Annotated in this window: 57 protein-coding genes and 1 tRNA gene (2 of these 58 only partly in view); 13 read left to right on the forward strand and 45 right to left on the reverse strand. The window is 49.8% G+C overall.

Features of this window, described 5'->3' with window-relative positions:
- The 8 genes from MHH48_RS21945 to MHH48_RS21980 all read right to left on the reverse strand — a co-directional run.
- Window positions 1–644 carry the 5' portion of a lactate utilization protein gene (locus MHH48_RS21945; protein WP_076322015.1) on the reverse strand. It extends 97 nt beyond the left edge of the window, so 644 of the gene's 741 nt are visible here — the first part of the coding sequence; its start codon is at window positions 642–644; the stop codon falls past the left edge of the window.
- The gene (locus MHH48_RS21950) at window positions 637–2,157 is read right to left on the reverse strand and encodes a LutB/LldF family L-lactate oxidation iron-sulfur protein (RefSeq protein ID WP_076322016.1); all 1,521 of its coding nucleotides are present in this window, start codon (window positions 2,155–2,157) and stop codon (window positions 637–639) included. The genes MHH48_RS21945 and MHH48_RS21950 overlap by 8 nt, the downstream gene beginning before the upstream one ends.
- Window positions 2,144–2,881: a (Fe-S)-binding protein gene (locus tag MHH48_RS21955; protein ID WP_076322194.1), complete on the reverse strand. Its 738-nt coding sequence runs from the start codon at window positions 2,879–2,881 to the stop codon at window positions 2,144–2,146. Before MHH48_RS21955 ends, MHH48_RS21950 begins: the two co-directional genes overlap by 14 nt.
- Before the next feature lie 104 nt (window positions 2,882–2,985).
- Window positions 2,986–3,762, reverse strand: a complete 777-nt coding sequence (locus tag MHH48_RS21960) for a DeoR/GlpR family DNA-binding transcription regulator (RefSeq protein ID WP_076322195.1) — start codon at window positions 3,760–3,762, stop codon at window positions 2,986–2,988.
- A gap of 30 nt (window positions 3,763–3,792) precedes the next feature.
- Window positions 3,793–5,262, reverse strand: coding sequence for a rhamnulokinase family protein (locus tag MHH48_RS21965; protein WP_076322017.1), 1,470 nt, complete (start codon window positions 5,260–5,262; stop codon window positions 3,793–3,795).
- A 71-nt stretch (window positions 5,263–5,333) separates the two neighbouring features.
- Window positions 5,334–6,599, reverse strand: a complete 1,266-nt coding sequence (gene rhaA / locus MHH48_RS21970) for an L-rhamnose isomerase (protein ID WP_076322018.1) — start codon at window positions 6,597–6,599, stop codon at window positions 5,334–5,336.
- Window positions 6,600–6,707: 108 nt separating this feature from the next.
- Window positions 6,708–8,777, reverse strand: coding sequence for a bifunctional aldolase/short-chain dehydrogenase (locus MHH48_RS21975; RefSeq protein WP_076322019.1), 2,070 nt, complete (start codon window positions 8,775–8,777; stop codon window positions 6,708–6,710).
- Window positions 8,778–8,980: 203 nt separating this feature from the next.
- Entirely contained in the window at window positions 8,981–9,178 is a 198-nt protein-coding gene (locus MHH48_RS21980; RefSeq protein ID WP_256720503.1) for a DUF4176 domain-containing protein, read from the reverse strand.
- A 108-nt stretch (window positions 9,179–9,286) separates the two neighbouring features.
- Here MHH48_RS21980 and MHH48_RS21985 point away from each other — a divergent pair, with 108 nt between their 5' ends.
- On the forward strand, window positions 9,287–10,180 hold the full coding sequence (locus MHH48_RS21985) for a hypothetical protein (RefSeq protein ID WP_076322020.1): 894 nt from the start codon (window positions 9,287–9,289) through the stop codon (window positions 10,178–10,180).
- A 311-nt stretch (window positions 10,181–10,491) separates the two neighbouring features.
- Here the strand turns inward: MHH48_RS21985 and MHH48_RS21990 are convergent, their stop codons facing one another.
- The 3 genes from MHH48_RS21990 to MHH48_RS22000 form a co-directional block, all read right to left on the reverse strand.
- On the reverse strand, window positions 10,492–10,836 hold the full coding sequence (locus MHH48_RS21990) for a hypothetical protein (protein WP_076322021.1): 345 nt from the start codon (window positions 10,834–10,836) through the stop codon (window positions 10,492–10,494).
- Window positions 10,837–10,933: 97 nt separating this feature from the next.
- Window positions 10,934–12,025 (reverse strand): TlpA disulfide reductase family protein, encoded by a 1,092-nt coding sequence (locus MHH48_RS21995; protein ID WP_076322022.1) that lies wholly within the window; start codon window positions 12,023–12,025, stop codon window positions 10,934–10,936.
- A 112-nt stretch (window positions 12,026–12,137) separates the two neighbouring features.
- Window positions 12,138–12,665 carry a GNAT family N-acetyltransferase gene (locus MHH48_RS22000; protein WP_076322023.1) on the reverse strand — a complete coding sequence of 176 codons (528 nt, stop codon included), beginning with the start codon at window positions 12,663–12,665 and terminating at the stop codon, window positions 12,138–12,140.
- Window positions 12,666–12,834: 169 nt separating this feature from the next.
- On the opposite strand from MHH48_RS22000, the gene MHH48_RS22005 reads away from it, so the two are divergent.
- Window positions 12,835–14,664 (forward strand): DUF2334 domain-containing protein, encoded by a 1,830-nt coding sequence (locus MHH48_RS22005; protein ID WP_076322024.1) that lies wholly within the window; start codon window positions 12,835–12,837, stop codon window positions 14,662–14,664.
- Between the two features lie 145 nt (window positions 14,665–14,809).
- A complete protein-coding gene (locus MHH48_RS22010) occupies window positions 14,810–15,502 on the forward strand; it encodes a pentapeptide repeat-containing protein (protein WP_076322025.1) in 693 nt (230 codons plus the stop codon).
- 118 nt (window positions 15,503–15,620) lie between these two features.
- Here the strand turns inward: MHH48_RS22010 and MHH48_RS22015 are convergent, their stop codons facing one another.
- The 4 genes from MHH48_RS22015 to MHH48_RS22030 are packed head-to-tail and all read right to left on the reverse strand — an operon-like array spanning window position 15,621 to window position 19,772.
- Window positions 15,621–16,727 (reverse strand): Gfo/Idh/MocA family oxidoreductase, encoded by a 1,107-nt coding sequence (locus tag MHH48_RS22015; protein ID WP_076322026.1) that lies wholly within the window; start codon window positions 16,725–16,727, stop codon window positions 15,621–15,623.
- 20 nt (window positions 16,728–16,747) lie between these two features.
- Window positions 16,748–17,479, reverse strand: a complete 732-nt coding sequence (locus tag MHH48_RS22020) for a ThuA domain-containing protein (RefSeq protein WP_076322027.1) — start codon at window positions 17,477–17,479, stop codon at window positions 16,748–16,750.
- Between the two features lie 54 nt (window positions 17,480–17,533).
- Complete coding sequence (locus MHH48_RS22025) at window positions 17,534–18,694, reverse strand: Gfo/Idh/MocA family oxidoreductase (RefSeq protein ID WP_076322028.1); 1,161 nt, start codon at window positions 18,692–18,694, stop codon at window positions 17,534–17,536.
- 25 nt (window positions 18,695–18,719) lie between these two features.
- Window positions 18,720–19,772 carry a LacI family DNA-binding transcriptional regulator gene (locus MHH48_RS22030; protein ID WP_076322029.1) on the reverse strand — a complete coding sequence of 351 codons (1,053 nt, stop codon included), beginning with the start codon at window positions 19,770–19,772 and terminating at the stop codon, window positions 18,720–18,722.
- 352 nt (window positions 19,773–20,124) lie between these two features.
- Between MHH48_RS22030 and MHH48_RS22035 the strand changes: the two genes are divergently transcribed.
- Window positions 20,125–21,168, forward strand: coding sequence for an ROK family protein (locus tag MHH48_RS22035; RefSeq protein ID WP_076322030.1), 1,044 nt, complete (start codon window positions 20,125–20,127; stop codon window positions 21,166–21,168).
- Between the two features lie 29 nt (window positions 21,169–21,197).
- Entirely contained in the window at window positions 21,198–22,451 is a 1,254-nt protein-coding gene (locus MHH48_RS22040; protein WP_076322031.1) for an MFS transporter, read from the forward strand.
- 87 nt (window positions 22,452–22,538) lie between these two features.
- On the opposite strand, the gene MHH48_RS22045 is transcribed toward MHH48_RS22040, so the two are convergent.
- A complete protein-coding gene (locus MHH48_RS22045; protein ID WP_076322032.1) occupies window positions 22,539–24,302 on the reverse strand; it encodes a beta-galactosidase in 1,764 nt (587 codons plus the stop codon).
- Between the two features lie 191 nt (window positions 24,303–24,493).
- On the opposite strand from MHH48_RS22045, the gene MHH48_RS22050 reads away from it, so the two are divergent.
- Together MHH48_RS22050 and MHH48_RS22055 are read left to right on the forward strand one after the other, a co-directional pair.
- Window positions 24,494–25,408: an AraC family transcriptional regulator gene (locus MHH48_RS22050; RefSeq protein ID WP_076322033.1), complete on the forward strand. Its 915-nt coding sequence runs from the start codon at window positions 24,494–24,496 to the stop codon at window positions 25,406–25,408.
- A 136-nt stretch (window positions 25,409–25,544) separates the two neighbouring features.
- Window positions 25,545–25,937: a DoxX family protein gene (locus MHH48_RS22055; RefSeq protein WP_076322034.1), complete on the forward strand. Its 393-nt coding sequence runs from the start codon at window positions 25,545–25,547 to the stop codon at window positions 25,935–25,937.
- A 216-nt stretch (window positions 25,938–26,153) separates the two neighbouring features.
- Here the strand turns inward: MHH48_RS22055 and MHH48_RS22060 are convergent, their stop codons facing one another.
- The 6 genes from MHH48_RS22060 to MHH48_RS22085 form a co-directional block, all read right to left on the reverse strand.
- Window positions 26,154–27,395 carry an MFS transporter gene (locus tag MHH48_RS22060; RefSeq protein WP_076322035.1) on the reverse strand — a complete coding sequence of 414 codons (1,242 nt, stop codon included), beginning with the start codon at window positions 27,393–27,395 and terminating at the stop codon, window positions 26,154–26,156.
- Window positions 27,396–27,536: 141 nt separating this feature from the next.
- Complete coding sequence (locus MHH48_RS22065) at window positions 27,537–27,815, reverse strand: DUF6171 family protein (RefSeq protein WP_076322036.1); 279 nt, start codon at window positions 27,813–27,815, stop codon at window positions 27,537–27,539.
- A 9-nt stretch (window positions 27,816–27,824) separates the two neighbouring features.
- Window positions 27,825–29,318, reverse strand: coding sequence for an alpha-N-arabinofuranosidase (locus tag MHH48_RS22070; protein ID WP_076322037.1), 1,494 nt, complete (start codon window positions 29,316–29,318; stop codon window positions 27,825–27,827).
- A 195-nt stretch (window positions 29,319–29,513) separates the two neighbouring features.
- Window positions 29,514–30,260 (reverse strand): amino acid ABC transporter ATP-binding protein, encoded by a 747-nt coding sequence (locus MHH48_RS22075; protein WP_076322038.1) that lies wholly within the window; start codon window positions 30,258–30,260, stop codon window positions 29,514–29,516.
- 15 nt (window positions 30,261–30,275) lie between these two features.
- Window positions 30,276–30,935 carry an amino acid ABC transporter permease gene (locus MHH48_RS22080; protein WP_076322039.1) on the reverse strand — a complete coding sequence of 220 codons (660 nt, stop codon included), beginning with the start codon at window positions 30,933–30,935 and terminating at the stop codon, window positions 30,276–30,278.
- Between the two features lie 158 nt (window positions 30,936–31,093).
- Window positions 31,094–31,861 carry an amino acid ABC transporter substrate-binding protein gene (locus tag MHH48_RS22085; protein ID WP_076322040.1) on the reverse strand — a complete coding sequence of 256 codons (768 nt, stop codon included), beginning with the start codon at window positions 31,859–31,861 and terminating at the stop codon, window positions 31,094–31,096.
- A 278-nt stretch (window positions 31,862–32,139) separates the two neighbouring features.
- On the opposite strand from MHH48_RS22085, the gene MHH48_RS22090 reads away from it, so the two are divergent.
- Window positions 32,140–32,865: a hypothetical protein gene (locus tag MHH48_RS22090; RefSeq protein WP_076322041.1), complete on the forward strand. Its 726-nt coding sequence runs from the start codon at window positions 32,140–32,142 to the stop codon at window positions 32,863–32,865.
- Window positions 32,866–32,983: 118 nt separating this feature from the next.
- Here MHH48_RS22090 and MHH48_RS22095 read toward each other — a convergent pair whose 3' ends face one another.
- The 9 genes from MHH48_RS22095 to MHH48_RS22135 all read right to left on the reverse strand — a co-directional run bounded on the left by MHH48_RS22095 (window position 32,984) and on the right by MHH48_RS22135 (window position 41,228).
- Window positions 32,984–33,499, reverse strand: coding sequence for a hypothetical protein (locus MHH48_RS22095; protein WP_076322042.1), 516 nt, complete (start codon window positions 33,497–33,499; stop codon window positions 32,984–32,986).
- 333 nt (window positions 33,500–33,832) lie between these two features.
- Entirely contained in the window at window positions 33,833–34,762 is a 930-nt protein-coding gene (locus MHH48_RS22100) for a manganese-dependent inorganic pyrophosphatase (RefSeq protein WP_076322043.1), read from the reverse strand.
- A gap of 126 nt (window positions 34,763–34,888) precedes the next feature.
- A complete protein-coding gene (locus tag MHH48_RS22105; protein ID WP_076322044.1) occupies window positions 34,889–35,911 on the reverse strand; it encodes an FAD-binding protein in 1,023 nt (340 codons plus the stop codon).
- Between the two features lie 202 nt (window positions 35,912–36,113).
- Entirely contained in the window at window positions 36,114–37,064 is a 951-nt protein-coding gene (gene rpoD / locus MHH48_RS22110; protein WP_076322045.1) for an RNA polymerase sigma factor RpoD, read from the reverse strand.
- Window positions 37,065–37,319: 255 nt separating this feature from the next.
- A complete protein-coding gene (gene nagZ, locus MHH48_RS22115; RefSeq protein WP_256720482.1) occupies window positions 37,320–38,660 on the reverse strand; it encodes a beta-N-acetylhexosaminidase in 1,341 nt (446 codons plus the stop codon).
- Window positions 38,661–38,813: 153 nt separating this feature from the next.
- Entirely contained in the window at window positions 38,814–38,969 is a 156-nt protein-coding gene (locus tag MHH48_RS22120; RefSeq protein WP_165593394.1) for a hypothetical protein, read from the reverse strand.
- A 123-nt stretch (window positions 38,970–39,092) separates the two neighbouring features.
- The gene (locus MHH48_RS22125; RefSeq protein ID WP_076322046.1) at window positions 39,093–39,941 is read right to left on the reverse strand and encodes a DegV family protein; all 849 of its coding nucleotides are present in this window, start codon (window positions 39,939–39,941) and stop codon (window positions 39,093–39,095) included.
- 150 nt (window positions 39,942–40,091) lie between these two features.
- The gene (locus MHH48_RS22130) at window positions 40,092–40,445 is read right to left on the reverse strand and encodes a GIY-YIG nuclease family protein (protein WP_076322047.1); all 354 of its coding nucleotides are present in this window, start codon (window positions 40,443–40,445) and stop codon (window positions 40,092–40,094) included.
- A 27-nt stretch (window positions 40,446–40,472) separates the two neighbouring features.
- Window positions 40,473–41,228, reverse strand: a complete 756-nt coding sequence (locus tag MHH48_RS22135; RefSeq protein WP_076322048.1) for a DUF2087 domain-containing protein — start codon at window positions 41,226–41,228, stop codon at window positions 40,473–40,475.
- 157 nt (window positions 41,229–41,385) lie between these two features.
- Here MHH48_RS22135 and MHH48_RS22140 point away from each other — a divergent pair, with 157 nt between their 5' ends.
- The gene (locus MHH48_RS22140) at window positions 41,386–42,684 is read left to right on the forward strand and encodes an MFS transporter (protein ID WP_076322049.1); all 1,299 of its coding nucleotides are present in this window, start codon (window positions 41,386–41,388) and stop codon (window positions 42,682–42,684) included.
- On the opposite strand, the gene MHH48_RS22145 is transcribed toward MHH48_RS22140, so the two are convergent.
- The 4 genes from MHH48_RS22145 to MHH48_RS22160 all read right to left on the reverse strand — a co-directional run bounded on the left by MHH48_RS22145 (window position 42,674) and on the right by MHH48_RS22160 (window position 46,465).
- On the reverse strand, window positions 42,674–43,351 hold the full coding sequence (locus MHH48_RS22145) for a DUF4166 domain-containing protein (protein ID WP_076322050.1): 678 nt from the start codon (window positions 43,349–43,351) through the stop codon (window positions 42,674–42,676). The genes MHH48_RS22140 and MHH48_RS22145 overlap by 11 nt on opposite strands.
- Window positions 43,335–44,294 (reverse strand): DoxX-like family protein, encoded by a 960-nt coding sequence (locus MHH48_RS22150; RefSeq protein ID WP_076322051.1) that lies wholly within the window; start codon window positions 44,292–44,294, stop codon window positions 43,335–43,337. Before MHH48_RS22150 ends, MHH48_RS22145 begins: the two co-directional genes overlap by 17 nt.
- A 189-nt stretch (window positions 44,295–44,483) precedes the next feature.
- On the reverse strand, window positions 44,484–45,122 hold the full coding sequence (locus MHH48_RS22155) for a response regulator transcription factor (protein ID WP_076322052.1): 639 nt from the start codon (window positions 45,120–45,122) through the stop codon (window positions 44,484–44,486).
- Entirely contained in the window at window positions 45,119–46,465 is a 1,347-nt protein-coding gene (locus tag MHH48_RS22160; protein ID WP_076322053.1) for a sensor histidine kinase, read from the reverse strand. The genes MHH48_RS22155 and MHH48_RS22160 overlap by 4 nt, the downstream gene beginning before the upstream one ends.
- A gap of 260 nt (window positions 46,466–46,725) precedes the next feature.
- Here MHH48_RS22160 and MHH48_RS22165 point away from each other — a divergent pair, with 260 nt between their 5' ends.
- The 3 genes from MHH48_RS22165 to MHH48_RS22175 are packed head-to-tail and all read left to right on the forward strand — an operon-like array spanning window position 46,726 to window position 50,109.
- The gene (locus MHH48_RS22165; RefSeq protein WP_076322054.1) at window positions 46,726–47,439 is read left to right on the forward strand and encodes a polyphosphate polymerase domain-containing protein; all 714 of its coding nucleotides are present in this window, start codon (window positions 46,726–46,728) and stop codon (window positions 47,437–47,439) included.
- A 3-nt stretch (window positions 47,440–47,442) separates the two neighbouring features.
- Window positions 47,443–48,153 (forward strand): DUF4956 domain-containing protein, encoded by a 711-nt coding sequence (locus MHH48_RS22170; protein ID WP_076322055.1) that lies wholly within the window; start codon window positions 47,443–47,445, stop codon window positions 48,151–48,153.
- Between the two features lie 18 nt (window positions 48,154–48,171).
- Window positions 48,172–50,109 (forward strand): CotH kinase family protein, encoded by a 1,938-nt coding sequence (locus MHH48_RS22175; protein WP_076322056.1) that lies wholly within the window; start codon window positions 48,172–48,174, stop codon window positions 50,107–50,109.
- A 93-nt stretch (window positions 50,110–50,202) separates the two neighbouring features.
- On the opposite strand, the gene MHH48_RS22180 is transcribed toward MHH48_RS22175, so the two are convergent.
- The 10 genes from MHH48_RS22180 to MHH48_RS22225 all read right to left on the reverse strand — a co-directional run bounded on the left by MHH48_RS22180 (window position 50,203) and on the right by MHH48_RS22225 (window position 56,738).
- Complete coding sequence (locus MHH48_RS22180; protein ID WP_076322057.1) at window positions 50,203–50,520, reverse strand: hypothetical protein; 318 nt, start codon at window positions 50,518–50,520, stop codon at window positions 50,203–50,205.
- A gap of 144 nt (window positions 50,521–50,664) precedes the next feature.
- Window positions 50,665–51,309 carry a TVP38/TMEM64 family protein gene (locus MHH48_RS22185; protein WP_083659612.1) on the reverse strand — a complete coding sequence of 215 codons (645 nt, stop codon included), beginning with the start codon at window positions 51,307–51,309 and terminating at the stop codon, window positions 50,665–50,667.
- A gap of 23 nt (window positions 51,310–51,332) precedes the next feature.
- On the reverse strand, window positions 51,333–51,803 hold the full coding sequence (locus MHH48_RS22190) for a DinB family protein (RefSeq protein ID WP_076322058.1): 471 nt from the start codon (window positions 51,801–51,803) through the stop codon (window positions 51,333–51,335).
- On the reverse strand, window positions 51,796–52,395 hold the full coding sequence (locus MHH48_RS22195; RefSeq protein ID WP_076322059.1) for a DUF4269 domain-containing protein: 600 nt from the start codon (window positions 52,393–52,395) through the stop codon (window positions 51,796–51,798). Before MHH48_RS22195 ends, MHH48_RS22190 begins: the two co-directional genes overlap by 8 nt.
- Window positions 52,396–52,433: 38 nt before the next feature.
- Window positions 52,434–53,240, reverse strand: coding sequence for a GNAT family N-acetyltransferase (locus MHH48_RS22200; protein WP_076322060.1), 807 nt, complete (start codon window positions 53,238–53,240; stop codon window positions 52,434–52,436).
- A 91-nt stretch (window positions 53,241–53,331) separates the two neighbouring features.
- On the reverse strand, window positions 53,332–54,051 hold the full coding sequence (locus MHH48_RS22205; protein WP_076322061.1) for a DsbA family oxidoreductase: 720 nt from the start codon (window positions 54,049–54,051) through the stop codon (window positions 53,332–53,334).
- Window positions 54,052–54,184: 133 nt separating this feature from the next.
- Window positions 54,185–54,652: a uridine kinase gene (locus MHH48_RS22210; protein WP_256720483.1), complete on the reverse strand. Its 468-nt coding sequence runs from the start codon at window positions 54,650–54,652 to the stop codon at window positions 54,185–54,187.
- A gap of 314 nt (window positions 54,653–54,966) precedes the next feature.
- Complete coding sequence (locus tag MHH48_RS22215; protein WP_042226070.1) at window positions 54,967–55,461, reverse strand: VOC family protein; 495 nt, start codon at window positions 55,459–55,461, stop codon at window positions 54,967–54,969.
- 812 nt (window positions 55,462–56,273) lie between these two features.
- On the reverse strand, window positions 56,274–56,534 hold the full coding sequence (locus MHH48_RS22220; protein ID WP_076322198.1) for a YqkE family protein: 261 nt from the start codon (window positions 56,532–56,534) through the stop codon (window positions 56,274–56,276).
- Between the two features lie 131 nt (window positions 56,535–56,665).
- A tRNA-His gene (locus MHH48_RS22225) sits at window positions 56,666–56,738 on the reverse strand.
- 192 nt (window positions 56,739–56,930) lie between these two features.
- Between MHH48_RS22225 and MHH48_RS22230 the strand changes: the two genes are divergently transcribed.
- Window positions 56,931–57,671: the 5' portion of an alpha/beta fold hydrolase gene (locus MHH48_RS22230; protein WP_076322062.1), read on the forward strand. The gene runs 108 nt beyond the window's last position; the window shows 741 of its 849 coding nt (coding positions 1–741); its start codon is at window positions 56,931–56,933; its stop codon lies off the right edge, out of view.

Here is a 57,671-nt window from a genome sequence, read left to right on the forward strand (position 1 = left end):
CCCGAGATGAAGTGGATTCCCGCCGGCAGCTGCTCGCGTCCGGACTGATCGAACTGAACCAGAATCTCGCCTAGTCGGGTAACCATCCGCTCTACGGGGATGATAGCCATCAACACGGTCGGCAGCAGGCTGACGGATCTGCCTTTATGCGGGGCCGATTTCACCGTAATCGAACCGGTATAAGCCGCTGCGTAATCCGCCATGACGACGCCAAAATCGGCTCTGGCCGCTACAGCCCTCCAGTCCGTGTCCGCTGCATCATTCCAGGAGAGAACAAGAGCCTCCGGCAGGCTCTCCTCCAGCCCCAGGCGGTCCAGTGCCTCTTCCTGCTGACGAAGAATCGTAGCCGCACTCATCTCCTTCGCTTTGTCCCTGATAAACCGGCTGACCTCTTCGCGATTGCTCAGCCTTACCACATGGCCCCCGGCCGCTTCAAAGTTGGCGGTAAACTGTGTGATCCTCTCCTCAAGCGGCCATTCAAATTCATTCCAGAAGTCGGGGGCACCGCGGAAAGGGTGCTCCGGGGCGGTGCGAACCCGGTCTCTCCCCAGCTTCGCGGCGATTCCATCCATGAACTGCTCCTGCTTCTTGCGAGACTGTTCTTCAAGTCGGTTCAGCCAGCTGCGATCAGTTTCGTTAGTCATGGGCATTCTCCCCCTTTCCGGACTTCTGCTGCTGAAGCCGCTCCTTCAATCGGTTTGCGATTTCAGGGTCCATCGACCCGGAGGTTCTGCGAATATCCTGCTCCATCTCCGACCATCGGTCACGGAAGGATTCCTTAGGGAGACTCGGCGTTACCCTGTACGAATTCCACCCCTTCAAAGGACCGATCCTCGTTCGGATCTCCCCGCCTCGCACCACCAATTTCTGCCCCCACTTTCCGAGGGATACCACACTACGGTAACGCTTGGCATTCCCCATAATCGCCGAGAAGCCCTTCATTCCCATCGCTTCCAGCTTGTCACCGCGCCCAGCTTCAATCTTCCGGCGGCGCAGGGAAACCAGCATATCATGCAGCGGAATCTTCACGGGGCATGCTTCATAACAGGCCCCGCACAGGCTGGATGCGTTGGCGATATCATCCCATTCCGCGACATTCTTGTTCAAGGCCGGTGTTAATACGGCACCGATGGGGCCGCTATATGTGCCTCCATAGGCGTGCCCGCCAATATGGCGATATACCGGACAAGCATTCAGGCATGCGCCGCAGCGTATGCAGTTGAGCAGCTCCTGAAATTCGGGGTCGCCGAGCTGGAGAGAACGTCCGTTATCGATGATGATAATATGCATTTCGTCCGGTCCATCGGCATCCAATTCTCTCTTCGGACCACTGATTCCAGACATGTAGACTGTCAGCTTCTGACCGGTCGCCGAGCGCGGCAGCAAGGTAGCCATCACTTCGAGATCCGCCCATGACGGGATAATCCGCTCCATACCCATCAGAGTAATCTGTGTCTTGGGCACCGTCGTCACCATGCGGGCATTGCCCTCATTCTCAAACAATACCATCGAGCCTGTCTCGGCGATCGCAAAATTACAACCCGTCATGCCAATGTCCGCTTCTAGGAATTTCTCGCGCAGCTTCATGCGGACAAAACCCGCCATAATCGCCGTATCGGGCGGCAGCGTTTCGCCTGCCTCTGCGGACAACAGCTCCGCGATCTGATAACGGTTCTTATGGATGGCAGGAATGATGATATGAGATGGCGTTTCATCCGCAAGCTGAATAATATACTCACCGAGATCCGTTTCGACGGCTTCCACCCCGATCGAGTCGAGCGCCTTGTTCAGATGCAGTTCCTCGGACACCATCGATTTTGATTTTACGACGGACTTGGCCGCCTTATGCTCCGCAATCTGCAAGGAGATCGTGACCGCTTCTTCCGCCGTCTCCGCAAAATGGACATGGGCTCCGTTCGCCCTGGCCTGTTCAGCAAACTCATTCAAATAGTAATCCAAGTGCGCAATGGTATGGAGCCGAATTTGGCGTCCTCGTTCCCTCCACGCATCCCAGTTGCCATGTTCCTCCGACGCAAGCTTTTTGCCAAGCCGCAACCGCTCTGTCGTAAACTTCACCGCATTGCGCAAAAAATCGTTATTAAGGGCGTAGCCTGCACGCTCCTTAACTGTCTGTGCTTTCGATTCAGCTGTGCTCATGTACACTCACCCCCTCATACAGAAGCTCGGCCAAATGTTTGACCTGAACCTTCTCGCCCCGGTGACGCAGATTGCCGGCAATATTCATGAGGCAGGCCATATCGAGACCGACAAGCACGGACGCCTCGGTCTCCAGCACATGATCGCTTTTCTCTGTCACCATGGCCCCCGAAATGTCCGCCATTTTCACGGCAAACGTTCCACCGAACCCGCAGCAATCCTCGGCAAAAGGCAAGGGAACAAGCTCCAGCCCCTTGACCTGGCTGAGAAGTTTCATCGGCTGCTCCTTAACTCCGAGCAGACGGCTTCCGTGACAGGATGGATGATAGGTTACCTTATGCGGATAAACGGCGCCTACATCGGTCATGCCCAGCAAGTCAACAAGGAATTGCGTAAACTCATAGCATTTGGATTGAAGCGCTTTCGCTTTATCTAGGTATATGGGATCGTCCTTGAACAAATCCGGATAATGATGAATCATATACGTGCAGGAGCCGGAAGGGGACACAACAAAGTCGCTATCGTCAAAAGCGTCCAGAATCGTCTTGGCACTTATGCGAGCATCATCCCAATAACCACTGTTATAGGCCGGTTGGCCGCAGCAAGTCTGGATTTCGGGGAATTCCAGCTGCACGCCGTACCTTGCCAGCAATCTTGCCATCGATTCAGCTACCCGTGGGAACAAGGCGTCGCTGAGACAAGTGACAAACAATGAAATCTTCAACCTCTTCACCCCGCTAATCATCAGGATATGGACCGAAGAATCGGCCTCTAGCAAGAACCCCCCGGACCGGGGGGATTCCATGTGATATGTTATAGCAACTTGCTCTATACAGATTCGATCTTGATGCCCAATGCTCGATAAGGTGCCGCTTCTTCTTCCTTCAAGCTGCGATCGGTAATGATCAGATTGACTTGGGAGAGATCGGCAACCTGCGCAAAAGCCTGCGTGCCGAATTTGCTGGCATCGGCGAGCAGAATGGTCTCATCCGTCATTCCGATCATTTTATGCTTGATTCTCGCTTGAAGCTCATTGGATTCGCTAAGGCCCCGCTCGATGTGCACACCCTTGCATGACAGAAAGGCTTTATCCACGTAGTATGCATCCAGCGAGCGTTCTGCGAGCGGACCGACAAAGGACAGGGAGCGATGAGCCAGAATGCCGCCTGTGGAGATCACCTGAACCCTCTCCTTGGTGCTCAGCTCAGCAGCCACCTTTATCGAATTCGTCAGCACGGTAATCGGAATATCCGGTATGATTTTCGCCATGTACCAAGCCGTAGAGCTTGCATCCAGCAGGATGCGATCATTCGGATGGATTCGCTTGACCGCTTCCTCCGCGATTCGCTGCTTCTCCAGCGCATGCATGATTTCCCGCTCAGCATACGGTATTTCCGGCTGCGACCGCTGAATTTCCGGTTGATCCTTCACGCTAACCGCTCCGCCATGGGAACGGCGCAGGCGCCCTGCCTGCTCCAGCCTGTCAAGATCGCGACGAATCGTTTCTTCCGTTACACCGCAGAGCTGACTCAGCTCGGAGACTCGGATGCTCCCTCTTTCGTTGACCAACTGTACTATTTTCTCATATCGTTCTGCAACCAGCATCATACCGCCCATCCTTACTGTTCATATATTCTATCGCTTCCCGGTCCGCTGACCGAACACTCCGTAAGCTTCCTCCCATAAGGGAGTTTCCTTCGGCTCATAAGTCTTGACCGGGAAGGACTCTCTAATGACTGCGCGTGCTTCCCATATATCGGATAGCTCGCCTTGCGCGATCCATTGCACGGCCATATTGCCGATAGCACTGCCCTCTGCGGGACCTGCCCAAACGGGCTTCCCTATCGCATTCGCAGTCCACTGACATAATGTTTCATTATGAATGCCACCACCTACCATATGCAAGCCCTGAAATTTTTGCCCGGACAATTCCTCAGTCAACTCCAGCACATAACGGTATTGCATAGCCAGACTCTCCATTATGCAGCGCACAAGAGCACTTATCCCCTGCGGAACGCTCTGGTTCGTGCGGGCCGCATATTCCCTTACCCGTCTCGGCATGTCTCCCGCAGGGAGGAACATGGAATCGTCCGGATCGATGAAGCAAGCAAATGCCGGTGCCGCTTCCGCCATATGAACCAATTCGGGATACGAATACGATACACCTTCCCGCCCCCAGGTCCGCTGACATTCCTGCAGGATCCAAAGCCCCATGATGTTCTTGAGCAGCCGGTACGTGCCGTATGCGCCTCCCTCATTCGTGAAGTTCAGCTCACGGGCCCGTTCATGAATGACCGGCTGGTCGACCTCGGTCCCCATCAACGACCAGGTGCCGCAGCTCAAATAGGCGAAGGACCGTTCCAATGCCGGAACCGCGACCACGGCGGAAGCCGTATCATGTTCCGCAACCGCATAAAGCGGGATGGATGGAACCCCCAGTTCCTCGGTTACGGATGGCCTTAACCCCCCTATCAGGGTACCGGGTTGAACCACTGGATGAAATAACTTATGAGGAATATTCAATGATTTCAATAGATGATCATCCCAGCTGGCCGAGTGCGGGTTATACAGCTGCGTTGTGGTCGCATTCGTGAATTCGTTCGCCATCTCGCCCGTCAAGAAGTAGCGCAGCAAATCGGGGATCATTAAGAATCGCTCAGCCTCTTGAAGCAGATAGGGTTTCTTCCGTTGAAGCGAAGCAAGCTGGTACATCGTATTGAACGATAGAAATTGAATTCCGGTCCGATCAAAAATTTCTCCAGGCGGCAGCACTCGGAAGACCTGCTCCATCACGCCATCCGTGTGCGTGTCCCGATAATGATACGGGTTCATCAGCAGCTCCCCGCCACGATCCAGGAGACCGAAGTCCACCGCCCAGGTATCAATGCCGATGCTCGTCGGCAGGCTTTGCTTCCCCTTCAGCTTGAGCAAGCCCTGTTTCATCTCGTGGTAGATCCGTAATATATCCCATTGAAAGCGGTCGCCGATTCGAACGGGATCGTTCGGGAAACGGTGAATTTCCGTCACGCCGATGGTGCGGCTGTTCAGCTGGCCCAGCATCGCCCTGCCGCTGCTTGCTCCCAAATCAAATGCAAGAACGCTCAACGCTCTCCAGCCTCCTTGTCAGATCATAATCAACGGTTCGGGCATGAACCCGATGGCTATTCCGTCTCTTCTCATGCCTGCGAACGCTTCAGTAATACGTCCTGTTCATACTGTTTCACTTCGGACAGCCATTCTTCTCTGACCGGCACTCCCAAACGTTCGCAGTAGTAATCCCACACCGCTCCGAACGGATAGGATTTAAACTCTTCGGTCAACGCCAGGCGGGTCGTGTAATCGCCTTCAAGTTCAGCCTGCTTCAACCGATCGACCGGTTCAAGCTTGGCACGTAGCAGCGCTTTGATCGTATTGCGGGTTCCGATAACCCACGCGGCGATGCGGTTAATGCTGGCATCGAAAAAGTCCAGTCCGATATGGGTAACATCCAGCAGACGATTGCGCACCAGCTCGCGTCCGATCTCGGTCAGCTCATCGTCCATGATGACGACATGGTCGCTGTCCCAGCGCATCGGCCGGCTGACGTGAAGGAGAAGTCCATCGGTGAAAAGAGCGAGCGACGACAGTTTGCCGGCTATGCTCTCGGTTGGGTGGAAGTGGCCCGCATCCAGGCAGATCAGCTTGTTGTTCCGAATGCCATACCCCATGTAGAACTCGTGCGAGCCCACAACGTAGGCTTCGGAGCCGAGCCCGAACAGCTTACTCTCGACGGCATCCAAATTCCATTCCGGATTGATATCCTCGGCAAAAATCTCATCCAGCGAATCCTTCAGCCGCTGTCTCGGTGCCATTCGGTCTACCGGCATATCCTTGTAGCCGTCCGGAACCCAAATATTCGTTACGCAGGTCTGACCCAGCTGTTCTCCGAAATAAGCTCCGATTCTTCGCGAACCCTTGCAATGATCAATCCAAAATTGACGGATCGCCGGGTCGGCATGACTCAGCGTAAATCCATCCTTCGATTTGTCGTGGGAGAAGCAGGTCGGATTAAAATCGAGTCCAATCCCCTGCTCCTTGGCCCAATCCACCCAGGACTGGAAGTGCCTCGGCTCCAGCTGATCCAAATCAACGGACTCGTCGGTATCCGCGTAAATCGCGTGGAGATTCACTTTGTGGGATCCGGGAATGAGCGACAACGCTTTTTCCAGGTCGGCCCTCAGCTGGTCCGGCGTTTCAGCTGCCCCGGGATATTCCCCGGTCACGGAAATGCCGCCGGACAGGTCTTGATCACGGAACAGGAATCCGCGAACATCATCTCCCTGCCAGCAATGGATGGAGATTTTGATGCGTTCAAGTTCCGTCAAGATTTGGTCCACATCGATGCCATGCTCCCCATAGAGCTTTTTAGCTTCCTCAAAGTTCCTTGCAACGTCCTGCCTCATCGCATATCCTCCCATATGAATGAGGACAGCCGGGTTGTATCAACCCAGCGCCCCATCTTAATAAGAAATCTTGATTCCTTGCGTTAGGTCTGTTAGTCATTCATTCGATTATCGAGTAAACGCTGCCGGCACTCCCCCGTCAATCGTCAGCATGCAGCCGGTCGTCTTCGATGATTTGGACGAAGCAAAGTAAGCAATGCCTTCGGCAATGTCCTGCGGATAGATGTTCACGAGCAGTGTCGTGCGTTTCCGATAGTGCTCTTCCAGCTGATCCGGTTCGATCCCGTAGGCTGCAGCCCGCTCGTTTCTCCAGTTCGAATTCCAGATCGCGGAACCTTGCAGAATGGCATCCGGCAGAATGGTGTTGACTCGAATGCCGTATTCTCCGCCTTCAGCAGCAATGCAGCGCGCCAGATGAGCCTCCAGTGCTTTTACAGAGCTGTATGCGGTCACGTTCTTGCCAGCATAGACGGAATTCTTCGATCCGACAAACACCATGCTTCCGCCAACGCCCTGTGTCTTCATCAACGAGAAGGCTTCCCGCGCAACCAGGAAATAACCTGTGCCCAGCACGTTCATGTTCAGGTTCCATTCCTTCAACGATGTCTCGTCAAACGGGCTGGATGTTGCAAGGCCCGCATTGTTGACGATAATATCAACACCGCCATAAGTGATGGAAGTTTCTCGATAGGCGCGCTCCACCGCCTCTTCGTCGGTTACATCCATTTTAACAGCAAATGCCCGATTCTCCCCGTATTTTGAGTTGATCTCCTCGGCAACCTGCTGCGCCCCTTCCAGGTTCAAATCCGCCAAAACGACATGCGCGCCTTCTGCTACTAGCCTGCGGGCTGTGGCACTTCCGATACCGCCTGCTCCCCCGGTAATAAAAGCGATCTGGCGGGAAAACTCCGCCTCAGCCGGTGCAAGACTCAATTTATACAACTCAAGCGGCCAATACTCCACGTTGTAGGATTCATTTTCACTCAGGGATACAAAATTGCCCAGGGCCGTCGCACCGCGCATGACCGCAATCGCCCGATGATACAGGGCGCCGCTGACTTGCGACATCGCCCAGCTCTTGCCCGTGTTGATCATTCCGATGCCGGGAATAAGAATGACGCGCGGAGCCGCCTCGAACATGACGTCCCCTTCATGATGGTTGCGTTCAAAATAAGCTTTATACTGCTCTTTGTAAGCAGCAATCCCATCGATAAGCTTTGCCTTAAGACCTTCCACATCTTCGGCGTCAGGTGTCCAGTCGATGAAGAGAGGAACTACCTTGGTATGAACCAGATGATCGGGGCAAGCTGCGCCTACCTGGGACAGCTTCGGCGAATCGGCACCGCCGACAAAGTCCAATACATCATCTTGATCGTCGAAGGACAGGATCATTTTCTTCACGTCGCTAACGGCGCCGCGAATGGCAGGCATCACTTTGGCAGCGATACTGCGACGCACTTCCGAGGTAAGCGGTGTATGCTTCCGGCCGCCAAACAGCTTGTCGTTATCTACTCGAGCTTCGATGAAGGCTTCCGCTTCACTAATGATACGAATCGTTTGCGCGTAACAGGCTTCCGATGTATCACCCCAAGTGACAAGTCCATGCTTCTCCATCAGTACCAGCTCGGCCTTCGGATTAGCCAACACCCCTTCGGCAATCATCTTCGACAAGGTAAATCCGGGACGAACGTAAGGAACCCACACAAATCGGTCGCCAAAGATCTCCCGTGCTAATTCTTTGCCGTTATGGGCGCAGCATAAGCTGATAATGGCATCCGGGTGGGTATGGTCCACATGCTGAAACGGCAAGAACGCATGCAGCAGCGTTTCAATGGATGCACGCGGGTGCTTCGCATCGACCATGCAATGCCCCAGATAAGCCACCATTTCCTCATCCGACATCGAATCCCTTTCGAATAACGGCCGAATATCCTCCATGCGCAAGCCTGTGAAATTGCCCGATTTCATGGTAGCCAGATCGGAACCGCTGCCTTTCACGTACATAACCTCAATGTCTTTGCCGCGAAAATCCTGAATCGTTGTTTTGCTGGATGTATTGCCGCCGCCCCAGTTGCATACGCGCCGGTCGGAACCGATCAAATTCGAACGGTAGACGAGCTCATCCAATGTATGTTGTGCCTGCTGTGCCTTTGACTGTTCCCATAAGCTTTGAACCATGAAGCTTCCCCTCCGATTGACCCTATGAATTTGCTTTCATTTGTTCCCCATAATATCACGCCCGTTTATCTTTGAATAGTGTATTTTCAAAAATAAACAAAGATTTATTTGTGTTTATTCAGAATTCCATCTTATAAATCTGTTGCAAACAAAAAAACAGCCCTGCCAGAGTTACCTCTAGACAAAAGCTGCTAAATTACAATCTATGATGGGTCTGGGCCTGCGGCTGCCATTTGATCCGCCTTCGCAATTCCTTCCATTAAGGCATCACGAAAGGCGATTTCATCCTCATTGACATAACCCATAAATACAATTTCCGAAATGTCCTTATGGTTGAAAAAGATATTGGAATCTGCGGTAAGATTAACACTTGCTTCATCCCCGGCTTTAGTCCAGCACAGAAATCATTCCGGGGTACAGGGTCCTGTTACATCCCCAGCCCGTTAAAGGCACTCCCATTCTCCTGTAAATTATAAACAATTCATCATTACGGAGAGGGTGTCATTCATATGAATCAACTTGCACGTGAAACGAGGAACTGGGCGTTCAAGCTGTATAAGCAGGAGACTTGGCTTTTGCTGACAGGGCTGCTCGGGTTTTTGTTAGCCGGAATATGCGGGATATGGGTATTGCTGAATGGAGGGTCTGTCTCGCCGGATGGAGATATCTCCAAAGCGTTTTCCTTCAACGCGGCTCTGGGGATCTTCATCGTATCAACCGCAATCATTTTGCCGATTTCCGGTATGATGCCACGAAGCAAATCGTTCTACCGCTGGTGCTATATTCCGCTTGTTCTGTTCTCCTACTTCGCCGAAACCGTTCAAAATTTCCGCGGTGTCGATCCGCGATTCGTTCAGAACGGCTCGACCTTTGATCATGTCATCTCGACTATTTTCCCTGCCGTTGCGATGCTGCTTGTCGTGTTCTACCTGACCCTTGGCGCCCAATACTTCCGCAAGCGTGTAATGGAAGCCCATCCGGAACTCGGACTCGGCATTCGTTATGCCATGATCGCGGTGCTGGTATCTTTTGCTGCCGGCATATGGATTTCCATCAATGCGGGACGTTTTACCGGGATCGGCGGCAATATCATCTGGCTGCACGGACTAGGGTTTCATGCGCTGCAAGCGATCCCTTTTGTGGCGTGGCTGTCCATGAGGAAATCCGTCAATCCTGCAGTTAAACCGATCCTCATCCATATTAGCGGTCTGGCATATTTGCTCGGATTAATCGCCATCGGATGGCAGACGTTTCTTGGATACTCCATCGCTGAATGGTCCTTGCTTCCAATTATGGCGGGCAGCTGTTTTCTCGTCGCATTCACGCCAGTTATATGGCTGCTCAGTCAGTCCAATGCAACAGCTGAACCTGTCCACCATGCCCAATCCACACGTAATGTATAAGACTTGCATAAGAAAAACGGCTATCGACGAACTTTCTCAGAAGACAGACCGCGTTTATAGGATGTTTTTCTTGCGATATCAGGAAGGCCCATGCTTCGAAGTTTATACTTTCTGATATCTAAAGAAAAACGACTATCGACGAACATTCTCAGAAGACACACCGCGTTTATAGGATGTTTTTCTTGCGAGATATCGGGAAGGTCCATGCTTCGAAGTTTATACTTTCTGATATCTAAAAAAAGAGACAGTACTGGGATACCCACCTGTCTCTTCTATAAAAACACTGCGCCCGTGATCTAAATTCCTTGACGTTAGATAAACAAGAACGGAATGAGGAACAACAGCGCTATGGCTTCCCAAGCAAACACATTGCCTCCCCAGCCGTATCCACCGTATGCACCGTATCCACCGCCGTAGCCGTAAGGTCCAAATGCGGACGTTTGCGCACCGCTTTTAGCTGACTTCGAAGACTTTTTGCCCTTTTTACCTTTTGTGGACAATGTATATACGGATGGGTTCGCAAATTCGAGTTCAAGGCCTCGATCATGTACACCGCGAATAGTCCCCACGACTTCTGTTCCATCACGCATGACAGCGCAAACGGTTTTGCCGACGTAACCTCTGCATCCTTCTGCCGAAATTGGTATTGGTCGCACTTATTTTCCCCCTCCCCAGCGTTTGTGTATTATATTCCGCCTGGGGAGAAGACGGCAGAGATAGGTGTCCACATCTCCAAAAATCCGCCATTTAACCTCACTTAATCGCGCTAGCTTTTCGGTAGGCTCTAATCATTAAATCTTCGTCAACCGCGCCTTGAAACCGCTCAGATATCAGACCGTCCGGCGAGATGACGTAGGTGGTCGGATAGGCCACCACCTCGTACCGTCTGGTGCTTGCTCCGTTCTGGTCGGATAGGACAGGAAAGGTTAAACCGTTCTGCTCGACAAAAGACTGTACCTCACTCATGCTATTTTCCAGATGCGTCATATTTACAGCCAGTATAATCACATTCTCATCCTGATGTTTATCGTAAAAATCCTGCATATAAGGCATTTCTACCTTGCAAGGCGGACACCAGGATGCCCAAAAGTTCAGAAGAACCGTTTGCCCACGATAATCGGACAGTTTGATCTCCTGCCCTTCCAGATTCATCAGCGAAACATCCGGTGCGCGAAGACCAGGCTTCAACCCTTCAGCAATGGCTTCGGGATTGTTTTTGTCATTCGGCGATACGAGTGCTTCTCGTTCGCTGACCGAGGTGGAAGCGAAGTCATAGATTGCCCACACGAAAAGAGCCCCGATGATGAGTTGCACCGCTCCATTTCTACCTAATCCCAGGGTAAGAAAGCGGGACAGAGGGGAATGGAATTGAAGCCAGCTAACCGTCAGCAATGCACAGAATAATAAAATAAAGAATAATGAAGAGTTTATACCGGCCCCGTCCGCCCACAACCACTGAAATACATACCCGGCCAATCCGCTCGCGAATGCCGACAACAGAGCGGACTTCAGCAGTAGACCTGAATCTTTTCTATTCTTGTTCCAGCGCAGAGCTATGTAGATCAGGGATAGAACGACCCCAAGCCATATCCCCTTCGTTCCGCCTGTCATGTAAATAAGCGAGGTCGGATGCTGCAAGGTGCGGATCGGATCGAACACCAGCATCCCGAATTTCCATGAAATAAAACCGATGATAAGTACAGATAAATAGGTGTCCAGGATCCATTCCCGCTGCGGCATCTGACGCAAACGAATTCGAAGCGCAGCGAAACCGGCCGCCGCGCAGATCAGAAAAATCACAATGTCGGCCCTAATCATAAAAGGACCTATCGGAATTATACTCAAATGCGAACCTCCTAAGGTCGGCAAAGCAATTGTAAGCATCGCAATTACCCACCGGGGTATATCCCCATCATAGTAGATTCCCTCACCAATGTAAACTTAAGCGGAGCGCTTTTTAGGAGAAGGGCCGAATCCGATCAATGGAACTCCACAGCAAAGCCATTTCAGTATGTGTTTTTCCGCCGATGACAATCTCTTTTCGTTTCAGTTCCTGGCCGCCCATATATTTATAAAAATGCTCAGCCTTATTGCCTTCCAACACCCAGACCAATAATGAACGATATCCTCTAACTTGCAGAAATTCCTTCAGCCTCGCAAACAGCTGCTTCCCCCAGCCCTTCCCCTGAATCTCTTCCAAAAGATAGATCGCGTAAAGTTCTCCTTCATGAGAAATCTTCTGCTCTCGCTCCGTGCCGTAAGACATGAACCCGTATACCTCGCCATCTTCATCTGCAATGACCAGCAGTTGTTCGTCCTCCGGCAAATTGGCAAGCTTCCAGCGCCAGCCTTCTATCCGATCGGCAGTGGACAACTTTCCTAAAAAGCTATCATCTACGATTCCTTTATACGTCGTTTTCCAGCTATTCACGTGGACGTTAGCGATGCCTGCAACATCATGTTCATTTGCGTGTCTAATATGCATAAACTTCCTCTTCCTCCTGCTCATATCTTAATCTCTATGTATTCGCGGACACGATCTGCGATCCTCTTTTTTATGAACGCTTCATCCCTGATGACGCAATGCCCATTCCCGGCATACATATATCGAGATCGGTACTCCGAGCAGCTACCTATGGAAGGAGCGCATCTTGATGAATAAAGCATTGATACGGCTTGAAGATATCGGACCAGGCGGCTGGTATGAGACAGAGGAACAACAGGCGAAGCTGCTGGTCATCGCACAGTTCCTGCATCATCAACAGATCCCCTTTCACCTGGCCGTCATTCCGCGATATGTCGATCCGGTGCACCATGTGGATCGATCGATAGATGATCTGCATGATGAAGTTTCCCTTCGATTTGCAAGGCTGCTACGAAGGATGGTAGCCCTTGGAGCCTCGCTAGGTATTCATGGATATACGCATCAGTACGGGGAATCGGTAAGCGGCGACGGAATCGAATTTGCTTATCCCGAATGCAGCGCCAATTGTCCTCCGGATGATCCGCCCGAGGCGCTCCATTCGCTCTTGCAGCTGCAGCAATCCTATGCTTATCAGCGGGTACAACGGGCTCATAAGATGTTTCAAGCGGCTGGTCTTACAGCGGTCTGGTATGAAACTCCCCACTATACCGCTTCATCTGTCCAGCGTCATATTATTGAGATTTGTAACGGCATCCTCTATGAATCTCCGCCTTCCAGCCCTGATGCAAGGAGAGCCGCACTCCAGCACACCCCGGACGATCCGATGACAAACGGAACGATCTACGTTCCCACTCCGCTTTATTATGTGGCAGGTGACAAGATCGAGGAAGAAGTCACTCGTATGGAACGGACATTACAGGATTTCACAGGCGATCGTGAACTGGCCTCGTTCTTCTACCACCCCTATCTCGAATTCCCCTATATCCGTTTCCTTGCTGACGGCACTGTACATTATGAAGAGCATTCGCCCCTTAGAAGAATCATTCAGTCCTTTAATAGGGAGCGTAAATCGTTTGTGACCATAACCTCAATCTTGCCCTTCATACCGGATTTCAGGGAAACCCGATGGCAGGACAGGTCGACCATGAATCGCCCTAAGTTTCTGCACGCCACGAGAAAAGAGCAGCCGGATCGATGGATCGTCCGGGACGAGGCCAACAACCTATGGTACGCCGCTACTTTTGGGGTCTTGTCCCCCATTAAAATCCATAATGGCATACAGTATATACGCCCGCTGTTGGCAGACTGGCCGCTTTACCCCGGTGGGACTGCGATGGCAGGCGATTATGATGGAGATGGCAGCGTCGATGCGGCTGTATGGCATGCGGAGCTGGGGATTTGTGAGGTTGCCTTGGGTTCAGGGAGCCGTTTAGTACCATCGGGTCATTGGCTCTGTGAATTTGGAGCCGTGGACTGGAAAGCTCTTACGGGGGATTTGGACGGGGACGGCAGACATGATTTATTTCTATGGGACCCTGTCACAGGAAAAGCCGCCATTGCTTATAGCTCCGGGTGTCATTTTTATTCTCCCCTAATTCAGCATAAGGTTTCCGTACAGGGTGAAGGCATGATTCCTTCCATAGGAGATGTGAATGGCGATGGGCTGGATGACCTGGTTGTGTGGAACTCCGACTCGGGCACATGCCAGGTCTGGTTAAGCAGCGGAAAACAGCTCGTGGACGCCGGAAATTGGTATTCTGACAAAGATTCCATCGGTTCGCCCATATCTGTGATGCTAGGTGACGTGGATGGGGATGGGCTGAAAGATTTGATTCTCGTTGAACATACCGCAGGGAACTGGCTCGTTCTCTATAGCTCGGGAACCTCCTTCTGGCGGCAGGAAGAACGGTTTGGGCCTTGGGTTGCCGGTGAATCAATGACACCTCTCATTGGCGATCTAACGGGCAATGGCCGTGTCAGTCTGCTGGCATGGTCTCCGAATCGGCTCGGCGGAACCTTGGACGCCGCCATCAATTCCAGGGACCGGACAATCGGATAAGGACATGATATACTTCTATACAACATAATCAGGTTTATTCAGAACTCGTGTAATATGCGGTCTGTCTTCTGAGAAAGTACGTCGATGGAAATGATTCTTATAAGTTCTCATCTCTATACTTATTTCTATGTTCGGAGGAGAAGTCATGTCATCCAAAAGCGAAAACCATACCAACAGCAATACAGCCAGTCCATCCCCCTCAGTCAAAATTGTGAAACCCAAGCTCCCCAAACAGCTTGAGCCTATGATTCTATCCGATGCCGGCGTTGACGATGAAGCCTCGTTCATTCAATCCACTTGTCAGGACGAGACCCTGTCTTATATTTCAGCCGACAAGGTTCAATTCGATCAAATGATATTCCATAACGTTACGTTCCAACACGTCACGCTCCACCATGCCGAACTAACGGATCTGGTATTTAACCATTGCGACTTGTCCAACGTAGATCTTAGTGAGGCCATTATGTACCGCGTACAATTCAATCATTGCAAAATTCTGGGGCTCGACTTGACGGCAGCTACCATCCGTAACGTCGTATTCGATCATTGTACGGGCGACTACGCTACGTTTCGTTTTGCTAACATGAAGCAGGTGTCCTTCCAATCCACCTCCCTCGTAAAGTCGGATTTTTATCATTCCGAATTAAGCAAGGTGGAATTTGTGGATTGTCAGATCGACCAATCGCAGTTCTCCGGTACGAAACTTGCGGGGATCGACTTAAGCCGAACCGATTTCCATAATATTGGCGTGACCCTGGAGGATCTTCAAGGATGCATCATTTCACCGCATCAAGCTATCCCGTTAACCAAAATTTTCGGTCTTGTCGTCAAAGAATGACCGTAAGTTATACGTGCATCTTCGTTTATATGATGGACGTATCCGTGCGCAGCATAAAGCGGCTTACTCCGAGGTCCCCTTGGACCTTTCGGGTTAAGCCGCTTTTTAGATCATCCTGTTATTGATCAAGAGTATACTTCTGCAAATCCAGCGGCAGCGGTGCCGGGATGTCACAGGTGCTGACCATCTCATAGCGCTTGCCTTCATCGGAAGCATCATGGAACCCCCACATGGCTTCAAGCACATGATAGGCAAGCTCGCCGCTCGCACGATGAGCTCTTCGGCTGCGGATAGCATAGGCCATATCCGCTGGGCCGATCCCTCTTGTATTCTCGTTATACCCCGGAAGCAATGGTTCTTCCGTCCACTCGGTTTCTCCGGTCAACCGATATTGAACCGAGCCGCCAAAACCGTTGGGATCCGGGACGAGCATCGAACCCTTGGTGCCGTAGATTTCAATATTAGGAAGCGTGCTCCCTCCAAATACATCAAAACTCGTAATCAGCGTGCCAATCGCACCGTTATGAAACTCCATAAGTCCAGCCACGTGAGTAGGAATGTCCACCTGAATCTTCTGACCCTGTTTCTTCTCACTGGTAATCGTCCGCTCCGTAAGGGCCGTTCCGGTCATGCCGCTAATACGGCGGATTGGTCCCAGCAGCTGAACCAGCGCTGTCAGGTAGTAAGGCCCCATGTCAAACATCGGACCACCGCCAGCGGCATAATAAAATTCCGGATCAGGATGCCAATGCTCGTGTCCGCGGCTCATCATAAATGCGGTCGCTGCAATCGGCTTGCCGATGCGTCCGTCTTCAATGAGTTTCAGTGCCGTTTGGATACCGGCTCCAAGGAATGTCTCAGGAGCGCATCCGACAAGCAGCCCTTTGGACGCAGCCATATCCAGCACCGCCTTACCCTCTTCTCGGGTCACGCCAAGCGGCTTTTCCACGTACACATGCTTGCCGGCTTGCAGTGCATCCAGCATAATTTGCGCGTGAAGTGCAGGTATCGTCAGATTAATGACCAGCTCAATCTCCGGATCTGCAAGCAGTTCCTCGGTAGTGTATACATTCGGGATATTATACTTGGCAGCCTGTTCCTCGGCACGCGCACGATCGATATCCGCACAAGCCGTCAGCTCCAGGATATCGAACTTATGGCAGTTTTCCATATATATGCCGCTGATTTTTCCGCAGCCGATGATGCCAACCTTTACTTTCTTCATGATCCAAGTCTCCTTCTGCCTTATTGGCTGTCTCCCATACCTGTGTAGCTTTGACCTTCCGTAAACACACTCATGTCCGAACCCGAATACAACGCTTTGCCTTCAGCAGCCCAGAGCAATCCCCTGCGCATCATTTCCTTCACCTGCGGCATATCGACGATATCGGCATGATGGCCGAGGGAATTGTAATAGACCCGTCCATATCCCCAGCGCTTCGTCCACGCCACCGGCATGTCGACCGCTTTGTTAAGCAGGTGCGGTCCGGCCGCAACTGGAAAACGAGTGGTTGCCAGCACTTCAACAGCCGGATCCACATGCAGATAATACTGCTCGGAGGCCACCGTGAAATCCTGCATTCCTGCTACCAGCGGACTGGAGCTCGATTTAATCTCAACCCGGTATTTCACGCCGTCGTTGCCTGGATGCGCAACCCAGTTTCCTCCTGTCATGAACTGCCAATCCACATTGTTGCGGAACGAATCACACATACCGCCGTGGCAGCCCGCCAAACCGGTTCCCTTCTGTACGGCAAGCGATACGTTCTCTACCTGCTCCTTCGATATTTCGCCCATCGTCCATACCGGCACGATCAGATCCAAGGCTTGAAGCTTCTCTGCATCATTAAAAGCATCCAGCGTGCCGGATACTTCTACCTCATATTGCTCATCCCGAAGCAATTCCGCGAAAATGCCGGCAACCTGCTCGGGTTCATGTCCGTCCCAGCCGCCCCATACAATTAAAGCCTTTTTCATGATGATAGCACTCCTTTTTTTATGTGTCTGGCCAAGATTGGCCGAATGACTTGATTACATTTCCGACAGCTGCACCCAGCGGCGCTCTGCAATGGATTTATCCACGGCTTCCAGCACTGCCTGGCATTTCACGCCATCCTCGAAATTGGGCATAGGCTGCCTTCCCTCGGATATAGCGGTCGACAGCTCCAGAATTTCATGCGTAAAGGTGTGCTCGAAACCGATCGTATGTCCCGGAGGCCACCATGCTTCCATATAATCGTGAACGGGATCGGTTGCGAGTACGCGGCGGAAGCCCTGAACATCCTCAGCGTCGGATGTAAAGTAAACCTCCAGCTCATTCATCCGTTCAAAATCGAATTTAACACTGCCCAAGCTGCCGTTGATCTCGAAGGAGTTGGTGCTGCGGTGACCCGCAGCAAAGCGGGTCGCCTCAAAACTGCCCAGCGCCCCGTTCTCAAAGCGGGTCATGAACAGCGTAGCGTCATCTACCGTCACTTTCCCCATGGAACCGCCTGTGCTTCCTTTTGCGCTTAACCCGGTCATCTCGCTGGCAATAGGACGCTCCTTGATAAAGGTTTCGCTCATTCCAATCACTTCCTGCATATCGCCGACCAGATAATGGGCGAGATCGATCAGGTGAGCACCAAGATCCCCGTGCGATCCGGATCCGGCCACTTCCTTCTGCAACCTCCATACCAGCGGAAACTGCGGGTCCATGATCCAATCCTGCAAAAACCAGGCGCGAAAATGATAGATCTGACCCAATCTTCCACCTTCAACCAGCTTCTTGGCCAGTCTTACGGCTGGTGAAAATCTATAGTTAAATCCGACCATATGGGTGACTCCCGCTTCTTGCGCTGCCTGCAGCATCTCTCTGGCGTCCGCCAGGGTCAAAGCAAGCGGCTTCTCGCAAAATATATGCTTGCCCGCCTTGGCCGCGGCAATGGCAATCTCCTTATGGGCATCGCTTGGAGCATTGATATCGATCAGATCGATATCTTCCCGATTGACAAGTCCCTTCCAATCGGTAACGCTTTCACTCCAGCCCAACTGAACCGCCGCTGCTTGAACGGCCGACACATTACGGCCGCAGATTGCTACCATTTCTGGCTTCAGCGCCTCCGGAAAAAACATCGGGAGGCTCCGGTACGCATTGCTGTGGGCTTTACCCATAAATTTATAACCAATCATGCCGACACGTAATTGTTTCATCCTTCATTCCTCCTTGAATAAGGGTTCATTGATTTCGATGAAGCGAAGATGCACGGATTACCAGGCGAGTTGGAAGTTGGCGATGGAGAACTGCGTTCGTTAAGTTACCTGCTGGCAAATCGGAGGCTTCCAGCATCCGAAGCACATGCTCCGCTGCAAGGCATCCCAGCTCATAAAACGGAACTCTCACGCTGGTAAGCGGCGGAGTACACAGCTCGGCGGCATCCGAATCGTCATACCCGACAAAGGCAGGCATTCGTTCTTCTGAAATGCCTAATGCCCGCAGTCCCTGCTGAAGTCCAATCGCCATGCGGTCATTGGCGGCAAATACGGCTTCAATCCGGTCCAACTTCCCGGCGATTAACTCGGCTGCGGCATAACCGCTTTTGCGGCTGAAGTTGCCTTCGAACAGCAAGGATTCATCCAGCACGATTCCCGCTTCATTCAGTGCCCGGGCGTACCCCTTCAACCGGTCGCGACTGTTGGAATACTGAGGCGGCCCATTCAGAAAAGCAATCTTCCGGAATCCCTGCTGCGTCAAGTGATGAACCGCTTGATAGCTTCCATCCACATGATCGGCATCCATAACGTGAAACGCCTCACCGTCAAAGTATTGATTAATCAGGCAATAGGGTTGATTCGCTTCACTCAGCTGTTTGATGGCCGCACGTTCGCCTTCCTCATCCCGGGCGCCCAGAATAATGCAGGCATCAACTTTCTGGGTTCGGAACAGGTTCAAGTAGTCCATCGAACCGCCGGGCTCGCGGAACAGCATCAACAAGTCATATTGACTCTCCAACGCCTTACTGCCAATACCGCTCAATATTTCGGAAAAATAGTAAGCGGAGAATATACGAGCCTTCGGCAGATAGGGCATGACGACGCCCAGGTTACCGCTTCTTCGACGGGCAAAACTTCGGGCAAGCGCACTCGGGGTATACCCGAGCTGATCCGCCGCTTCCAGCACCCGCTGCTTGGTCTCCTCCTTGATTGGTCCGACCCCATTCAGTACACGGGATACCGTTGCTTCCGAAACGCCGGCAAGCTGTGCAACTTCTTTACGACTAGCGATATTCATCAAGCCTCCTGCAATTTATGTACGCGCGTACATTTTCTCATGGAGCCTTTCTGTTGTCAACCGCCTTAATCTAATTTCATGTATAATAGGGCGCAAGAAACGCTGCTGCGGTTCTCCATGATCCTGATGCCGATCAATCCTCGGCGGTACCATCATGCTTCTGCGATGTCTCATACTGCTTCTAGTATTAGAGCGTCCGCATCGATTATCCTTTGTTGCGAACGTTCTTTTTCTGTCCTCCAGATATCCTCCGATTTCATGCAGCAAAATTGTTCTTGCACCATCATTTGAGATATGCAATAATCATCTCCAGACACTTATTAAACTCGTTTAAAAAGGTGAGAAAGTGGTGATGACAACGCGCAAAGAAGCTTTACCCACACCGCAATCCATGAAATACGCCGTGCGGCGCGCGCTCCGCTCTTCCCTGCTGGAGCTCGGCAGTGGAACCAAAGCGGAGCTAAGTGATCGGCTCGGCATCAGCTTTCCTACGGTGAGCAAAGTTCTGGAACAGATGGCGCAGGAAGGCGAGGTCACCCTGCTCGGACTGGATGAGTCCCGTGGCGGCAGGCGTGCAAACCGCTACGCTTTTAACCCGGACTATATGCTGGGTCTCGCCGTTTATTATGAGAAGGAGCAGAGCGTATATACCATTTTTAATTGGAACGGCGATCTGATCGAACGGAAAGCTGAAGACGGCATACTCCAGCTTGGACCGGAAGCGCTAGCTTCCCAGCTAGGAAGCTGGATCCATCGTTATCCGAAGATCCGCTCGATTGCGGTCGGCATGCCGGCTGCGGTGCGAGATGGCGTCATTTTTCACGTACCGCTGTACGGGACATTCCAGGATTACGACCTCAAATCTTACCTGGAGAACCTGTTCTCCATTCCTGTCATCGTGGAAAATGACATGAATGCTGCCGTGCTTGGCTATCAGAATCTGAGCCGCTCGGAGGAGGCTTCCCTGGTATACGTGTATCTCGGACATAATGGACCGGGGGCGGGACTGCTGATCAACGGAAACGTCGTTCGGGGAAGGTCGTTCTTCACGGGTGAGATCGGCTATGTACCGATGAGCAAGGACAACAATTTCCATGATGTATTGGACCGTAAAAGTTCCGTCATGAGCAGCCTCATCGAGCCGGATGAGGAGCAAATCGATGCGTTAAGCCGATTAAGCGCCGCCTTCACCGCGATTCTCAATCCCGATGCCATTCTGTGGTGTGAGCATAACCTTCTGCCCTCCACCCTGCTCTCCGTTAAAGACCGGGCTTCCGCCTACGTACCGGAGCGGCATCTGCCCGAAATGCTGCTTCGCGAGTGGGAACATGACTATCTAGCCGGCCTGCAGCGGCTTGCTCTGGGTACGATGATATCCGATACAAGTGCAATGTAAAATTCAACGATGACGATTGGGGAATAACCGTGAATACAGACCTTCAAACGAAAGCAAAACCTAAATTCAGCAAAGACTACACCCTTCATTTGGCAACCATCTTTCTCGGCTTTATCATTTTCGGAATATCGGAAAATATTAAGGGACCCGCCATTCCAAGAATTCAATTCGACTTCAACCTGGATGAAATGCAGATCGGTACCTTGCTATCGCTGAACGCGCTCGGGTACTTGATTGCCTGCTCTTTCACCGCGCTGTTAACCCGGAAGATCGGGATCAAGTGGGTCAGCATGGCTGCCTTCGGTTCGATGGCTCTCTCGGGTGTGTTCATCTTCCTGTCGCACAGCTACCCAATGTTTACCGCGTCCTACTTCTTCATGTACATTGGAAACGGTATGCTGGAGATCGGCCTCGCCATATTGGCGGCCCGGATCTTTGTGCGAAACACAGGTACGATGATGAACCTGTCCCATTTCTTCTACGGAATCAGCTCAACCGTGGCACCAATGATTGCATCCGGCCTCATGACCGTAAGCGTGTTTAATTACACACTGGACTGGCGGGGTATGTATCTGGCCATGCTGATGTTATCCGTACTGCCGATGATCCCGGCACTCATGAGTAAGTTTCCCGGTGACGATCTGTCCGAAACGGAACGAACTCCGCTCAAGTTATTAGTTAAAGATCCTGCGCTGTGGCTGGTCGTCATGATTCTTTCCTTCGGTGTTGTATCGGAGATGGCAGTTGGCGGTTGGCTCGTAAACTTTCTTGAAAAATCGTACAAATGGGAACCTACGGCTGCAGCCGGGATGCTGTCCGCCTTCTTCCTCTGCTTCTCGGCAGCACGCCTGCTGCTTGGCCCGATAACGGATCGGATCGGCTTCACGCTTTCCATAATCATCCTGTCCGCGCTGACCGGAGTATGTACATTTGTCGCAATCTTTGGCGGGGAATCCTATGCCTTCCTGTTCGCGGCTGCCGGCATTGGAATTGCTCCGATTTATCCGACGGTCATGGCTCTAATTGCCAAAAGATATCCGAACGAGAGCGACACCGCGATTACGTTCATCGTCACCATGATGGGAATCGGCAGCGTTATCGGCAATTACGCGATCGGAGCGATCACGAACGGATTCAAGCAAATGTACGGCAGCGGGACAGAGCTCGGATTACTGCGCGGGCTGCAGGCAGGCTATGGCTTTATCGGATTGTGTGCCATCCTATGCTCACTCTTCGGCATCATTCTGTACCGTTATTTAAAAGTTCGTAAGCAATTGGTTTAATCCTATGAACATTAAAGGGAGCCCTCTCATGAGTACAAGAGGGCTCCCTTTTATTCGTTATTATCTGTTTGTCTACCCACACCCTAATTAGCCCAAGTCGGGTTGATCGACAAGCTCGATGCTTGCTGTTTCAGTATGATGCAGCTCAAACACCAAGATTTCATTGCGCCCCTGCTTCAGCAGCGGTCCAGGCAGATAAAGTGCTGCTTGCGGTCCATGTTCCCAGTAACGCCCCAGGTTAAATCCATTAACCCAGACGACCCCTTTTCCCCATCCGTCCAAACGGATAAACGTATCGCCAATGTCATCCACCGAGAATTCACCCCGATAGAAGGTAGGGCGATCCCGCTGTTCAAGCGGACCCGTAAGCGGTTGAAACGGTGCCGCATTCGGATTCTCAAGCGGCAAAGAATAGATGCTCCAGTCATACAGGAACTGGTTGTTCATCCGGACTCCCTCAGTGATCCCTTTATAGTCCTTCAGCTTCGGGCCGTAATTGATACGCCCCATATTCTCGACAACGATCTCAAGCCGAGCCCCGGCTGCCGGAACATCGATCTGCAGGGCTTGGGGATTCCAGCGTTCAACCGTTCCCTGATACTTACCGTCCAGGAATACCTGTGCCCGGTCATGCACCTCTTGCAGATACAGCGATTCTCCTTGACGAGGTCCGGAGATATCCGTTGCGTAAACGATGAAGCCATAACTTTGACCCAGCAGTTCCATCGGAACAGGTGTCGTACATTTCACCGGATCGGATAGAACTGACAGATGCTCCAGCAAGTCGGCATAATGCGTCATGCGAACCGAACCATAGCTATTTTTCTTGACGGACTGAGGCAGGCTTGGGAAATCAGAGAGCTCTTTCCCCTGATGCTTCGCAATCGCGCTGCGAATGGCCTCGTACTTAGCTGTCACATCCCCGCACTCCGAGAGAGGGGCATCATAATCGTAGCTGGTGATCGTGGGCTCATACTTCTCGTGAAAATTCGCCCCGTTATAAAATCCGAAATTCGTCCCGCCATGAAACATGTAGAAGTTCACGGATGCATTCGAATCCAGCATCTCCTTGAACACGGCGGCGGCATCTTCCGCATCCCGGGTATGATGCGGTTTCAGCCAATGATCAAACCATCCATTCCAGTATTCCATGCACATCAGAGGGTCTTCCGCACGATATTCCCGCAGTTTAGCAAAAGCCTCCTCGGTTCTTGAACCGAAATTGACGGTGGCAAGCACGCCCGGAACGGTTCCGCCTTGCAGCATGCCGTCGGTGGGACCATCCGAAGTGAACAGCAATACGTCTACGCCCCGCTTGATCAAGCCATCCTTCAGATACTCCAGATAAGCCGTATCATTTCCGTAGCTCCCGTACTCGTTCTCGATTTGCATGGCAATTACCGGACCTCCATTGGAGGTTAATAACGGAACCAGACGCGGAATCAGTTCATCATAATAACGGTCAACCTTCTCCAGATACACCGGGTCTATGCACCGCAGGTGGATATCCGGATACTGCAGCAGCCAGGACGGAAGCCCGCCAAATTCCCATTCTGCGCATATGTAAGGGCTTGGCCGAAGGATCACATGCAGCCCGAGATCACCGGCAATTTGGACGAATCTCTCCAAGTCGGCGATACCATCAAACGTAAAATGTCCTTCCTTGGGTTCATGCAAATTCCACGGAATATAGCTTTCCACGGTGTTCAATCCACAGCTTTTCAGCTTCATCAGCCTGTCTTCCCAATATTCCGGTACGATCCGAAAATAATGTACGGCACCCGACAGAATCTGGATCGGCTCATCCCCGAGCACGAACTGTTGATTAACCGCTTTCAATTGAGCTTTCATATCCTGTTTCCTCCCTGCTCGTATCATTTCGCTTTCTATTATCATCATCTATCAAAAGCTCGTGCTGCTCAATCTCCAAATGGATCATTCTTTATACCTTTTGTGCCGAATATTCAGAATCGCAAGCTCCTATTATGATAATATATAAGGCATAATCACTGGAATTTTCGATGCCAAAGGAGCCGACCCATATGGATATCGCTTTTCGCTTTCCTAATATGATTCACACCCTTCAAGTAACAGGATGCCTTTTTGATTCCCATCCACCCGGATGGAGTTATCCGAGGCATCATCATCATCTTTTCGAGCTGCTGTACTGTCTGGAAGGCGAGGTCCTGCAGGAAATTCATCGGGAGTCCTTTACGCTGCGGCAAGGGGAATGGCTTCTGATCAAATCCGGAGTGCCCCATCAAACCTCCAATCTGGCGAGCGGGCCGTATGGATACTTCAACGTTCATTTTGATCTCGATGATCAGGAAATTCGGAGTTTATTGTCCGCCGCCCCTTACCGTCACATTCGCCAGCAGGAAAGCGAGCACAGCAATCTGAATGCATACGTTCAAGAGCTGGAGGGAATCGTTCGGCGCAGTCAGCCGGCAGCCCATTCGCTTCACCCGGAGAACCCTAGAGCTGAATACAATCTCACCTTTGAAGACAGGCTGCTGCTCCAGTCCTATACATTGCTCATCATCCACGATGTACTTTCACTTCTGAAGGTGCAGGATGAAGTCAAGCTGCCTTCGTCGACACAGGCTGCAGCAGGCTCGCATAAACCGTCTTCCTTGCATGCTGCCGATGCGGCGCATGCCATTGAAGAGAAATTATCATCAGGACTCACAGAGGAGATCTCTGTCGCAGCGGTCTCCAAAGAGCTTAATTTAAGCCGCAGCCAATGCAGCAAGCTGTTTCGCCAGGTTTACGGAATATCGCCAAGACAATATATCAGCCGTCAAAAGCTCACCCTAGCCAAGGAACTGCTAGTCACGACCCATCTGCCAATGACGGCGATCGCAGACAAACTCGGTTTTCGCTCAGCAAGCCATTTTTCAAGACAATTCCGCCGCTGGACTGGGCAGTCGCCAACCGAATACCGTCCCAGACACTAAATAGTGGAATTTGATTAATTTTAGTAAGTTACTTGACAATTAACAGCATTATTGAGTATGATACAATCTATAGTTTCAGCTATACAAAAGTTAGTTGATAACAATTAAAAACAAAAACAAGGAGCTGTTACCATTCATGCGTAGTTATTCTTCTACGGGTACATTTATTATTCGGGTTATCCTGGGGGTCATCTTTTTGGCTCACGGTTTGGATAAATTCCAGAGCGGCATCGGAAATATCGAGGGCTTTTTCGCAAGTTTGGGTATCCCCGCATTCATGGCGTCCGTTGTGGCCATTATCGAAATTGTGGGCGGTATTGCACTGATTATCGGTTTGGGAACGAGAATTGCCTCCCTTGTTCTTGGCGTCGTGCTTGTCGTTGCTATTTTTCAGGCCAAGCTGGGCATGGGCTTCCTAAATGGCTATGAATTGGATATAGCGCTGCTCGCAATGGCTGTCCACCTTGCCCTTAGCGGCAGCAGCCTGCTGTCAGTTGATTCATTGTTTAGCAAGAAGAACAAAGCCTAAAGTAAACGCAAAGGCTCGCCGTTAATCCGAGGCACGACGACCTCATTTAAGAAAAACGTCTATCGACGTACTCTCAAAGAGGACAGACCGCGTTTAGCGGTAGTTTTTCTTGCGATATCAGGCAGCAGATCCTTCGAAGTTTCTATATCTTAAAAAAAGCCGTACCTGACGATCAGTCTCCCATGATGATCCAGGTACGGCTCTTTTTATAACATGTTATGAAAAGTTGCTGCCGCCCGTTTCTGCCTCTAAAGCCGAATTCCTTTGCAATCTCAGGAGCGTAAACGACAATCCTGCGGATATCGCAATACAGATTGAACCCGCAATGTACACCATGCGAATGCCGAGTGTATCCGCTATTAGACCAATTACGGCAATCGATAAACTCGTTACCGTGGATAGCAAGATATCACGCGAAGCGTAAATTTTCGGCAGCATCTCTTGATTTACACTGGATTGGAGCGCGGTTTGCTGAGCCACATCCCGCAGCTGGTAGGCCGGTCCCATTGCTATACACAGGATCAAAGCCACGATCGGGATACTGTTCAGGCCATACCACAGGGTAAGCAAACTGAACACCGCGGAACCTACGGCCATGCATGGAATCAGATTCTTCTGGATAAAAGAAGACAGCAGCAGCATCAGTAACCCACCCACAATGGCGCCTACATAATAACTGGCGTTAATGAATCCCCACCAAGCTTCGCCTTGATGCAGCACTTCCTTGACATACACCAGCGTGATCGCTCCTACCCAGATGGTTCCGGCAATCCCTTCAATCATATCCATCATCGTGACGATTCTTAATGTAGGATTTCTCCACAGGTAGAACCAGCCTTCACGAATCACTTCCCAGCTTGGTTTCGCTCGTCCAGCTGCAGCCGGTTCCTTTGCCTTCATGGAGCGTGCTGCGATCCAAAGGGAAAAGACGGATACCCAGATGAGTACACAGCTCATGATTAAAGTCGGCATATGTCCAAACCGTACAACTAGAAAGCCCGTAAAGGTATATCCTGCAATCTGCAAGGACTGGCTGGTCACGGATAGTGAGCTGTTGGCCTTAACCAATCGGTCAGGTGCAACTAGTCTCGGAACCATGGACTGGATGAGCGGGTTTCCCCATCCTTCGGTAAAAGCAATGAACAAGATAAACATACATAGTATGGAAACCTGAGATGATATGTATGGAAATGCAATGACCAATGCGGTTAACAACAGAGCTTTCATGACTTGAAGCCTTACCAGAAGCTTGGAGAAGCCGAATTTCTCCATGACAAGCGGAGCCGTAAGACCGGCGACAAACCGTGCGACTGCGTTAAACAGCGGGAACAACGCGGCAATAAAGGCCGATCCGGATTCTTGATACATAAAGGTAGTCAGTACCATAATGTAGACAACGCCTGCCAGCGAAATGCTCGAGTGCGCGGTCCAGTAGTATAAAAAGCCTCCTCTTTTCATGTTCACACCCTATCCTGATGATCTTTTTTCTAATAGTCATAACATAGGTTGAAAGTTTCTGTAAAGATAATGGAAGTTACCCCATACTAAAAAAGCCTGCTCCCACGATCCATCCATGAGAGCAGGCCTGACTATAATTTGCTATGAAGCGCTACTGGCAACGGGCCAACGGTCTTGCCCCGGATAAGGGCATCGCTTGTCTTTCAGCTTTGCAGTGATCTGAACGATGCAGCCGCACAGCGTGCACGTCGTGTCCCCTTGCAGCTTTGGACAAGAGAAGCACGCACGCAGTCGGGCGTCATACTCACTATCCGACACGCACCGGTCAGACGCAAACATGGGAGATGATAGGACGCGTGTAATTTGTTCATCGTTAACCTGGTAATCGTCATGACAACCTTTACACCGATTATCCGCCATCACCTTCGTTTATCCTGCCGTGATCTCGAGAACGGTAACGGACATCGGTGCAAGCTTCGCACGCAGAACGTCGCGTTCCTGTTCAAATCCATGGAATGTTGTTGGCCTCAGGGTCTCCGGCGATTCAAAGGTGTTATGAGCGTCCAGCGAATCGGAGGCAAGCTGCTGGCCTACGATCTTAGACACCGCTCCATTTAATCCCCGAAGCTGAATCGTCACGTCACTTTGCTCCGTGTGGCTCACATTACACAGGCTCACATGGATTTTGCCAGCTTGATCCTTCGAGGCCGTTACGGATACTTGCGGAATCTTCTCGCCGTCCATCTCGTAATCGACGCCGCTGTAATTGGTTGCCAAACGTTCTGCATCCTGATGCACTTTATACATATCAAACACATGATAGGTCGGAGTCAGGATCATCTTCTCGCCTTCGGTCAAAACGACAGACTGAAGGACATTGACAACCTGAGCAATGTTCGCCATGACCACCCGATCATTATGCTCGTGGAAGATATTCAGCGTTAACCCCGCCACCAAGGCATCACGGATCGTATTCTGCTGATACAGGAAGCCCGGGTTGGTGCCAGGCTCTACATCAAACCAGGTCCCCCACTCGTCTACAATGAGGCCGATCCGCTTGTTAGGATCATACTGGTCCATGATCGCCGAGTGTCTGGTAATCAATTCATCCATATGAAGCGCCTTCTTCATCGTGGTGAACCATTCCTGTTCGCTGAAACCGGTAGCAGGTCCTTTACCGGTCCAGAATTCGCCCGGAATCGTGTAATAGTGAAGACTGATGGCATCCATAAACGGATGAGCTTCTCTCATCACGGTTTCCATCCAGCGGTAATCATCGACGTTCGGGCCACAGGCAATCTTGTAGATCTTGTTATCGCCATAGTTGCGAACATAAGTCTGATAGCGTCTGTACAGGTCCGCATAATATTCTGGCCGCATATTGCCTCCGCAGCCCCAGTTCTCATTCCCAACGCCAAAATATTTCACGTTCCAAGGCTTCTCGCGGCCATTCTCCTGACGCCACGCAGCCATCGGCGACACGCCATCGAAGGTCATATATTCAACCCATTCCGACATCTCCTGCACGGTACCGCTGCCGACATTGCCGGATATGTAAGGTTCGCAACCCAAGAGCTCACAAAGACGCAGGAATTCGTGCGTGCCAAAATGGTTGTTCTCTACAACGCCGCCCCAGTGCGTATTGACCATTTGCTTCCGATTCTCGCGCGGACCGACGCCGTCCTTCCAGTGGTACTCGTCAGCAAAACAACCGCCGGGCCAGCGAAGCACCGGTATGTTAAGCTGTTTCAGCGCCTCCAGCACATCATTGCGGATCCCCTCCGTATTCGGAATCGGTGAATCCTCACCCACCCATATGCCCTCATAAATGCAGCGGCCCAGATGCTCGGAGAAATGACCATAAATATTGCGGTTGATTTTACCTTTGGATACATCCGAATGAATGGTAATAACATGACTCATGACTTTTTCCGCTCCTCGCTCTTGTTTTGTAGATGTTTATATGAAATGATTTAACATTCTTTAAAACAATGATATCGGCCAGACTGGATTCCGTCAACCCGTAATTTAAACGCTTTCACAAAATAGCCCTATTTTTCGCCAAAAAAAGACCGGCCCAAATCCGATCTTGCGATCGGGCTCTGAGCCAGTCACTGTTCAACGCGTCGCCCGAATTAAAAATTCCCGGGTCCGCTCTGCCTTCGGTTGGTTAAATATTTGATCCGGCGTGCCGGATTCGACGACCTGTCCGTTATCCATGAAGATAATTCGGTCTGCCACTTCTTTGGCAAAACTCATCTCATGCGTCACGATCACCATCGTCATATGCTCCTCGGCCAGCTGCTTGATGACCGCCAGCACCTCGCCTGTCAGCTCGGGATCCAGCGCCGATGTCGGTTCATCAAACAGCATGATGTCCGGATTCATCATCAGCGCTCTCGCAATGGCCACGCGCTGCTTCTGCCCGCCCGACAAATTTCCAGGATATACATCCGCTTTATCAGATAAACCGACCTTCTGCAGAAGCGCTGCGCTGTTTAACCTAACTTCTTCCTTCGATTGTTTCTTCACATGTTTAGGTGCCAGCCCCAGATTCTCCTGTACCGTGAGATGAGGAAACAGGTTGAAATGCTGGAATACCATACCCATCCGGGCTGTGATCGCTTTGATCTGCGACGGGCTGACATACACGCCATCCTTTACGAGATATTGATCCTGCAGCTTGATCGATCCGCCATTGATCTCCTCCAGATGCACCAGGCTCCGGAGCATGGTGCTTTTACCCGAGCCGGAAGGTCCGATGACGGCAATCACTTCATTCTTCTGTATCTCAAAGCTGACGTCCTTCAGCACGTCCAGCTGGCCGAAGGATTTTTTTACATGGGTTACTTCGATAATTGCCATTACACGACAGTCCTTCTATTCATATTTAAATCGGCGTTCCAGAAACTTAAATAACATGGTTAACACTAGCGTCATCAGTAGATAAATAACACCCGCGATGAAAAACGGCATAATCGTGACATCGCGATTGACCGCCGTATAGGCGAAGTGCAGCAGCTCCGGAACCGCCACGGCATACAGCAGCGCCGTATCTTTCACCAGCGTAATGGATTCGTTGGATACCGCCGGCAGGGCTACGCGAAACATTTGGGGCAGAATCACTTTCGTGGTCGTTTGCCAGCGGTTTAGGCCCAGCACCTTGGACGCTTCATATTGACCCTTATCAATCGCCAAAAGGCCTCCCCGGAAGATTTCCGCAAAATAAGCAGCATAGTTTAGCACAAAAGCCAAGCTTGCGGCTACAAAACGGTCTAAAACGAGATACTCGCCGATCACGGGCAGCACCGGCAGCCCGAAGCAAAAGAACAGCAGCTGCAGCAGCAGCGGCGTACCCCGAAAAACATAAATATAGGCATTGGCCAACCAAGCCAGCGGCTTGATTGCGCTTCGAACCATTAACGTGAACACAAAACCGAGCGGGATGGAGACCAGGATGGCAATTAAAAACAACAGGATCGTTGTCTGTGCGCCCTCCAGCATCGGTTTGCCGATTTGAACGATGTAATCCATACTCATATACTCTTAACTCCTAATGGAAAAACTTCTTGAGATGCTTGAAGTTCTTCAAAGATATCGTAGACCCATAGCAGGGAACACAAAACCGGAGCCTTTGGTCAAAGTCCGGTTTCTTGGAATACCTATGGAAGGATGAATAACCATCCTTTTGGAACATCCTACTTCAACACTTTGTTTTCGCCAAACCATTTCTCGGAAATCTTGGCTGCCGTACCATCGGCATTCATATCGTCCAGTGCTTTTTGCAGACTTTGAAGCAGCTCCTCGTTGCCTTTCTTAACTCCAATGCCGTACTGCTCCGGTGCCAGGGATTCCTCGAGAATCTTGTACGTTCCCTCTTCCTTGGACATGAAGTATTTCATCACGACTTCGTCTATGATCACAGCCTCTACGCGTCCATTCTTCAGATCGCTCAGAGCCAGCATATTGTCAGGAAATTCGTTGATCTTCTTCACCTGCGTGTGAATCTCGTTGGCACTTAACGCATCAGCAGCTGAGGATAGCGACTGCAAACCGACCTGTTTGCCTGCCAAATCGCTGATCGAAGTTATATCCGAATCAGCCAGCACGGCGACGACCTGGCTATTCTCCAGATAAGGCTTAGTGAACAACACCTTCTCCTTGCGCTCATCAGTAATGGTATAGCCGTTCCATATCAAATCAATACGGCCGCTGCTAAGCTCGGACTCCTTCGATTTCCAGTCAATGGGTTGAAACTTGATTTCCTTGCCCATCTTCTCGGCGGCTGCACGAGCATAATCGATATCAAAGCCGACAATTTCATTGCTCTCGTCACGAAAACCCATGGGCGCGAACTTGTCATCAATCCCGACAACCAGCTCATTGCCATCGCTTGCTGAGCTTGAACAGCCGACTACGGTTAATAAAAGCATGAAGCCTGCTAATACGGATGCTATCTTTTTCACCAAAAAATCCCCCTCGTAGACATAAACGCAGCCATATTCAGGATGTATAGGAATCCGTTTCATATGCAAACTGCTTTTTCACTTTAATACGTTATCAAGACTCCATGATACCATATTAGCATAGAAGAGTCGATAGTTTCATAGAATGGCCAATTTTCCATTTGACAAGAAATTTATGTATTTTCATCCTATTTTAAGGTTACTTTAAGGATGATTTCAGTTTAGCGGGAAAGAATGATGGACTGTAAGACCAACATCAAGAAAGGCGGTAAACAACAATGACAACCCACTTGAAGTCAGTGAAGCGGCTGGTGCTTGTCGCCATCGCTGTAGTCATGGGCCTCGCTTATCTTCCCGTCTCGGTCTCAGCGGAACCGATTGGACAGCAAACAGAATCACCGGCTGTTCCTTCGACCAAAGACGAACGCGGGCAACATAAACCCGGTCATATGTTCAAGGCAATCTCCCAATTTCTGAAGCTGGAACCGCAAGTTCTTCAGGATAAACTCAAAACCTCGACACTCGCGGAAATAGCCAAGGAACAAGGTATATCTAGAGATGCCATGAAATCCAAGATCGTTGAGCTGTTGAAGGATAAAATCGCTTCGCATCCGAAGCAGCTGGGTAAATCCATCGATTACTCCGCTGCCGCAGACAAGTTGCTTGACGCCAAAGGCGGATGGCATAAGCAGCGGATGCATCATCGTCATGGCCGATTAATCTCGGATAGCGCCGAGCTGGCCAAGCTTCTGAAGACGACGCCGGAAGCACTCAAGCAGTCGCTCCAATCCGGAAAATCCTTGGCTCAGATCGCGAAGGAGCAAGGCGTGCCCGTCCAGTCCGTCATTGATCAACAAGTCCAAGCACTTACCAAGCGCTTGGATCAGAAGTTGACCGAAGGCAAACTGACGAAGGAAGAATACGAGGAGCGCAAATCCAAAATTGCTCCGTTCGTCAGCGATGTCGTAAATGGTAAACTCAAGCCGATGAAACACAGTCGGTAAAGTGCCCGCTTGCACTTGACCCTGTTGTCATTGGACAGCACAAGAGCCGCTCCAGCGGTTAGGAATAACCAATGGAGCGGCTCTTTATTTTCATCCGTTTATTCTATTTATCATCCATTTAAGGCACGTATTGTTGGATCATCTTCACAACGACGCCATCTTCGACGGTGATATGAAATGGAAACCATTTCATATCTACGATATCATCCTTTTTGTAGATGTCCGTGAATTTGTCCAGACTTACCAACTGGTTCCAGGAAATCTGAGCATCCTCATACCGTCCGGTATGATCGTACAACTGAAGCAGCACTTCTGCATCTTCTGCCACAGGAAGTTCAATCTGTTCTTCCGTATCATTTACGATATAATAGCCGTCCAGAGCTTCCGTCATCTCAGGGTCCTGTTCCCGTTCGCGGAATACCTGATTCGCTTCCTCTCCCTCATACCATTCAATCGGATCTACTTGTAGATAGACCTTGCCGTCTCTAATCTCAAGCCCGTTGATGTAGACAGCTTCCTGATTCGAAGCTTTCGGAACCGGCTCATAATTGTTGCCTGAGGCTACGCCAACGGTTGTCATCATGATCAGTACAAGCAGCATCATTGCTCCCAATTTCCAAGCCGACTTCTTCATCTTCTCATCGCTCCCTCTTCATCCTTCTATTAAATAGATTCAGCTCGTGAACCCGACTTAGCGTACATTAAACATCATTAACCCAATTCCTGGATATTTGAAACGTATATGTATTTTATCATCCATATCTTTATTATACGAACCCATTTGGTAAAATGGATGTCAATTCGATGTAAATTCATTACAATATTTCAATCTTCGTAAGCGCTTAAAGACGGCGATATTGAATTATATTGTAATTATGGATGAATAGGGGGAAATCAACAATAAAAAACAAGCCCTCCCCACTGATTCCTCAGTCGATGGTCAGGCTTGTTGATACTCATCCAGATATTATTGATTGAATGCTTCGGTCAGAACAGGAACGATCTGCGATTTGCGGGAAACCACGCCTTTAAGCAGAGCCTTGTTCTCTGACAGAGACACATTGTATGCCTTCTCAACGGCTTTGGACTCTTTACCGAGTGCAAGAGCGATTGAATCGTTGTTCAGAATATCTGTCACGACGAAGACGAACAGATCAAGGTTTTTGTCAGCGACAATCCCTTGAATCGCATCTTCGAGTTCGGCTTGACGGGACAATACATCATTGGTATCGACCGCGTTAACCTGTGCTATTTCCACTTTGGCTCCGCCCATTTGGAATTCCTTGGCGTCCAGGGAGATCAATTGCGCTATAGTTTTGTCGCTCAGATCGGCGCCTGCCTTGAGCATCTCCAAACCATAGACGTCTGCATCCACGCCAGCGATCTCAGCCAGCTCGCGAGCTGCTGCGATATCTTCGTCCGTGCAGGTTGGGGATTTGAACAACAGGGAGTCCGAGATGATGGCGGACAGCATCAGGCCAGCAATTTCTTTACGAACGGCTACACCTTTTTCCTTGTAAATCTTGTTCAGAATGGTAGCTGTGCAGCCGACAGGCTCAGCACGGTAATATAATGGATGGCTTGTCTCAAAATTCGCGATGCGGTGATGATCGATAACCTCAATTACGCGAACCTGATCAATGTCGCTTACACTTTGCTGACGCTCGTTATGATCCACGAGAATAACGTCTTGGGCTTCATTCGCAACCGTCTCAACGAACCGCGGCGCTTCTACCTTAAAGTAATCGAGCGCATATTGCGTTTCACCGTTAACGTCACCAAGACGTACGGGCTCGGCGGAAAGACCAAGCTGGTTCTTCAAATCAGCATAAGCAATAGCAGAGCAGATCGTGTCCGTATCCGGATTTTTGTGTCCAAAAATTAATGTTTTTGCCATATATAATGCCCCTCTCGCAACATAAATTTCATCGTTTATATCGATAAACAGATGATCACCTATCTGATTATATCGTTAAATTCTACTTATTCCAATTCCTTTACAGAGATTATTTTTAGGTCGTATTTATACCAATACAATTTCCGGTTCCGGAACGAATCCAAAATGGTTGTTAATCGACTCCGAGATCAGATTCATCAAGTACAGAATGTCGGTTGCCTTGGCATGCTTCTGGTTCAGAATCATGTTACCGTGATGCGGAGAAATGATCGCGCCGCCATATTCGGTTCCTTTCATATTCAGCTGATCCACGAGCGAGCCGACGGCTACCCCATAATCATAATTATTTTTGAATACGGAACCGCAGGACGGGTAATCGAAATGGCGTTTACTCGTCCGGTACTTGATGATGTCAAGCATTGACTGCGGCGTCTCGATTCCTCTTCCTGCCAATGCGTGCACCTCGCCCAGGAAGAATGAGAAGAAGGACGGCAAGGATGATGGATGGCTGCCGCGGGTCTTCCATTCTGTAAGCAGTTCGGACGTCATGCTGATCTGCTCCTCCGAGCTGACCGGAATATTGAGATCGGCGCCTACTATGATCCAAGGGTGCTGCTGGAAGATGGATTGCTTGTATGCAAATAAACAGTCCGCCACGGGAATGGACTGTACCTTTAAGCTCGAATCCGTTGTATCGATATAATAAACCGTGTCCAGAATATCGCAGATTTGGCGCGCATTATATTTGGCATTCATATAGATGCCAGCTCCTACGCAGCCTGGCAGCAAAAAAGTAAAGTCGAGCATATCCGTCCCCCCCATTAAACCCATCAAGGACAGTAGCGACATGGGCGCGCCGGATGAAACGTACCATTTATCTCCCGACACCCGAAGATCCACCAGGTTTTTGAGCGATATAAACACCAGATCATGGTTCGGTTCATCCGGGAACAGGATATTGGAGCCCATCCCAAAGATGTACCATGGCATCCCGCGTTTCCTGCAGTCCTGCAGCAGATCCGCCAGGTCATTTGCCGTTTCAGGCATGGCCAGATAATTGGCTGAACCGCCGATCCCGTACGTAGAAAAAGCAGACAGCTCCACATTGCGCTTGCACAATCGGTCGATAGCAGATGTATGTAAAGTCATCGTAGACATGTCACTCCCTATTCTTCACATTAGGCACAACATTCCTTACTAAATGTGGGGATGTTACATCATTATGATCCAACTACTTGGGTGGTGTCAAACTGGAGTGGAATCCTGGCTAAATAGCAAAAAATCCCTGGATTACAGCCATTAGACCGTAACCAAGGGATTCATTCATGATCTCTTTATTCGTGCCCAGGGTTTATTCAAGGAAATCCTTGAGACGTTTGCTGCGGCTCGGATGACGCAATTTACGAAGCGCCTTCGCCTCAATCTGCCTGATGCGTTCACGGGTAACGCCGAACACCTGCCCTACTTCCTCCAGAGTGCGGGTCCGACCATCCTCAAGTCCAAAGCGCAGCCGGAGCACATTCTCTTCACGCTCGGTGAGCGTATCCAGCACTTCCTCCAGCTGTTCCTTCAGCAGCTCAAACGCCGCGGCATCTGCCGGAGCCAATGCGTCCTGATCCTCAATGAAATCACCCAGGTTGGAGTCGCTCTCCTCGCCGACCGGCGTTTCCAGGGACACAGGTTCTTGGGATACCTTCTGGATCTCACGTACTTTTTCCGGCGTGATATCCATCTCTTTACCGATTTCTTCTGGTGTCGGTTCGCGCCCCAGCTCCTGAAGGAGCTGCCTGGAGACACGGACAAGCTTATTAATCGTCTCTACCATATGCACCGGAATCCGGATCGTTCTTGCTTGGTCAGCGATCGAGCGGGTTATCGCCTGGCGTATCCACCAGGTGGCATACGTACTAAACTTAAAGCCCTTGGAGTAATCGAACTTCTCCACCGCTTTGATCAGGCCCATATTGCCTTCTTGTATCAGATCAAGGAACTGCATTCCCCGACCAGCATAGCGTCTTGCTATACTTACAACGAGACGAAGATTCGCTTCGGCCAAACGGCGTTTCGCTTCTTCGTCTCCCTCCTCTATTCGTTTGGACAGTTCCACTTCTTCATCGGCTGTAAGGAGGGGAACCCGACCGATTTCTTTCAGGTACATGCGAACCGGATCGCTAATCTTGATGCCTGGTGGAAGTGAGAGATCGTCATGAACCGAAAAATCCTCTGTCGGAGAATTAGCCGCTTTCTCTGTATCCGTAACCTCTCGTTCCAATGCAAAATCCGCACTTTGACGGTTCTCCATTCTACGCCCCCCTGTTGACAATCCCATATTTTCATGCTAATCTAGCATTAGGTTATTATGACATTAAGCCAATAGTTATTTATCCTTCATTCTAGCATATTTTTTACACTATATCAACTTCTAATATATTCTAGTTCATTTCACCCGATCTCACCCTGAGATCGGGTTTTTTATGCTCCAAATCTGCCTTAAGGAACTAGTCATTGCCTCTTCGAACAAGTACAAGTTCATCGTCTTACACTACATATGCTACGTTTATTTAAGCTGATCTAGTACAGCTTTCGTTTGCTGATTCAACGATTTCACATCGGGAGCCTTCGCGGGCTCATCGCTCAGCTGATATTTGTGCTTTAGTTCAAGCGTTGCCCTCACCCGGTCGTTCAGCATCTCCTCCGGGATTACGCCGCTATCAACAGCCTTGGTCAATGCTTGAATGACCGCTTCTTCTAATGCATATTCATGTCCGATCAGAATCATGTTGCTCCCTGCGACGACGGACTTCACGGAAGCCTCCCCTACGTCCGTGCTGCCGGAAATAGCCCCCATTGTCATATCATCCGTTATAACGACTCCCTTAAACCCCATTTCTTCCCTTAACAAATCGTTAATGACGGGTTTCGAATAGGAAGATGGCGTATCCGGATCAATGCCCTTCATCAGCAGATGCGCAACCATGACCACATCGGCCCCTTCATCAATCGCTTGTTGAAAAGGTACCAGCTCCACTTCATGCAGACGCTTTAGATCATGGTCAACAACAGGCAGACCGAGATGGGAATCGACCGAAGTATCGCCATGCCCAGGAAAATGCTTCACTACAGGAACGACACCATTCTTCTGTATCCCCTTCATGGAGGCGATCCCCTGCGCACTTACGGTTTCTGCTGTGGTGCCAAAGGCTCGATCGCCGATAACCGGATTGTTCGGGTTGCTATGAATATCCAGCACCGGGGCAAAAACCATATTGAGTCCGACTCCCGACACCTTTTGCGCGATAAGACCACCAACACGATTGGTCAGTGCAAGATCCCCGTTGCTTCCGATTTTGCCGCTTGACGGCAGCTTCACATATTCATCGGGAAAACGGGTAACCCGTCCACCCTCCTCATCAATACTCAGCCATAGCGGCACAGGATTCACGGCATTTGCCTTCTTCAGCTCATTCAATAGGTCTACTGACTGCTGTACGCTCTCGATATTATCCTTAAAAAGGATAAATCCGCCTACATGGTAATCCTCCAGCAATCTGCGCGAGGTATCATCCAAGGTAGTCCCTTCAATTCCAACCAGCACCAGCTGGCCGATCTTCTCCTTGACGGTCATGCTATTCAGAAGCTCAGCTACCGCATCTTCAGGCTCGTTCTCAGGCAAATTCCCGTCCTCGCCTTCGTTGTCCGTGCTGCCTGATGAAGGCGGTGTCCCGTCTTCATTATCTGGAGAAGGAGTCTGCGGCTCCTGCACTTGCTCCGAAGGCGAAGCTCCTGGCCCGTTGTCCCCAGGGTTGCTGGGTTCGGCTTCGCCCCGACAACCTGCCACAGCCAATAGCAAGATGACAACCAGCATCGTTAAGCACATCCATTTTGTCCTACGCTTCAACTTGTCACCTTCCTTCAAATTCACACTATTATATTCGTCCTCTGTTCCACAGAGTCCTTCCATCATAACATGATTTCCTTACAGCCCAAACCAAGCCTAAGCTGCCCGCCTAAGAAAGAAGAAAGAGCCGCATCGACAACGGCCCTTTTTCGCCTATTTAAGCAGTCCAAGCTTACGGGCTTGCTCCTCGGTTAATATAAACTGCTCCGTGTCCCATACTTCATCCTCATCCGTTCTTCCGAACATCAGCATGATATCATCCCATATATTCTTTTGCATCGCCTCAGCTTGCGTGATAATCACTTTCATGTGAACGTCATTCCTTTCCTTGGAATCATCTCCTACTACATATACAACCATCACAGGTCGTATAGAATCGAAAAACATGCAAAAGCCTGCAGATAGTATCTGCAGGCAGGATCTGTACTATAACTAGGAATAAGCAGGATGATATTTAATCCACGACATCGCAATGGTGCCCTCGCCGGCATGGATGCCCGCAACGGGAATAAAGGTCATGATTTCGGTTTTCAACGCCGGATGGGCCCCGCTAATTTCCTTCTGGATTTCTTCGGCCTCTTCTACGTTGTTTGCGTGCATGATGCAGACCTTTTTAATTTTCTGTAAATCCAGTTTCATAAGTTCCAGCATTCTCTGCTTGGCCTTCTTGAACGTTCGGATCTTCTCTTCCACAATGACTTTGCCTTCATCAAATCTCAGCAGCAGATGAATGCGGAGCAGATTGCTGAGAAGAAGCTGGGTGCCGGATACCCGACCGCTGCTGTGAAGCCGGTGCAGGCTTGCCGGAATAAGGTAGAACGACATGTTTTGCACCATGGACTGGATTTTATCTTTTATCATCTGCACGGTATCCCCTTGGCTATGCCAGTGAATCCCGGACATGATCATTTCGCGTACCGGAAACGCTCCCGCTTGAGAATCGATGCCAACCACGGGTACCTCGGCAATCTCTGCTGCCTGCATAGATGAATTCAATGTTCCGCTGAGCTCGGATGAACAGTGAATGGCGATAATATCATCATACTTCACTTTCAGGGATTCATATAATTCGATGAATTCACCGATTGGAGGCTGTGAACTGCTGACTTTCGGTTCATCTTTCATTCTTTCATAAAAGGTCTCTGCCGAGATGTCAATTCCTTCCCTGTACGCCTCCTGTCCAAGTATCAACCTCAAAGGTACAATATAAATATGATTTTCCTTGGCGAATTCAGGTTCGATTGTACTCGTGCTGTCGGTTACCCAAGCTATGGATCTCATTATCGTGTTCACGTCTCGCTTTCGTGTAGTAAGAAGTAGGAAAGGAAGCGATTTAAGCCTCTAAATTCATCATATCTTACCCTTACAGCGCATTGCAAACGAAAGGAATGTGATTTCATATCCTACACATAGGTTCGCCACACAAAAGCCTTATTTTCGCTCTGCGTTATACCCCTTTTCTCCAAAAGGTTCCAGCTGTTCAATCCAATATGCCTCTCGTTTGCTGACCGCGTCCTTCAGATCATAGAACGGATCTTGCTTCGGCTCAATCGTCTCCAGAATCTCGAAGACAAAAGCATCCTCACCATACTCATTCCATTCCCGCTGAAGCGTCTTATTGTAGCTCGTTCCCATCTGCAGCTCGAATCGTTTGCCGTTCATGGTCTTCAAGTTATTCGTTCCGGCAACAAATACCTTGCCGTTCTTTGTGTTTCGAATTTGATACACGCCTGCTTCAATCTTGATTTCCTTATACATTTGATTTAGTTCCTGTCTGCGATTCATGGCGTTAAAACCTCCTAATCTTAGCGTTTATGTCGTTAACCAGTACTGGCTTCCATCATCCTTGCGATTCAAAAAACCATATTCGATCAAATATCGGCGAATGGTCGCATAATCGGGATTGTCTCTTCCGATCGTATCGTTGATTTCCTGTTCGGAATACAAGACATCCGGTTTAAAACGGGCTGCGATTTCTCGTAAAACGACGTACTTCTGCTTCTCTTTGAGCTTAAATGTCTTTAGAGGGCCATCGGTCCCTTCGGGAAACACCTTGGCCAGGATCGATTGCCTCTCTTCTTCCGTGACATTGTAGCGCTCATCCACCATTTTGGCCTGCTTGGGAATTTCCACGAATGCCGGTGCATGGTTATCCTTTTCCTTCAGCAGCTCCATTAAAGTTAGCAGCACCTTGGACTGTCTTTCCTTCTCCTTCAAGGCAAAACGGTGATTGCGTATCGTCGATGCACTGCCTATGCCGAGCTCCTGTTGTACCTCTTTATCGTTCTTGCCTTGGTAGAAGAGCTGCAGCAATCGATTCTGATGCTCGGTCAGTCCAGTCAGCTTCTTATCGAGGCCAGACAGATACTGAAACACGGAGCCATGCTCCCGGCGGATATGAACGGTCATGTATCGTTCTGACTCATATAACACATCTTGGTCCGGGTAGATGATCCCTTTCTCAATCGTCTTCCCGCACAGGAGGCATACCCATACGGGCCCTTCGTCAATATAGCCTTGTTTAAGTTCATCTATAGAAGCATTCCAGAAACGCTCGTTCGGATCCAATGTTAACACCACTTTTCAATTAGTTATTTATATAGACATTTTATATTTTTGTCTATAACATGTCAATCGCACTCCACTCACATATAATATTTCTTCCTCCCTTATGTGGAACCTGCTAGAATAGAGGTTGCTGCTGTAAAATTTAGGGGGTATCATCATGGGTTTCATTCAACAGTCGGCAAAAGAAATGCATTCTTGGCCGCGTAACATCAAGCTGTTTTTTCTAGCTAACGTGCTGTATCAGATCGGTACCGGCATGTTTAGCGTGCTCTACAATTTGTACATACAAGGCCTTGGATATAATGACTCCATGAATGGAACAGTGGTCAGTATTCAATCCCTGGCAACGGCACTGATGTTCATTCCGATTGGCCTGATCGGAGACCGTGGCAGCCGCAAACGAATCCTCGTCCTTGGGGCGTTGTTAAGCGGTGCAGGACTGATCGCGCGCTCTTTTCTTGAAAGCGAGTTCAGCTTGCTTGGTCTTGCAATATATACCGGTTTATTCGCATCCTTTTTTCAGGTGCTGGCTATCCCCTTTTTAGCGGAAAACACGGCGAAAGCGGCTCGCATGCGGGTCTTTAGCATCCATGCCTCGCTTGTTCTTGCTTCTCAAGTGCTCGGAAGCATGGGAGGCGGATTCTTGGCGGATGCCCTGCAGGCCGTTGGTATGAACAAGGTCGGCAGCTTGAAAACCGCGCTTTTCATAGGCGGCCTGGCAACCTTTGCGGCGTTTATCCCGCTCTTGTTCACAACCGATCAGAAGGCCGAGGAGATACAGGCACTGGATGCACCGCTTACGGATCATCAACCAGCTCAGGCAGGAGGAGCTGTTAACACCTCCGGTTTGGGGGATTACAAAGTCATCGGTCAGTTCGCGCTTGCCCAATTGTTAATCGGCCTGGGTTCAGGGCTTGTCGTGCCTTATTTGAATTTATATTTTACCAACCGCTTCTCGATATCGTTATCGGCTGTCGGCATTCTGATATCACTCGGACAAGTCATGACTATCGTATCGATGCTGATTGGACCTACACTGGTGAATCGGGTGGGAGCCGTCAGGGCCGTGGTGCTCTTTCAAGTCCTATCCTTGCCCTTCCTGCTGTTAACCGGGTTCACGAACGTACTCCTCATCGCATCGGTCGGCTTCCTGTTCCGCCAAGCCCTGATGAATGCTGCCAATCCGATACAGTCCTCTATTCTGATCGACCGCGTACCGGATCACCGAAGAGGAATCGCCAATTCGGTCACGCAAACAGCCTTCATGCTAGGCTGGGCTACCATGGGACCCGTACAATCTAAACTCGTCACCACTTACGGCAGCTATTGGGGATATGCGATCACATTTTGTATTACCGGAACGCTATATGTTGTATCTTCGTTTCTATACTACCGAATGTTCCGTGAGCGAAAGAGCAGCAGCCTCTCCTCCTCTGATACTACCGCTACTCTCTAACCTCAACCCGCAGAGGTTTCACATGTAGCGGAACAGCTCCATTGGCTACAGCCATGATCCGGGCCTGAAAGCTTCCCTTGTACCGGAAGACAGGCCCCCATATCGGATTGTCCACCTCAACGGAGATCCGGTATTGTTGATTCCCGTCATCATACCACTCGCATACATCGGCTGTTCCGGTGAGCCACCGGGGAACTCGAAACTGCAAAAGCCCCTCATAAAACCTCTGCTCCCCCGATTGAATGCGAATTCCGCCGTTAGCCCCCGCGGCTATCCGGAGATCGACCGCCAGGTGCTGTTTATTCCCTAAATAATCCACGACACGGCTGCGCTGCGCACTATAGATCATCGTGGCATCAAACCGCCTCTGAATGCCCGAAAAATCAAAGCTGCGACACCACGTCACCGTTTCTCTTCCCCATTCATCCCGATAAGCATAGTTCTCAATCCGAAACGGGATCCCTTTCCCTCGATTTGGAAACATAATATGCCGCGTCGTGCCTATATAGAGAGGCAGTGCAGCCCAAGGCGCGTACCAGATCTCTTCCATGATGCCTTCGCCAATCGAAGCGATGTGATCCTTGCTGTCAAACCCGAACCGCTCCTGAATTTTGGGATGGAGCTTTTGAAATTGCGAGTCTAGCGCTTGTTCATAGATCGAGGTCATGATCATTCACTCCTTTGCCGGATGTATGCCCGATAACCGGTCTTCGTCTTCGAGCCGGACGGTAAGCGCTTGGCAAATCCGAAGCGGACAGCGAAGCCATCAAGCAAAACCCCATCATGGATCCGCTAAGCGTTAACGGATTGAATGGGGCCTTCATTAACTCGGGATCCGTTATCCATGCTCCAAGCATCAAGATCGCAAGCAAAATCATCATCAGCCTGTACCACAACCAGTTCTTGTGAAAGAGCAATGTCAATAAACCGACGCCGATCTCGGTTATGCCGAGCAAGATCAGCACCACCCTCTCCTGCCCTCCAGCCAGGCCTGACTGCCTCAATAGATCAAGCTCCCCGGCTTCCGGGAACAACAGCTTCGGTACCAGCCCCTCATAACACCATAGAACGACCAGCATAAACACGCACAAGGCATGGATGAAAGCCTTCCGGATCGTAGCCGAAGGCGGAATATCCTTCTCTGCCCACAAACGCAGCACATCAAAGCTCCATGCCGTCGCCGCGCCGAATAAAGGCCGGAACAGCAAGCGGTCAAACCAGGCGCCCGCCATGCCGAACCGCGTTTTGTAATCGTATTGGGTAGAGAAGCTGATGACCCCGCTCCCCTGGTCCGCATATTTCCAATAGCCGCTTCCCTCCCGAATTAGGGAGCTGCGCTGATCCGAGCCGAATCGCAGCACCGAGATCCGATTTCCCGTCTTCGGGCGGACAGCCGTTTTCGTGGCTCCCGCTCCTGTAACTTCCAGTCCGAACCCAATGCGGGTTTTATATAAAAAACGCTGGATGCCCGAATCAGCCTTCGGTAAATAATGAATCTCGGAAAATCGCAGATCCCACTGTTGATGCAGCTCAGGCTTTTGCGTCAACGTCCACAACTTATCCATCTCCGTCTTGATATCGAGTTCAACATAGATCGGATTTCTCTTCATGCGCTCAGCTCCCCTTGGGATGTCCTTTCGTTACTTAAGCCGGACACCTCTCTATTTACAAGTCATTTTACAGCCGCCGGGGACTCGCCGTCAGACCTCACTTTTGTAGAACATACCAAGAAGAGGTACTACGTTTCGTAGTACCTCTTCCGATCCTTCCATATGATCCAGTCTTAATCTGCACCAGAGCTAGTTGTCGTTCTTTCTCACAATCCCTTTGCGGCGGACCTTCTCCACGGCTTCCCTGCTGCTTCTTACCCCGAGCTTTTTCAAAATTTTATTGATCTGGTTCTTGAGCGTGCTCTCGGTTTTGAACAGCTTCTGCTCCATCTGGGAATGGGTGTACCCTTCATCCAACAGATCAAACACCTCACGCTCCGCAGGCGTTAAGCCGCGTAACTGCTCTTCGCGCTTGAGGCGGGCAAATTCCTTGAGCAGCACCTCCATCGACCCCGGATGAAACACCGCGCTTCGGATCGCTGCCGGAAGCTCCTTAAACCTCGACTTCTCAATATAATTGATGGCTCCAGCCGTAAAGGATTGCATGATCGCCAACTCGTCACCGAGCGAGGTCAGCATGATGGCCTTGGCCTGCGGTTTACGATCAAGAATTTCGGCGGCGGTGTATATCCCGTCATGTCGACCTGCAGTCAGCTGAATATCCATAAGCACGATGTCAAAGGAGAGGATTTGCGCCATCGCAATCGCTTGCTCGGGCGACTCGGCCGTCCCGACAACGATCATATCTTCCTGCGCATTTAGAAAAACGGTCATCGATTTAATCCAATCCGGGTCATCCTCTACCAAGAAGATTTGTATGCGATTCAAGCTTCTTCCCTCCCGGATAAACGAATAATTTTACTACGCGGAATATATAACGTAATCTCCGTACCAACCGCTTCACGGCTCTCCAGACCTACGGAACCTCCGCTTTTCTTCATCACGTTATACACATACGACAAACCAAGCCCGAAGTTATCCTTCTTATGACCCTTGGTGCTGTAAAAAGGTTCAAACACCAGCTCCTGCTGCGCTCTCGGAATGCCAATCCCGTTATCCTTAACGGAAATCGCCGCTCCTTTGCGGTCTGCGATTATCGTTATCGTAATCAGCCCTCCTTCAGGCATCGCCTCCACACTGTTACGAATGAGATTGCTGATCGATTCCTTCAAATGGACGGTATCCGCGAGCAGCCACGGCCGCTGACTACAGATCACCTTCAATTCAACGCCATGCCTGCGCAGCTGATCCTGTTCACGGAGCTGCAGTTCAGCAAGCAGCTGATCCACGCGGACAGGCTGTTCCACCAGCTTGAATGCCTTCATCTGCTGCTGCATGCGCCCCACCATGGCAAGCAGATGTTCCGATGAGTTCGCTATGACTTCAAGCTGTTCGATGGCAACGCCGTTGTCCTGTGGCAGCAGCCGCTTTACGTTTTCCGTGCTCATCGCAATCTTCCCGATCTCGTTCTTAATCGTATGATTCAGCATCGATGTCCCCGAGCTGACGGCTTGCATCGTGCGATCCAGCGGATCGCGCTCGAATTTCAGGCGTACGCCCAGGACGCCGTACACAAAGGTACAGATGACGGCAACGCCCAGTGAATACAAAATGAACAAGGAGACATACCGGAACGAATCATAACCGGGCGAGATCAGGTTTCCCACATTAATCAGCAGCATCACACCGAGTAAGGTAGGTACCATAATCCAGGTGGTGATCCACATGCTTTTGCGTTTTTGCGGATTCATCTCTTGGGACAACGCGTGAATAAGCAAGGCACATGCGGCCACATAATAGGGAACCGTCCACACGAATAACCAGCCATAATGAATTCGGTAACCCTCCGTCAAAAGCACTTGTGCCAGCATCGCGAGCACCGGCAGAAACAAGCCTATTTTGAAATCGCGCATTCTCTTATGATGCTGAGGTCTGCGGGTATACACCATGCAAAATATCAACACGCCGTACGGTGTCAGGGTATGGTTGAGAAATTGTGTCCACGGCTCGTACCGGACCGGAATAAAACCGGAAGGCGCAAGCAAATCCGTCAAGCCGCCGATCCCTGCGCTCCATAGAAAAAAAGCCGCCCAGCGGTTCACCTCGCTCCGAGGCTGATTGAACAGCAGCACAGCCGCCGCGCTCCACAGCGCTACCACATAATATATCATGACGCATCGTCCATTCTCTTCGCGAATATAGTTTCATCCTACCATAATTGTAACAGCAGCGGGACCTCCTTCCTTACCTCCACGAACAAGCACGATCCACCGAATCATGAATTCCGTCTACTTCGAAATCTCGATTTTTACATAGCGAAAACATTCAGTTTACATTCAGCCGCGTTTAAGAAAGATATCAGGAACGATTGATAGGATAGATTTCGTAAGCAAACAAGCAAACGAATGATAGAGAGAAACGAGGTGGAATCATGACGACCCCATTGAAATACCGGAACGAGCTGAAATTTTTTGTGAATATTCACCAGTATCAAATCATCCGTCAACGATTGAGAAATCTGGTGAACTACGATCAGCATGCAGGACCTGGCGGGGAATATCACATTCGAAGTTTGTACTTTGATGATATCAACAACAAAGCGTTATACGAGAAGCTGGCTGGGGTTCGGGACCGGGTGAAATACCGCATCCGCATCTACAACGTAACCGACGACACCATCCATTTTGAGAAAAAAATCAAATTCCGGGATTACATCGCCAAGCTGAAGGAGCCGCTCACAAGGGAGATGGTTGATCAGATCATGGCCGGTCAATACGAATGCCTCTATCAACCAGACAAGCCATTGATGATGGAGCTGTATCACGAGATGAAGCATAAGCTGCTGCGGCCCAAGGTCATTGTCGATTATGTCCGGGAGCCGTATGTCTGTCCTAACGGAAATGTCCGGATTACGTTTGATAAGGAGCTTCGAACCGGCCTGCACTCCACGGATCTGTTCAATCGGAATCTGCTGCCCATCCGGGCGATCGATGAGAATCTGATCATACTGGAAGTCAAATATGACGAGTATATCCCGGATTACATCAAAATCGCGCTGCAGCTGGAAGGACTGGGCCGTCAATCGGCCTCCAAGTACGTGATGTGCCGCAAATTTCTGAAATATAACACATGGGAGGATCAATAATTCATGAACACCACATCTACATCAAGCAGTACAAGCACCACCAATTTTTCGGATATCATCAAAAACTCCGTCATGGAAAACTTCGTATCCGATATCAGCATCGCCAAAATCCTGATTACGCTGTCCGTTGCTTTCGTTATCGGGCTATTTATTTATCTGCTCTATAAAAGAGTCTTCAGCGGCGTGCTGTATTCCAAAAGCTTTAACGTGTCTCTGATCGGGATGACCATGATCACGGCCGTTGTCATCATTGCCATTAACTCAAATCTCGTGCTCTCGCTCGGTATGGTCGGCGCACTCTCCATCGTCCGTTTCCGTACGCCCATCAAGGATCCAACCGATCTGATCTTCCTGTTCTGGGCCGCGGTTGCCGGGATCGTAACCGGAGCCGGGTTCTACACGCTGGCAGTCATCGGCTCCATCGCAGTCGGTCTTATCCTGTTCTTCTTCATTAAAAAAGCAACTGTGGATACGCCTTATCTGCTCGTGATTCATTGCGATAATGAGCAGAGCGAGCAAGCCGTAAAAGAACAAATCGGTCAAGCCGTGAAGCGTTATAATCTGAAGCAAAAAACCGTGACGCCAGGCAGCATTGAACTGACACTGGAAGTAAGGCTGCGTGACGCCGAAGGCCAGTTCGTAAACAAGCTGTCCCAGCTCTCGGGTGTCCATAACGCGGTACTGATCAGTTACAGTGGCGACTATGTATCCTAAGTTAGGCGGTGGTCAGAGATGAAAAAGATAAGAATGACGGTCCTGCTGTCCCTTGTGCTGACCATATTCCTCCTGATCTCAGGCTGCCAATGGACACCCACAGCTGCCGAAACGGTAAGCAGCACGGAGAGTGATGCCCAGCAGGAGCAAATCGATTCAACGGTTTTTCCGAAGGATAAGGTCATAGATGTTAAAATCACGATGGACGAAGCGGATTTTCAGAATATGCTGGACAACGCCAGCGCCGAAGAATATAAAGAAGCATCCGTCAATTACAACGGCATACAATTTGATCATGTCGGCATTCGTACCAAAGGCAATTTAAGCCTGCGCAGCGTGGTCAATTCGGACTCCGACCGCTACAGCTTCAAAATATCCTTTGACGAATACCTCAATCAAACCTTGAATGGAATCAGTAAAATCAATCTGAACAACAACTATAGCGACGCCTCGTATATGCGGGAATTCCTCACCTACGAGCTGGCGGATTCCGTCGGACTGCCGACACCCGGCTTCTCTTACGTCAATGTATACGTTAACGATGAATTATGGGGGTTCTACCTCGCAATTGAACAGATTGGCGACTCCTATCTGGAGCGTCATTTCGATCATTCGTACGGCGCGTTGTACAAGGCCGAAATGAACGGTGCGGGCAGCGATCTGACTTGGCTTGGCAATGACCCCGATTCCTATACCGGACTTGTCATGAAATCCAAATCATCCAACGACGATGTATTGATCGATATGCTGGACGAGCTCAATAACGGCACCGATTATGAGAAGGTTCTGGACGTGGATAATGTACTTAAGTACGTTGCCTTGAATGTCGTTGCTTCCAATATGGACAGTTATCTGGGGATGAACAAACAGAACTACTACCTGTATGAGAACAATGGCATCTTCTCTGTCCTGCCTTGGGATTATAATATGGCATTCGGAGGATTTGGGGGCTCCAGCATCCTCATTGACGAGCCAACCCAGGGAGCCTTGGCGGAACGACCCCTGATTGCCAAACTGCTCGAGGTTGACGAATATAAGGAACGCTATCACGCCATCCTCTCGGAGATGCTGGAAGGCTACATGCAGCAGGAAACATTCAATGAGCGGGTGGCGCAATTACAAGACTTAATTTCCGAACACGTAAAGAAAGACCCAAGACCCTTCTATTCCTATGAGGATTACGAGCAATCCATCCCGACATTGACCTCATTCGTGGAAGAGTCAACGGATAATATCCAGCAGCAGCTGGATGGAACGATCCCTTCCGCAGGCGATGGAAACGGCAGCGGCGGCATGGGCCCTGGGGGTGGTGGTGGCATGCGACCTGGTGGTGGTGGCGGACTGGTACCTGGCGGGAATAACAGTACGCCACAGCCTAATTCGAATGGAGGCACCCAGGGAAACACTACTGATACTGATATTGGCACGAGCACGACACCGGGTGGAGATGGCGGCAGCGGGACGAATGGAAATGGGATGCTTCCCCCTAACGACACCCTGGCCGGAGGCATCTCTGGCGGAAACACGTCCGCCAACAGCAACGGTGCTACGCCTGAACCTTCTGGCGACGCGTCGGGAAGTAGTGCAGACGTTACCTCAGGCAAAGCTGAAGGAGGTCCTGATCCTGACACCGTACCTACAGGGGATGAACCTTCCTTGTCAGTCGGATCGAGCGCAACCCCCCCTTCTACTGGAAATCAATCAACCATGCCTCAGGACCCCGGCCAGAATGGTCAAGGCCAGATGCCGGATTTCCCTCAGGGGCAGATGGGGAACGGATTCGAGTTTGGCGGTCAAATGCAGGGAGGTAGGGGGATGGGCCGGCCGGTCGATTGGTCAAACGGGGCTGCCGAGGAACAAGGCAGTGCCAAGGAGGCCTTGTACGCCGGAGTATCCATCGTGCTGCTTCTTCTCTCTTGTCTCTTGGTAACGCTGTATAAACGTAAAAGACTGTAATCATCAAACAAGGGGCAGTTCCAAAGGTCGATACCTTTGGAACTGCCCCTTTAAATCCCATCGTTCGAGCTTATAACCGATGAATTACACCAATTATACTATGAACCACGTGATCATGATGGGCGCTCCGATAAGGATCATGCCCAGTGCCATGACAATCCTCGTCGTATTTCTAGACAGCTTGTGCTGGGTCGCGGTTGAACGATACCAACCGCTGAACTGCAGGCGATTCCGGTAAAGCACAAGAAACAACAGTACATTCCCCACGAACAGGAACAGGAAATATAGTCCGTTCCAAGGTATCCAGGCCTTCAGTATTTCATGTTCAATGTTGCCCAGAACCGTTACAAAGATCATCATTATGATCATCATACGTATCATTTCGAGAATGGATGAGGCCAATTTTGTCATAACACTTACTCCCTTTTCAATCATGCTGGTTTTGACATTACTATTTTTCCATTATACAGCAAAAGGCGAGATCGAGATATGCCAAAAGACGATATGGTCATGAAGAACCATACCGTCCGTTTTTTTCCTCAGCCATGATGCTATTCAATGGGTCTCGAGCTCTGCTTGTTGATCGTGTACCGATTGTTTTCTTATAAAGTATGAATCCAGCTTCCGACTGACCAACAAGGACAGCACGATAAAGGCAAGGACACCGAACAATTTAAAAGGTTCCGCAATAAAATCGGACAGGTTGGCACCGATGTAAGAGACACAGAATACCATAATGCCCTTGCCCAAGGTTACAGCCATCAGATAGGACATCAGGTTCATTCTAGCTAGCCCGGCGGCTACGTTGACCGCTACAAACGGCCCTACGGGGAGTATGCCAAGCAGGAAAACGTAACTGAAACCGTTGCGCTGAATCCAGCGCATACCACGCTGAACTTTAGGTTTATTCGCCCAGCGTTCGATCAGTGCTGTACCGGATATTTTGCGCACGATGAGAAAGGTCGTTAAGCATCCTGCCACCATGCCGATCCAAGAGTAAAGAAACCCGGCCCACAGCCCATACACCGCCGCATTCACACCTACAATCACGATCGTGGGCATCGGTGGAATGAAGGATTTCAGAAAAGTCAGAAGGATGCCCGGCAGAGGGCCTAATGCTCTAAATTGTTCTAATAACCATTCCAGATTGCTCTCTGTAAAGTAAGACATGATGTCCAAGTAGCCAATCAATGACTTCACCCATTTCTGCTAAGTATTGCCGACTAGCTGACTTGAAGCACCTGATTCAGCTGAGCCAGATGGTGGTTGTCGTGCCAGATGAAATCCCGCATAAATTGCGCTACCTCAAAGGGATGCCCGTCCCCGTCCGTGTACCGCAGCTCATATGACGTTTCAGGCAGGGCTTCGATCGCCCGAATCAGCTTCTCCCTTGCGGTTATCGTCTGATCCACCAGCGCTTCTGTTGATAACGTCTTGGCATATTGCCTCGACTGTTCATTGAAAGTATCATAATCCATATGCCGGACGGTCAATGCATCCCCTGTAGAAATTTTGGCAATGGCTTCATTGTAAAAATACTCATCCCAGCGCATAATATGGCACACCACATCACGTACTGCCCATTTCCCCTCTGCAATCGGGGTGCTCCAGAATCCCTCTTCCTGTTCCGCGAATTCTCTCGCTTTGCCGATCCATGCGGAATACTCATTCAGCAGCTGCTGTTTGTCACTCATACTCATTCTCCTTGTCCATATAAGATTTAATATAGGCGTCCAGTCGATCCTCCGGCCAGTGATACATCTTGAGCAGCTCCTCATAAGGATCGCCAGTAATATGTAACAGCTTCGCAAAGGCAGGCTCCGTCTTGTAACCCGACCTCTTCAGCTCGATAATTCCTTGTCTTGCAGTTTCACCGAGTCGCTTCAAAAGCTTGTATTCCACAATCATATGACGGTAACCATTCTGCTTCGTCGAAGGTATTGGCTGTGCAAAAATCTCGAATTCCCACCCCTTATACTGAAAACGCGCTACCGTTCGATCCACGTTGTTGACCGTACGGGATGAGCATGTGAAATTCGAAACAAGTTGACTATAATGCGTCGTGAGCTCTCGCTCAAAACGGGCAAAATCCGTCACATGGCATATGATATCGAGATCGCTTGAAGCGATGTCAATCCCAATAGGGATTGTACCCACCAATATCGGGTTGCAGGGTTTCAAATGATCCCATAGTCTAAGCTCGTCTATAACCATGGCAGCTTGCTTCTGTTTAGCAGAGCCTAGTTGTAAGTACTCCAAATTAAGAAAATCCATATGTTCTTGCATGTCTGCCACCACCTGCATTACTGCTCTGAACTTTCAGGCTAGCGCTCGGTCCACGTCGTCCGAACATAACCCAGCTTCATGCCAATCGATTCCATATTACGATGGCTCTGCGATAAGAAGGCACATTGGGAGGCAATCAGATCGCATCCTGCAAGCTTCGCCTCCTGTATTCTCCTACGAAGCAGCTCCTGCTGCAAGCCCTGTCTACGATGCTCCGGGAGTGTTGCCGCAAATGTTAGTGACGCTGACGATTGATTTACATACATGACGCCAGCTGCAGCCGGTTCATCTTTGACATAAGCGATATAGAAGCTCCATCCCGGGCGTGAATACAATACACGATTATTCGCGGCTACAGATGGAATTCCTTGATCAGGCAATCCTGTTCCACGACAATGAACTTTAGCATAATCCTCAAATTCATCTTTGTCTATTGTTCTGATCACAATTCCATTACCTTGCATCCCCTTCATCTCTTGCGGGTTCATATACATGGAATTATGAAAAGCAGATTGATAGAATCCGCGATCGACAAGCGCAGTTAGGACTTCCTGATTCACCAGGCCGGGTACGATCTCAAACTGGAATTTGCGGTCCCTCGATCGATAAAAGTCGATGATATCGTCCAAGTTATTCAGATCCTCTGAACGCATTCCTTTCACCGTGTTAAAAGAAAGCCAAGGCATCGTCTTGCTGTACAAGCACAGTACATGGCCGAAGCGCTTCATTTCGACCCCTTCGGGATTTCCGGTCCGACCTTCGATTGCTTTCATTCGATCAAACATATAATCCGTTTCCGAATCCTGAATTCGATGGATAAGTTCCTCAGATGGAAGATGCCGCATATGGCCTCCTATGTATTATGATTAGTAATTGGAAAAATAGAGCCCGAAGATCGTTTACTGATGCTTCGGGCTCTTACTTGCTGTGTATGTTTTATTTCGCGCTGCCCGGCAAATCGCAAGATCCGTCGGCACACATGCCGTCGCTGCTGTCGGAGTCATTCACCATCACTAGCGGATTCGCTTCACGATAAGCCTTATCTAGAGCGTCCGTGAACACTTCCAGCGGCTGCGCACCGGACACGGCGTATTTGCCTCCCAACACGAAGAATGGCACTCCCCGAATTCCTAAATTTGTTGCAGCTGATTCATCTGCCCTTACTTCCGATTCGAAATCGTCACTCTCGAGCGCGGCCACTGCCTGATCCCGCTCCAGGCCGACTTCAGCCGCCAGATCAGCCAATCGATTCTTATCACCAAGATTCTCGCCGTCTGTAAAGTGTGCACGGAACAACCGCTCCGTCATTTCTTTCATTTTACCATGTCCGGATGCAAAATGAACCAGGCGGTGAGCATCAAATGAATTGGCCGGGATGACGCGATCCATATGATAAGTAAGCCCGACGCTTGCCGCTTGCTGGGTCACGTTGCCGTTCGCAGCCTTAGCCTGTTCGATACTCATGCCGTATTTGGATGCCAATATCTCATCCATGGAAACCCCGGTCTTATACGATGCACTGGGATCCAGCTCAAAGCTGCGGTATACCACCTCAACCTGATCTTTATTAGGGAATTGCTCCAAAGCCGATTCGAAACGGCGTTTACCAATATAACAGAACGGACACATAAAATCCGACCATATTTCAACTTTCATTCTTTACGCCTCCTAGCGAGTATGAATACTGACTTACTTATTGTAACCCGCTTTCAGCATGACATCAACACCTCACATGAATACGGAGAGGTCTTACATGGATGTTCCAAGATACCGAGTACAAGCACGCCTGTTATCTAAGCGGGTTCCTGTTCTCCAGTAATCTGGTTAGAATCCAATCACTCACAACCTCAAAGCCTTGTTTTCCCTTCAGGGAACTATTCATTACCAGATCCGCATGCCAGCGGGTAGGCTCAACATATTCATCGTGTCTGTATCTCACAAGCTGTAAATATTCCTGAAGCACACTTTCCTCGTTATGCCCCTTATCGATAAACCAGCGGTTTCTGCGAAGCATTCTTTCTTCTGCAGGGCAATCTACGAACAGTTTCAAATCAAGGGTGTTCCGAAGATATTCGAATTGATACAAGAGAAATCCTTCCATGACGATTATATCGTATTTGCCACGATGGACGGCGTGATCATAATCCTCGGTCAGACGCTCGATATCGACGGCATCCGGATGGTTAAAATCCTCAAAAATTTGATTCGTGAAGGGTGCCTTGGCCAAGGGCCTAACGGACTTATAGAGCTTGTTCAAAAAGCCTACTCTCATTCTAAATAACAGCAGGGTAACTAACCTGTATAGACTTCAATATTGGAAATGAAAGGGCGATATGACGGTCGGGTGTCGTTTGTGCCAACATAGACACCTTGGACAGTACCCAATTTTGGACAGACTTATCCCGTTGGTGATTCATTTCTTTTTTAGGCTCTGTTATCCTTGATTGTTGATTTCTGGCCAAAAGAAAAACCGCCCTATCAATCATACGGCGGTAAATTCTGAACTAACGTTTTCCGTTATCAATGACTCGCGGTACGGTCTTCCCCCAGTCTGTAACGGCAAAGTGCACTTTATCCCTCATACGCTTGCATCAAAGTTTTTATGTCAATTTTACTCTTCGTTTGGAGCAATGCTTTCATAACTCTTTCTGATTTTTCTGGATCTGGGTCGCTTACCATCTCGGTTAGAGTGGAAGGAATAATTTGCCACGACACGCCATACTTATCTTTTAGCCAACCGCAGTTTTGAGCCTTTTCATCTCCGCCTTCGGAGAGTTTTTCCCAAAAATAGTCCAATTCATCTTGATCTTCACAGTTCACGATAAATGATATTGCCTCTGTGAATTTGAAATACGGACCGCCATTTAAGGCTACGAATTCTTGCCCGTCCAGTTGAAATTCCACAGTCATTACGGTTCCTTCTGGTATCCCGTGATTATCTTTGCCATGGTGAGTGATTCTTCCTATCTTCGAATTTTTAAAAATAGAAGTGTACAACTCTGCCGCCTGTTCGGCTTGTGTATCAAACCACAAGTTTGGCGTGATTTTTTGGATTTTGTTATTCATAATTTTTACCTCCTTAATATTCAAGAGTTTTAGTAGGTTTATACACAATACAAATTAGCATAAAAAATGAGCCATGATTTCTTTCAAATTGCTATGTTTAAAAAGTTACAGATGTAAAAATTAAGCATATCACAAATAAACTAATCGGCCCGTTAACGGAACGAGGCCACCGATCGTATTCCTGCGGCAGTTGAGAGCTATTTGATGCTAACTCCGCACATTCGCAAAATACACCATGCTCATAGGGATGATCGTCATATTTTTTATGAAAAAAAGGATTGCATTGTAAGCAGATTCATTATCATACGATTCGATACCGAGAAGCGACATGATCCAGGGAACCGTCCCTTGGTTTAAACCAAAATTCCATCCACAAGGGAGTCTTTTTTTGGAAGCCTTCGACTTCGGATATACATCGTTTAGAAAAGACACTCCAGATAGTCGACTTTTAGCCCTTCGATTTTCTTCATCATTTCAATGAGCGGCAACATTACTTTAACGTCCGCGGTGTCGTTAGGCAGAATAATGGAGAACAAGACAATCGGCCCTTTGGGACTTGGACAAACAATGGAATGCTTGCGGTATCCAATGAAAAATTTGTTCTGGTTGGCCTTCGTTCGCTGAACGCCGCAAGTGGCATCCGGGTCGGAATACGTCTTCTCGCATTCACACGTGCTCTGTTAGGTTCCAATATTATACAACCGATCCAAGGAAGTTGAAAGTTCCTGCGTTGCAAGAAACACATCAACCGGCGTACTCTCACACAAGGCAGACCGCGATAACGAAAAAAACAGACAGCAAACCGCCGTCTGTCACTTATATTTTTTCCAATCCATCTCGCTGTGTTCCAGTAAATACTCAAAATCATTATCGCGCCGCTTCTGTTCAGCCTTGCGCACAGCTTCCCGTTCCTGCCTTTCCTGCTCAAGCCGCTCGGCTTCATTTGCTTTCAAGGATTCGGTCGTTGCCTTCAACTTCGCCAGAACTTGAGGGTCCAGCATATCCTTTAACGTTGCGGGTTTATCGGCAGCTTCAGTTCGCGGCAATGGGGATGTTCTTTTCTTTTTTGCCATGATGTTCACCTCGATTTCCACATCATTATATCATCTTATGTACGGTCTGGCATCTATATATGTTGGGAATAACCACGAAAAAAAAGAGAGCCTATCGGCTCTCCTTCCCATTATGCATACTTTACTTTGAGGGCGATCGATGGGACTTGAACCCACGAATGCCGGAGCCACAATCCGGTGCGTTAACCCCTTCGCCACGACCGCCAAGATAATGAGTATTTCATATTCTCGAGAATACATTTTATCAGACATCAATCCATTTAGCAAATTGTAATTTTTTACAGTTTATTCTTGATTTCAACGGAAAGAACGTACTATACTTACTTGAACTCCAACATCTGAGAATAGAGCCCTTTTTCGATACAATATGATTTAAGCATAGGAGGTAGGACATCGATGATCTATCATATTGATTATGTCTCAGAGGGATTACATGTCAAGGGGTATCTGGGTCTGCCGCCGCAATTGCCCCGTTCAAGCACCCATGAGATGTCCGAAGCGGTCGATGCCATACCCGGCGTAACGGTAGTCGGCACGCTTGCATGCTCATTGAATAAGGACACTGTCCCGGAAGGATCCTTCGGGTCAACTGAACCTAAGCTGCCACTGGTCCTGTATTGCCGCGGCGGCATTGGACGGGTTGGGGCGGTAAGGTTAAAATGGGTCGAAGAATTCGCAGCGCAAGGATATGCGGTGTTTGCTCCAGCCTATCGTGGGAATGAAGGCAGCGAGGGCAGGGATGAATTCGGCGGTGCCGATACGATGGACGTGATCTCCGCAATCGAATGGCTATCGTGCATTTCATGGATAGATAACAAACGTATCCATCTGTTAGGCTTTTCCCGCGGGGCGATCAATGCTGCCGTGGCAGCCGCCCTGTCGTCGCATGTATCCAAAATGATTCTCTGGAGCGGCGTCTCCGACCTGGCCCAAACCTACGAGGAACGAATCGATCTGCGCAGAATGATGAAACGCATCATTGGCGGTACGCCAACCAAGTTTCCGGAACGATACCTTCTCCGGTCTCCGATCCATTATGCGGACCGAATCCGATGTCCGGTCCTGATTGTCCATGGGACACGGGACGAGCAGGTCCTGGTGGAACATAGTTACCGGATGCTGGACAAGCTTCAAGAG

This window comes from Paenibacillus sp. FSL F4-0100 (assembly GCF_037993005.1).
Classification (GTDB): domain Bacteria; phylum Bacillota; class Bacilli; order Paenibacillales; family Paenibacillaceae; genus Paenibacillus_AQ.

Excerpts from the sequence above, each read along its gene's own strand:
- MHH48_RS21950 (WP_076322016.1), bottom strand. The coding sequence starts at position 2,157 with ATGAGCACAGCTGAATCGAAAGCACAGACAGTTAAGGAGCGTGCAGGC.
- MHH48_RS21960 (WP_076322195.1), bottom strand. The coding sequence starts at position 3,762 with ATGCTGGTTGCAGAACGATATGAGAAAATAGTACAGTTGGTCAACGAA.
- rhaA (WP_076322018.1), bottom strand. The coding sequence starts at position 6,599 with ATGAGGCAGGACGTTGCAAGGAACTTTGAGGAAGCTAAAAAGCTCTAT.
- MHH48_RS21975 (WP_076322019.1), bottom strand. The coding sequence starts at position 8,777 with ATGGTTCAAAGCTTATGGGAACAGTCAAAGGCACAGCAGGCACAACAT.
- MHH48_RS21985 (WP_076322020.1), top strand. The coding sequence starts at position 9,287 with ATGAATCAACTTGCACGTGAAACGAGGAACTGGGCGTTCAAGCTGTAT.
- MHH48_RS22000 (WP_076322023.1), bottom strand. The coding sequence starts at position 12,665 with ATGCATATTAGACACGCAAATGAACATGATGTTGCAGGCATCGCTAAC.
- MHH48_RS22005 (WP_076322024.1), top strand. The coding sequence starts at position 12,835 with ATGAATAAAGCATTGATACGGCTTGAAGATATCGGACCAGGCGGCTGG.
- MHH48_RS22010 (WP_076322025.1), top strand. The coding sequence starts at position 14,810 with ATGTCATCCAAAAGCGAAAACCATACCAACAGCAATACAGCCAGTCCA.
- MHH48_RS22015 (WP_076322026.1), bottom strand. The coding sequence starts at position 16,727 with ATGAAGAAAGTAAAGGTTGGCATCATCGGCTGCGGAAAAATCAGCGGC.
- MHH48_RS22020 (WP_076322027.1), bottom strand. The coding sequence starts at position 17,479 with ATGAAAAAGGCTTTAATTGTATGGGGCGGCTGGGACGGACATGAACCC.
- MHH48_RS22025 (WP_076322028.1), bottom strand. The coding sequence starts at position 18,694 with ATGAAACAATTACGTGTCGGCATGATTGGTTATAAATTTATGGGTAAA.
- MHH48_RS22030 (WP_076322029.1), bottom strand. The coding sequence starts at position 19,772 with ATGAATATCGCTAGTCGTAAAGAAGTTGCACAGCTTGCCGGCGTTTCG.
- MHH48_RS22035 (WP_076322030.1), top strand. The coding sequence starts at position 20,125 with ATGACAACGCGCAAAGAAGCTTTACCCACACCGCAATCCATGAAATAC.
- MHH48_RS22045 (WP_076322032.1), bottom strand. The coding sequence starts at position 24,302 with ATGAAAGCTCAATTGAAAGCGGTTAATCAACAGTTCGTGCTCGGGGAT.
- MHH48_RS22050 (WP_076322033.1), top strand. The coding sequence starts at position 24,494 with ATGGATATCGCTTTTCGCTTTCCTAATATGATTCACACCCTTCAAGTA.
- MHH48_RS22055 (WP_076322034.1), top strand. The coding sequence starts at position 25,545 with ATGCGTAGTTATTCTTCTACGGGTACATTTATTATTCGGGTTATCCTG.
- MHH48_RS22060 (WP_076322035.1), bottom strand. The coding sequence starts at position 27,395 with ATGAAAAGAGGAGGCTTTTTATACTACTGGACCGCGCACTCGAGCATT.
- MHH48_RS22065 (WP_076322036.1), bottom strand. The coding sequence starts at position 27,815 with ATGGCGGATAATCGGTGTAAAGGTTGTCATGACGATTACCAGGTTAAC.
- MHH48_RS22070 (WP_076322037.1), bottom strand. The coding sequence starts at position 29,318 with ATGAGTCATGTTATTACCATTCATTCGGATGTATCCAAAGGTAAAATC.
- MHH48_RS22075 (WP_076322038.1), bottom strand. The coding sequence starts at position 30,260 with ATGGCAATTATCGAAGTAACCCATGTAAAAAAATCCTTCGGCCAGCTG.
- MHH48_RS22080 (WP_076322039.1), bottom strand. The coding sequence starts at position 30,935 with ATGAGTATGGATTACATCGTTCAAATCGGCAAACCGATGCTGGAGGGC.
- MHH48_RS22090 (WP_076322041.1), top strand. The coding sequence starts at position 32,140 with ATGACAACCCACTTGAAGTCAGTGAAGCGGCTGGTGCTTGTCGCCATC.
- MHH48_RS22095 (WP_076322042.1), bottom strand. The coding sequence starts at position 33,499 with ATGAAGAAGTCGGCTTGGAAATTGGGAGCAATGATGCTGCTTGTACTG.
- MHH48_RS22100 (WP_076322043.1), bottom strand. The coding sequence starts at position 34,762 with ATGGCAAAAACATTAATTTTTGGACACAAAAATCCGGATACGGACACG.
- MHH48_RS22105 (WP_076322044.1), bottom strand. The coding sequence starts at position 35,911 with ATGACTTTACATACATCTGCTATCGACCGATTGTGCAAGCGCAATGTG.
- rpoD (WP_076322045.1), bottom strand. The coding sequence starts at position 37,064 with ATGGAGAACCGTCAAAGTGCGGATTTTGCATTGGAACGAGAGGTTACG.
- MHH48_RS22120 (WP_165593394.1), bottom strand. The coding sequence starts at position 38,969 with ATGAAAGTGATTATCACGCAAGCTGAGGCGATGCAAAAGAATATATGG.
- MHH48_RS22125 (WP_076322046.1), bottom strand. The coding sequence starts at position 39,941 with ATGAGATCCATAGCTTGGGTAACCGACAGCACGAGTACAATCGAACCT.
- MHH48_RS22130 (WP_076322047.1), bottom strand. The coding sequence starts at position 40,445 with ATGAATCGCAGACAGGAACTAAATCAAATGTATAAGGAAATCAAGATT.
- MHH48_RS22140 (WP_076322049.1), top strand. The coding sequence starts at position 41,386 with ATGGGTTTCATTCAACAGTCGGCAAAAGAAATGCATTCTTGGCCGCGT.
- MHH48_RS22145 (WP_076322050.1), bottom strand. The coding sequence starts at position 43,351 with ATGACCTCGATCTATGAACAAGCGCTAGACTCGCAATTTCAAAAGCTC.
- MHH48_RS22150 (WP_076322051.1), bottom strand. The coding sequence starts at position 44,294 with ATGAAGAGAAATCCGATCTATGTTGAACTCGATATCAAGACGGAGATG.
- MHH48_RS22160 (WP_076322053.1), bottom strand. The coding sequence starts at position 46,465 with ATGATATATTATGTGGTAGCGCTGTGGAGCGCGGCGGCTGTGCTGCTG.
- MHH48_RS22165 (WP_076322054.1), top strand. The coding sequence starts at position 46,726 with ATGACGACCCCATTGAAATACCGGAACGAGCTGAAATTTTTTGTGAAT.
- MHH48_RS22170 (WP_076322055.1), top strand. The coding sequence starts at position 47,443 with ATGAACACCACATCTACATCAAGCAGTACAAGCACCACCAATTTTTCG.
- MHH48_RS22175 (WP_076322056.1), top strand. The coding sequence starts at position 48,172 with ATGAAAAAGATAAGAATGACGGTCCTGCTGTCCCTTGTGCTGACCATA.
- MHH48_RS22180 (WP_076322057.1), bottom strand. The coding sequence starts at position 50,520 with ATGACAAAATTGGCCTCATCCATTCTCGAAATGATACGTATGATGATC.
- MHH48_RS22190 (WP_076322058.1), bottom strand. The coding sequence starts at position 51,803 with ATGAGTGACAAACAGCAGCTGCTGAATGAGTATTCCGCATGGATCGGC.
- MHH48_RS22195 (WP_076322059.1), bottom strand. The coding sequence starts at position 52,395 with ATGCAAGAACATATGGATTTTCTTAATTTGGAGTACTTACAACTAGGC.
- MHH48_RS22200 (WP_076322060.1), bottom strand. The coding sequence starts at position 53,240 with ATGCGGCATCTTCCATCTGAGGAACTTATCCATCGAATTCAGGATTCG.
- MHH48_RS22205 (WP_076322061.1), bottom strand. The coding sequence starts at position 54,051 with ATGAAAGTTGAAATATGGTCGGATTTTATGTGTCCGTTCTGTTATATT.
- MHH48_RS22215 (WP_042226070.1), bottom strand. The coding sequence starts at position 55,461 with ATGAATAACAAAATCCAAAAAATCACGCCAAACTTGTGGTTTGATACA.
- MHH48_RS22220 (WP_076322198.1), bottom strand. The coding sequence starts at position 56,534 with ATGGCAAAAAAGAAAAGAACATCCCCATTGCCGCGAACTGAAGCTGCC.